The organism is Streptomyces coffeae (genome assembly GCF_016741875.1).
In the GTDB taxonomy this organism is placed as follows: Bacteria; Actinomycetota; Actinomycetes; order Streptomycetales; family Streptomycetaceae; genus Streptomyces; species Streptomyces coffeae.
On record NZ_JAERRF010000021.1, the window covers coordinates 113,479 to 162,593 of the forward strand.

At 71.6% G+C, this 49,115-nt stretch carries 48 protein-coding genes, 1 pseudogene and 1 riboswitch (1 of these 50 running past the window's edge); of the genes and pseudogenes, 17 read left to right on the forward strand and 32 right to left on the reverse strand.

Annotation, left to right across the window (positions count from 1 at the left end):
- The 4 genes from aspA to JK363_RS29320 form a co-directional block, all read right to left on the reverse strand.
- Positions 1-79, reverse strand: partial view of an aspartate ammonia-lyase gene (gene aspA / locus JK363_RS29305; protein ID WP_201879437.1) — the beginning only. Its footprint begins 1,325 nt before the window's first position; 79 of the gene's 1,404 nt are visible here — the first part of the coding sequence; the start codon lies at positions 77-79; the stop codon falls past the left edge of the window.
- Positions 80-157: 78 nt separating this feature from the next.
- On the reverse strand, positions 158-1,192 hold the full coding sequence (locus tag JK363_RS29310; RefSeq protein WP_201879439.1) for an asparaginase: 1,035 nt from the start codon (positions 1,190-1,192) through the stop codon (positions 158-160).
- A 92-nt stretch (positions 1,193-1,284) separates the two neighbouring features.
- Positions 1,285-2,727: an amino acid permease gene (locus JK363_RS29315; RefSeq protein ID WP_201879441.1), complete on the reverse strand. Its 1,443-nt coding sequence runs from the start codon at positions 2,725-2,727 to the stop codon at positions 1,285-1,287.
- 158 nt (positions 2,728-2,885) lie between these two features.
- Positions 2,886-3,617 (reverse strand): FadR/GntR family transcriptional regulator, encoded by a 732-nt coding sequence (locus JK363_RS29320; RefSeq protein ID WP_201879443.1) that lies wholly within the window; start codon positions 3,615-3,617, stop codon positions 2,886-2,888.
- A 207-nt stretch (positions 3,618-3,824) separates the two neighbouring features.
- Between JK363_RS29320 and JK363_RS29325 the strand changes: the two genes are divergently transcribed.
- On the forward strand, positions 3,825-6,287 hold the full coding sequence (locus JK363_RS29325) for a SpoIIE family protein phosphatase (protein WP_201879445.1): 2,463 nt from the start codon (positions 3,825-3,827) through the stop codon (positions 6,285-6,287).
- A 98-nt stretch (positions 6,288-6,385) separates the two neighbouring features.
- Positions 6,386-7,951, forward strand: a complete 1,566-nt coding sequence (gene lnt / locus JK363_RS29330; RefSeq protein ID WP_201879447.1) for an apolipoprotein N-acyltransferase — start codon at positions 6,386-6,388, stop codon at positions 7,949-7,951.
- Here lnt and JK363_RS29335 read toward each other — a convergent pair.
- Together JK363_RS29335 and JK363_RS29340 are read right to left on the reverse strand one after the other, a co-directional pair.
- The gene (locus tag JK363_RS29335) at positions 7,911-8,828 is read right to left on the reverse strand and encodes a Gfo/Idh/MocA family protein (RefSeq protein ID WP_201879449.1); all 918 of its coding nucleotides are present in this window, start codon (positions 8,826-8,828) and stop codon (positions 7,911-7,913) included. The two genes, lnt and JK363_RS29335, sit on opposite strands and share 41 nt — an antisense overlap.
- Positions 8,825-10,087 (reverse strand): FAD-dependent monooxygenase, encoded by a 1,263-nt coding sequence (locus JK363_RS29340; protein ID WP_201879451.1) that lies wholly within the window; start codon positions 10,085-10,087, stop codon positions 8,825-8,827. The genes JK363_RS29335 and JK363_RS29340 overlap by 4 nt, the downstream gene beginning before the upstream one ends.
- 74 nt (positions 10,088-10,161) lie before the next feature.
- Between JK363_RS29340 and JK363_RS29345 the strand changes: the two genes are divergently transcribed.
- Positions 10,162-10,854, forward strand: coding sequence for a TetR/AcrR family transcriptional regulator (locus JK363_RS29345; protein WP_201879456.1), 693 nt, complete (start codon positions 10,162-10,164; stop codon positions 10,852-10,854).
- Positions 10,855-10,862: 8 nt separating this feature from the next.
- A complete protein-coding gene (locus tag JK363_RS29350) occupies positions 10,863-11,369 on the forward strand; it encodes a DinB family protein (RefSeq protein WP_201879458.1) in 507 nt (168 codons plus the stop codon).
- Between the two features lie 172 nt (positions 11,370-11,541).
- On the opposite strand, the gene JK363_RS29355 is transcribed toward JK363_RS29350, so the two are convergent.
- Together JK363_RS29355 and JK363_RS29360 are read right to left on the reverse strand one after the other, a co-directional pair.
- The gene (locus tag JK363_RS29355) at positions 11,542-12,042 is read right to left on the reverse strand and encodes a hypothetical protein (protein WP_201879460.1); all 501 of its coding nucleotides are present in this window, start codon (positions 12,040-12,042) and stop codon (positions 11,542-11,544) included.
- A gap of 128 nt (positions 12,043-12,170) precedes the next feature.
- Positions 12,171-13,142 carry a helix-turn-helix transcriptional regulator gene (locus JK363_RS29360; protein ID WP_504752318.1) on the reverse strand — a complete coding sequence of 324 codons (972 nt, stop codon included), beginning with the start codon at positions 13,140-13,142 and terminating at the stop codon, positions 12,171-12,173.
- Positions 13,143-13,252: 110 nt separating this feature from the next.
- Here JK363_RS29360 and JK363_RS29365 point away from each other — a divergent pair, with 110 nt between their 5' ends.
- A complete protein-coding gene (locus tag JK363_RS29365; RefSeq protein ID WP_201879464.1) occupies positions 13,253-13,663 on the forward strand; it encodes a DUF3224 domain-containing protein in 411 nt (136 codons plus the stop codon).
- Positions 13,664-13,669: 6 nt separating this feature from the next.
- Here JK363_RS29365 and ung read toward each other — a convergent pair whose 3' ends face one another.
- The 5 genes from ung to JK363_RS29390 all read right to left on the reverse strand — a co-directional run bounded on the left by ung (position 13,670) and on the right by JK363_RS29390 (position 17,438).
- Positions 13,670-14,356, reverse strand: coding sequence for a uracil-DNA glycosylase (gene ung, locus JK363_RS29370; RefSeq protein ID WP_201879466.1), 687 nt, complete (start codon positions 14,354-14,356; stop codon positions 13,670-13,672).
- 167 nt (positions 14,357-14,523) lie between these two features.
- Positions 14,524-15,285, reverse strand: coding sequence for an SDR family oxidoreductase (locus JK363_RS29375; protein ID WP_201879468.1), 762 nt, complete (start codon positions 15,283-15,285; stop codon positions 14,524-14,526).
- 17 nt (positions 15,286-15,302) lie between these two features.
- A complete protein-coding gene (gene fabG / locus JK363_RS29380) occupies positions 15,303-16,064 on the reverse strand; it encodes a 3-oxoacyl-ACP reductase FabG (RefSeq protein ID WP_201879470.1) in 762 nt (253 codons plus the stop codon).
- A 157-nt stretch (positions 16,065-16,221) separates the two neighbouring features.
- The gene (locus tag JK363_RS29385) at positions 16,222-16,617 is read right to left on the reverse strand and encodes a DUF3037 domain-containing protein (RefSeq protein WP_201879472.1); all 396 of its coding nucleotides are present in this window, start codon (positions 16,615-16,617) and stop codon (positions 16,222-16,224) included.
- Complete coding sequence (locus JK363_RS29390) at positions 16,614-17,438, reverse strand: HipA family kinase (RefSeq protein ID WP_201879474.1); 825 nt, start codon at positions 17,436-17,438, stop codon at positions 16,614-16,616. Before JK363_RS29390 ends, JK363_RS29385 begins: the two co-directional genes overlap by 4 nt.
- Positions 17,439-17,494: 56 nt before the next feature.
- Between JK363_RS29390 and JK363_RS29395 the strand changes: the two genes are divergently transcribed.
- Together JK363_RS29395 and JK363_RS29400 are read left to right on the forward strand one after the other, a co-directional pair.
- Positions 17,495-19,597 (forward strand): prolyl oligopeptidase family serine peptidase, encoded by a 2,103-nt coding sequence (locus tag JK363_RS29395; RefSeq protein WP_201879476.1) that lies wholly within the window; start codon positions 17,495-17,497, stop codon positions 19,595-19,597.
- 106 nt (positions 19,598-19,703) lie between these two features.
- A complete protein-coding gene (locus JK363_RS29400; protein WP_201879478.1) occupies positions 19,704-20,255 on the forward strand; it encodes a Rieske (2Fe-2S) protein in 552 nt (183 codons plus the stop codon).
- A 4-nt stretch (positions 20,256-20,259) separates the two neighbouring features.
- Here JK363_RS29400 and JK363_RS29405 read toward each other — a convergent pair whose 3' ends face one another.
- On the reverse strand, positions 20,260-20,913 hold the full coding sequence (locus JK363_RS29405) for an isochorismatase family protein (RefSeq protein WP_201879480.1): 654 nt from the start codon (positions 20,911-20,913) through the stop codon (positions 20,260-20,262).
- An 87-nt stretch (positions 20,914-21,000) separates the two neighbouring features.
- Between JK363_RS29405 and JK363_RS29410 the strand changes: the two genes are divergently transcribed.
- Positions 21,001-21,486, forward strand: coding sequence for a pyridoxamine 5'-phosphate oxidase family protein (locus tag JK363_RS29410; RefSeq protein WP_201879481.1), 486 nt, complete (start codon positions 21,001-21,003; stop codon positions 21,484-21,486).
- A gap of 15 nt (positions 21,487-21,501) precedes the next feature.
- Here the strand turns inward: JK363_RS29410 and JK363_RS29415 are convergent, their stop codons facing one another.
- A complete protein-coding gene (locus JK363_RS29415) occupies positions 21,502-22,410 on the reverse strand; it encodes a LysR family transcriptional regulator (RefSeq protein ID WP_201879483.1) in 909 nt (302 codons plus the stop codon).
- 74 nt (positions 22,411-22,484) lie between these two features.
- Here JK363_RS29415 and JK363_RS29420 point away from each other — a divergent pair, with 74 nt between their 5' ends.
- On the forward strand, positions 22,485-23,492 hold the full coding sequence (locus JK363_RS29420) for a DMT family transporter (protein WP_201879485.1): 1,008 nt from the start codon (positions 22,485-22,487) through the stop codon (positions 23,490-23,492).
- A 25-nt stretch (positions 23,493-23,517) separates the two neighbouring features.
- On the opposite strand, the gene JK363_RS29425 is transcribed toward JK363_RS29420, so the two are convergent.
- Positions 23,518-24,846: an aminotransferase class I/II-fold pyridoxal phosphate-dependent enzyme gene (locus JK363_RS29425; RefSeq protein WP_201879488.1), complete on the reverse strand. Its 1,329-nt coding sequence runs from the start codon at positions 24,844-24,846 to the stop codon at positions 23,518-23,520.
- A gap of 36 nt (positions 24,847-24,882) precedes the next feature.
- On the opposite strand from JK363_RS29425, the gene JK363_RS29430 reads away from it, so the two are divergent.
- Together JK363_RS29430 and JK363_RS29435 are read left to right on the forward strand one after the other, a co-directional pair.
- On the forward strand, positions 24,883-25,569 hold the full coding sequence (locus tag JK363_RS29430; protein WP_201879490.1) for a pyridoxamine 5'-phosphate oxidase family protein: 687 nt from the start codon (positions 24,883-24,885) through the stop codon (positions 25,567-25,569).
- Positions 25,570-25,602: 33 nt separating this feature from the next.
- A pseudogene (locus JK363_RS29435) lies at positions 25,603-25,830 on the forward strand (FMN-binding negative transcriptional regulator); the annotation flags it as partial.
- 168 nt (positions 25,831-25,998) lie between these two features.
- Here the strand turns inward: JK363_RS29435 and JK363_RS29440 are convergent.
- Both JK363_RS29440 and JK363_RS29445 read right to left on the reverse strand, forming a co-directional pair.
- Positions 25,999-27,024 carry an EamA family transporter gene (locus JK363_RS29440; protein ID WP_201879494.1) on the reverse strand — a complete coding sequence of 342 codons (1,026 nt, stop codon included), beginning with the start codon at positions 27,022-27,024 and terminating at the stop codon, positions 25,999-26,001.
- Positions 27,025-27,055: 31 nt separating this feature from the next.
- Entirely contained in the window at positions 27,056-27,652 is a 597-nt protein-coding gene (locus JK363_RS29445; RefSeq protein WP_201879496.1) for a Clp protease N-terminal domain-containing protein, read from the reverse strand.
- Positions 27,653-27,870: 218 nt separating this feature from the next.
- On the opposite strand from JK363_RS29445, the gene JK363_RS29450 reads away from it, so the two are divergent.
- Positions 27,871-28,503, forward strand: a complete 633-nt coding sequence (locus JK363_RS29450) for an HAD domain-containing protein (RefSeq protein ID WP_201879498.1) — start codon at positions 27,871-27,873, stop codon at positions 28,501-28,503.
- 31 nt (positions 28,504-28,534) lie between these two features.
- The gene (locus JK363_RS29455) at positions 28,535-28,963 is read left to right on the forward strand and encodes a type II toxin-antitoxin system Rv0910 family toxin (RefSeq protein ID WP_201879500.1); all 429 of its coding nucleotides are present in this window, start codon (positions 28,535-28,537) and stop codon (positions 28,961-28,963) included.
- A 78-nt stretch (positions 28,964-29,041) separates the two neighbouring features.
- Here JK363_RS29455 and JK363_RS29460 read toward each other — a convergent pair whose 3' ends face one another.
- Complete coding sequence (locus JK363_RS29460; protein WP_201879502.1) at positions 29,042-29,701, reverse strand: PadR family transcriptional regulator; 660 nt, start codon at positions 29,699-29,701, stop codon at positions 29,042-29,044.
- Positions 29,702-29,850: 149 nt separating this feature from the next.
- On the opposite strand from JK363_RS29460, the gene JK363_RS29465 reads away from it, so the two are divergent.
- Complete coding sequence (locus tag JK363_RS29465; RefSeq protein ID WP_201879504.1) at positions 29,851-30,666, forward strand: PhzF family phenazine biosynthesis protein; 816 nt, start codon at positions 29,851-29,853, stop codon at positions 30,664-30,666.
- Between the two features lie 47 nt (positions 30,667-30,713).
- On the opposite strand, the gene JK363_RS29470 is transcribed toward JK363_RS29465, so the two are convergent.
- Together JK363_RS29470 and JK363_RS29475 are read right to left on the reverse strand one after the other, a co-directional pair.
- Entirely contained in the window at positions 30,714-31,514 is an 801-nt protein-coding gene (locus JK363_RS29470; RefSeq protein WP_201879506.1) for a CPBP family intramembrane glutamic endopeptidase, read from the reverse strand.
- Between the two features lie 142 nt (positions 31,515-31,656).
- A complete protein-coding gene (locus tag JK363_RS29475) occupies positions 31,657-33,159 on the reverse strand; it encodes a glutamate-cysteine ligase family protein (RefSeq protein ID WP_201879508.1) in 1,503 nt (500 codons plus the stop codon).
- A 455-nt stretch (positions 33,160-33,614) separates the two neighbouring features.
- On the opposite strand from JK363_RS29475, the gene JK363_RS29480 reads away from it, so the two are divergent.
- Together JK363_RS29480 and JK363_RS29485 are read left to right on the forward strand one after the other, a co-directional pair.
- Positions 33,615-34,202 carry a hypothetical protein gene (locus tag JK363_RS29480; RefSeq protein ID WP_201879510.1) on the forward strand — a complete coding sequence of 196 codons (588 nt, stop codon included), beginning with the start codon at positions 33,615-33,617 and terminating at the stop codon, positions 34,200-34,202.
- 263 nt (positions 34,203-34,465) lie between these two features.
- Positions 34,466-34,672: a DUF5999 family protein gene (locus JK363_RS29485; RefSeq protein ID WP_043236576.1), complete on the forward strand. Its 207-nt coding sequence runs from the start codon at positions 34,466-34,468 to the stop codon at positions 34,670-34,672.
- Positions 34,673-34,808: 136 nt separating this feature from the next.
- On the opposite strand, the gene gcvP is transcribed toward JK363_RS29485, so the two are convergent.
- Positions 34,809-37,721: an aminomethyl-transferring glycine dehydrogenase gene (gcvP, locus tag JK363_RS29490; protein ID WP_201879512.1), complete on the reverse strand. Its 2,913-nt coding sequence runs from the start codon at positions 37,719-37,721 to the stop codon at positions 34,809-34,811.
- Positions 37,722-37,903: 182 nt separating this feature from the next.
- Positions 37,904-38,002, reverse strand: a riboswitch (glycine riboswitch).
- Between the two features lie 125 nt (positions 38,003-38,127).
- Between gcvP and JK363_RS29495 the strand changes: the two genes are divergently transcribed.
- The gene (locus JK363_RS29495; RefSeq protein WP_201879533.1) at positions 38,128-38,445 is read left to right on the forward strand and encodes a PRC-barrel domain-containing protein; all 318 of its coding nucleotides are present in this window, start codon (positions 38,128-38,130) and stop codon (positions 38,443-38,445) included.
- Here the strand turns inward: JK363_RS29495 and JK363_RS29500 are convergent.
- The 10 genes from JK363_RS29500 to clsA form a co-directional block, all read right to left on the reverse strand.
- Positions 38,421-39,890, reverse strand: coding sequence for a DNA polymerase IV (locus JK363_RS29500; protein ID WP_201879514.1), 1,470 nt, complete (start codon positions 39,888-39,890; stop codon positions 38,421-38,423). The genes JK363_RS29495 and JK363_RS29500 overlap by 25 nt on opposite strands.
- Before the next feature lie 124 nt (positions 39,891-40,014).
- Positions 40,015-40,644, reverse strand: coding sequence for a MerR family transcriptional regulator (locus tag JK363_RS29505; RefSeq protein WP_201879516.1), 630 nt, complete (start codon positions 40,642-40,644; stop codon positions 40,015-40,017).
- Between the two features lie 206 nt (positions 40,645-40,850).
- On the reverse strand, positions 40,851-41,324 hold the full coding sequence (locus JK363_RS29510) for a bifunctional nuclease family protein (protein WP_014058684.1): 474 nt from the start codon (positions 41,322-41,324) through the stop codon (positions 40,851-40,853).
- Positions 41,325-41,376: 52 nt separating this feature from the next.
- Positions 41,377-42,126, reverse strand: a complete 750-nt coding sequence (gene ftsR, locus JK363_RS29515) for a transcriptional regulator FtsR (protein WP_201879518.1) — start codon at positions 42,124-42,126, stop codon at positions 41,377-41,379.
- 17 nt (positions 42,127-42,143) lie between these two features.
- A complete protein-coding gene (locus JK363_RS29520) occupies positions 42,144-42,998 on the reverse strand; it encodes an FHA domain-containing protein (RefSeq protein WP_372444871.1) in 855 nt (284 codons plus the stop codon).
- A 130-nt stretch (positions 42,999-43,128) separates the two neighbouring features.
- Entirely contained in the window at positions 43,129-44,181 is a 1,053-nt protein-coding gene (locus JK363_RS29525; protein WP_201879537.1) for a DUF881 domain-containing protein, read from the reverse strand.
- 200 nt (positions 44,182-44,381) lie between these two features.
- Positions 44,382-44,714: a small basic family protein gene (locus tag JK363_RS29530; RefSeq protein ID WP_014058688.1), complete on the reverse strand. Its 333-nt coding sequence runs from the start codon at positions 44,712-44,714 to the stop codon at positions 44,382-44,384.
- Entirely contained in the window at positions 44,711-45,646 is a 936-nt protein-coding gene (locus JK363_RS29535) for a DUF881 domain-containing protein (RefSeq protein WP_236076198.1), read from the reverse strand. Before JK363_RS29535 ends, JK363_RS29530 begins: the two co-directional genes overlap by 4 nt.
- 116 nt (positions 45,647-45,762) lie before the next feature.
- Complete coding sequence (locus tag JK363_RS29540; protein WP_201879522.1) at positions 45,763-48,258, reverse strand: mannose-1-phosphate guanyltransferase; 2,496 nt, start codon at positions 48,256-48,258, stop codon at positions 45,763-45,765.
- Positions 48,259-48,367: 109 nt separating this feature from the next.
- Entirely contained in the window at positions 48,368-48,976 is a 609-nt protein-coding gene (gene clsA, locus JK363_RS29545) for a cardiolipin synthase ClsA (RefSeq protein ID WP_201879524.1), read from the reverse strand.
- Positions 48,977-49,115 lie beyond the last annotated feature (139 nt).

The window sequence follows — 49,115 nt, forward strand, 5'->3', positions numbered from 1 at the left end:
TGCCCCAGTACGCGTCGGCGGGGACCTCGCGGTCGCCGAGCAGGTCGTGTTCGCGGCGGTGGCCGACGGTGGAGGTCATATCTGTGCGGTGCTTCCTCGTGTGGCGGTGGGGCGTGGGGTGGAACGGGCGGCGGTGGGGCGTGGGGCGGTGGGTGGATCAGACGGCGGGCGCGGTGAGGGCGTCGACGGCGTGCAGTTGGCCGACGGTGGTACCGCCGCCGGTCACCGGGGCGGTGGCGAACTCGGCGAGCGTCTCGGAGGCGACGCCACAGCGGGCGAGAAGTGCCGCGGTCACCGGCATCCGGGCCCGGTCGGCGCCGTCGGATATCTTCACGGCGATGGCGTGGCCGTCGGGCAGGGCGGCCACCTGGACGCCCTCGAAGCCGTCCTTGGCGATCAGTCCGGGCACGGCGCTCATCAGCCGGGCGACATCGCGTCCGGTGCCGGACAGCATCTCGGGGTGGGAGCGCAGGGCGGCGGCGACCCGGCCTTCGGGGGTGTCCGCGGCGGCGGTGGCGATCCGCGCGGCGGCCCGCGCGAGTCCGTGGAGGGAGACGGAGAACAGCGGTGCCCCGCAGCCGTCGAGCGTGACCCCGGCGACCCGCTGTCCGGTCAGGTCCGCCACGGTGTCGGCTATCAGCCGCTGGAGGGGGTGGGCCGGATCGAGATATCCCTCCAGGGGCCAGTCGTTGAGCCGCGCGGTGAGCAGCATCGCCGCGTGCTTGCCGGAGCAGTTCTGGGCGAGCCGGGTGGGCCCGTGTCCGGCGCGCAGCCATGCCTCGCGCTCGGCCGCGCCGTAGGGCAGATCGGGGACGTTGCGCAGCGCGTCCTCGGTCAGTCCGGCCCACGCCAGGATCCGCAGCGCCGCCGTCTGATGGCGCTCCTGGCCGGAGTGGCTGGCGGCGGTGAGCGCGAGCAGTTCGCCGTCCAGCGGCAGTCCTGCCCGGGTCAGCGCGACGGCCTGGACGGGCTTGAGCGCGGAGCGCGGATAGAACGCCACCTCGGGGTCACCGGTCGCGAACGCGATCTGGCCGTCGGGGCCGAGGACCACCGCCGAGCCGTGGTGCACACCCTCGATGATTCCGCCGCGGACGAGGTGCGTCAGCGGCACATGGCGGGGCTCACGGACGGCGGGGGGCTCGGCGGGGGTACGGCGGGCGGCGTCGGTCGACAGCCCGAGGGGGGTCGTCATCACGGTGCTTTCGTGTTCGGAGTGGCGGGTGACGGGAGGCTCCCCGGCCGGGTGGTCCCGGCCGGGGAGCTCCAGGTTCTGACAGGAGTGGTTCACCGGGAGTCGCGCACCCGGCCGCGTACCGCGAACCAGCCGATGATCAGGGCCACCACGATCGCCGGAAGCGCCATGACGGTGACCCGGCTGGGTCCGCCGTCCGCCCACATCAGGACCAGGACGGAGGCGAGGAAGCCCAGGGTGACGATCTCGGTGTACGGGGAGCCGGGCAACTGGTAGCCGGGCCGGGCCAGTTGACCGGACCGTGTGCGCCGCCAGAACAGCAGATGGCAGAGCATGATCATGCCCCAGGTGGCGAGGATGCCGATGGCGGCGAAGTTGAGCACGATCTCGAACGCGTCGCTGGGCACCACGTAGTTGAGGCCGACGCCCAGCACACAGAAGAAGGCGGTGAGGAGGATGCCGCCGTAGGGGACATGGGTGCGGCTCATCACGCCGGTGAACTTGGGCGCGGAACCGGACATGGCCATCGAGCGCAGAATCCGGCCGGTGGAGTAGAGACCGGAGTTGAGGCTGGACATGGCGGCGGTGAGCACCACGAGGTTCATCACTCCGCCGGCCGCCGGTACACCCAGCTTGGACAGCACGGTGACGAACGGGCTCTCGTCGGCGGAGTAGGAGCCGGCGGGCATCAGCAGGGAGAGCAGCACCACGGAGCCGACATAGAACAGGGCGACCCGCCACATGATGGAGTTGATCGCCTTGGGCATGATCTTCTCGGGGTTCTTGGTCTCGCCCGCGGCGACGCCCACGAGTTCGACCGAGGCGTAGGCGAAGACCACGCCCTGGATGACCAGCAGCATCGGGAGCGCACCGTGCGGGAACACCCCGCCGTGCTCGGTGATCAGGCTCGGGCCGGTGCTGTGACCGGCCACCTGCTCCCGGGTGACCAGCAGGAAGATGCCGATGGCCATGAAGGCGACCAGCGCGCCGACCTTGATGATGGCGAACCAGAACTCCATCTCACCGAAGAACTTCACGGAGATGAGGTTGACCGAGAGCACGACCGCGAGCGCGATGAGGGCGATCACCCACTGGGGGATGTCGGTGAACATGCCCCAGTAGTGGGTGTAGGTGGCGACGGCGGTGATGTCGGCGATGCCGGTGGTGGCCCAGTTGAGGAAGTACATCCACCCGGCGACGAAGGCGCCCTTCTCACCGAGGAATTCACGGGCGTAGGAGACGAACGCGCCGGAGGACGGCCGGTGCAGCACCAGCTCGCCCAGGGCTCGCACCACCAGGAAGGCGAAGATGCCGCAGATCGCGTAGGCCACGGCGAGGGAGGGGCCGGCGTCCTTGAGCCGTCCGCCCGCGCCGAGGAAGAGCCCGGTGCCGATGGCGCCGCCGATGGCGATCATGTTGACATGTCGGGCTTTGAGGGACTTGCTGTACCCGGCGTCGCCCGCGTCGATGTGCTGCTGGGGTGGGTCGGTGGGGGGTTGGTGGCGTACTTCTTGCCGGAGGGACTGCTCGCTCACGCCTGCTGTCCGCCTTCCGTTGGTGCGCTTGGTGCGTTCGGTACGTGGTGCGTTGGGTGCGTTGGGTGCGTTGAATGCAGGGGGGGTCGGGAGCCCGGGGCTCGGGGACCCACGGGGCTCGGGGCTTATGGGGTTGGGGGGATGGGGGGGATTGGGGCCTACGGCGTGCCGGGGGCCGGAGGGCCGTCCGCCGCGGCGGGCCGCACGATGGAGGTCAGGGTGGTCTCGACCCGTTCGAGGTGGTGGGACATGGCCTCCACCGCGTCGTGTTCGGAGCCGTCGGCGAGCGCCTCGATGATCGCCCGGTGTTCCCGGTTCGACTGATCACGGCGGCCGCCGAGTTCGTTGAGGAACGCCGACTGCCGGGCCAGGGCGTCCCGGATCTCCTCGATGACCCTGCGGAAGACCGGGTTGCGGGCTGCCTGGGCCACGGCGAGGTGGAAGAGGGTGTCCATCGCCACCCAGGCGGTGGTGTCGGTCTCCCGCTCCATCCGCTCCAGCAGATGCCAGAGGTGGTCGAGGTCCTCGGAGGAGTGGCGCAGCGCCGCGTATCCGGCCACCGGGATCTCGATGTGGCGGCGTACCTCCATCAGGTCGCTGGCGGCGTAGTCACCGAAGGTGGGATCCTCCACCGGGCCGCTGGAGATGACGAAGGTGCCCTTGCCGGTGCGGGACGCGGTGAGCCCCATGGTCTGCAGGGCCCGCAGCGCCTCGCGGAGCACCGGACGGCTCACCTCCAGGCGACGGCACAGCTCCGCCTCGGAGGGGAGTTTGTCCCCCACCGCGTAGTCGCCGCGCTCGATGGCGCTCCGGAGATGGGTGAGCACCGCTTCCATCGCGCTGACGCGGCGGAGCGAGGCATCACCTGTCTGGCTGTCTGACAAGTTCACGCGCCGATAGTCAGTCGCACACCTGAACGTTGTCAAGAGATTCCGGAGGATGAGATTCCATGCAGCGACTCAGGTCAGCTTTGCCTTACTTCCGCCTGGACCGGATGGTTCCGCAGCTCACCCGCGCCGTCGCGGGTGAGCGCGGGGACCAGAAGGGGCAGAAGTCATAGTATTAAGGGAAATGTATCCGCAGATGGGACGGGTGCGATGGCCATCCCCGAGGGAATCGCGCCGACCGAGACGCATGTCCCCTTCGACATGGCGGATGCGGCGACGGCACTGATCGACGCGACGGGGGCCGTCATCGGCTGGACCGCCGCGGCGGAGGAGCTGCTCGGCTATCCGTCGGCCGAGGTGATGGAGCGGCCGGCCACCACACTGCTGGCGACACCGGAGGACACGGCCAAGGCCCTGGTCATCGCCGACCGGTGCCGTACCCACGGCAGCTGGGGCGGTATGGAGGAGGTCCGCCACCGGGACGGCCGCCGGATCGACGTGGGGCTCCGGGTCTGCTCGATGCTGGCGCCGGACGGCGGGCGGTGCTGGCTGGTCTGCGCGATCGACATGGGGAAGATCCCGACCTGGGCGGTGAGCGGCTCGCTGCTCACCGCGTTCCTCACCCGCGCCCCGATCGGCATGGCCGTGCTCAGCCCCGATCTGCACTACGTATGGATCAACGACACCCTGGAGCGTTACGGCGGGGTGCCGCGCGCCGAGCGGCTGGGCCGCCGGTTCGGCGGCAGCATGCTCCCCGGCCTGGACACCGACGCGATCGAGGCGCAGATGCGGCAGGTGCTCAAGACCGGCGACCCGGTGGTCGACTACGAGTACCGGGGCTGGACCCTGGCCGAGCCGCACAGCGAGCACGCGTACTCCACCTCCTTCTTCCGTCTCGACGGTGCGGACGGCAACGCGGTGGGCGTGTGCTACATGGGCATGGACGTCACCGACCGCTGGCGGGCACGCGAGCGACTGGCCCTGCTCAACGAGGCGAGCGCCCGGATCGGCAGAACCCTGGACGTGATGCGCACCGCGCAGGAGCTGGCCGAGTTCGCGGTGCCGTCCCTCGCCGACTTCGTCACCGTCGATCTGCTGGAGTCGGTGCTGCGCGGTGAGGAGCCCATGGCGTGGCCGGGTGAGACCCTGCCCGCCTTCCGCCGCGCGGGGCAGAGCTCCATCCGCGAGGGGTGCCCGGAGTCCATCGCGGAGCCCGGGGACACCGTGGCGATCTCCCCCGCCTCCCCGTTCGCCTGCTGCTTCTTCTCCGGCGAGGCACTGCTGGACCCGGCGATGGACGCCTCCATCGGGGCGTGGAGCGGGGACGACCCGGCCCGTACCGCGAAGGTCCGCGAGTTCGGGATGCGTTCCCTGATGGTGGCGCCGATCTGCGCCCGCGGCTCCGTCCTGGGCGTGGCCTCGTTCATCCGCTCCCGGCATCCGGTGCCCTTCGAGGGGGACGATCTGCTGCTCGCCGAGGAGTTGGTGGCGCGGGCGGCGCTCTGCGTGGACAACGCCCGGCGGTACACCCGTGAGCACGCCACCGCGCTGGCGCTCCAGCGCAGTCTGCTGCCGCACGCCCTGACCGGCGGTCAGGCCCTCGAGGTGGCCTCGCGCTATCTGCCGACGGACGCGCGCAACGGCGTCGGCGGCGACTGGTTCGATGTGATCCCGCTGTCCGGGGCGCGGGTGGCGCTGGTGGTCGGCGATGTGGTCGGGCACGGCATCAACGCGGCGGCCACGATGGGGCGGCTGCGCACCGCCGTGCACACCCTCGCCGATATGGACCTGCCCCCCGAGGAGTTGCTGGCCCATCTGGACGACCTGGTCATCCGGCTCACCGAGGAGGAGGCCGAACGGGCGGGCGACGCCGGGCAGGAGAGCATCGCCGCCGCGGTGCTGGGCGCCACCTGCCTGTACGCGGTCTACGACCCGGTCACCGGGCGCTGCACGATGGCGCGGGCGGGCCACCCCTCCCCGGCGGTGGTGGACCCCGGCGGCGAGGTGTCCTTCCCGCCGCTGCCCGCCGGTCCCCCGCTGGGCCTGGGCTCGCTGCCGTTCGAGTCGGCGGAGCTGGAGCTGCCCGCGGGAAGCCTGATCGCGCTCTACACCGACGGGCTGATCGAGACCTGTGACCAGGACATCGATGTGGGGCTCGGGCGGCTGAGCAACACCCTCGCCCAGCCCGGTCTGCCGCTGGAGGAGCTGTGCTCGACGGTGGTGGACACCCTGATGACCGGACGGCAGAGCGATGATGTGGCGCTGCTGCTGGCCCGCACCCGGGCGCTGGGGCCGGGCCATGTCGTCTCCTGGGATCTGCCCTCGGACCCGGCCGTGGTCACCAGCGCCCGCTCGCTCGCGGTGCGCCAGCTCGCCGAATGGGGGCTGGACGCCCTGGTGCCCACCACCGAGCTGATCGTCAGCGAACTGGTCACCAACGCCATCCGGCACGGCACCGGTCCCATCCGGCTGCGGATGATCCGGCACGACATGCTGATCTGCGAGGTGGCGGACACCAGCAACACCTCCCCGCGGCTGCGGCACGCCCGCACCACCGACGAGGGCGGCCGCGGTCTGTTCCTCGTCGCACAGCTGACCCGCCGCTGGGGCACCCGCTACGCCGAGGGCGGCAAGCTGATCTGGGCCGAACAAGACCTCCCGGAAGCGGTATGAGGGCCAGGAGATCCACTCGGCCGCGGCCGTGCCCTGTCGATGATCGGATTCCTGCCGCACACTGGTCGTCAGCCTGGTCCTCTGCCAGGAGGAAGTCCATGAAGAGGGGGGCGTCCGGGGTGCGGTGGTCGGTCGACGGCGGGGACCGGTGGAAGCGTCGGCTCGCCTCGCGGTGGTGGCGCGGCGGGATGGCCGTGGCGGCGGGGGCGCTGCCCGCGCTCGCGTTCCCCGAGCCGTCGCTGTGGTGGCTGGCGTACGCCGCGCTGGTGCCGTGGCTGCTGCTGGTCCGCTCAGGCCCCACCGGCCGCCGGGCACTGCTGGACGGCTGGCTGGGCGGGGCGGGCTTTCTGCTCGCGGTGCACCACTGGCTGATGCCGAGTCTGCATGTGTTCATCGTGGTGCTGGCCGCGTTGCTGGGGCTGTTGTGGGCACCGTGGGGCTGGCTGACGCACCGGCTGCTGCACGGGCGGCCGGGTCCCGGCCGGGTGGCGGCGGCGCTGGTGCTGGTGCCGGCGGCGTGGCTGATGGTCGAGCTCGTACGGTCCTGGGAGTACCTGGGCGGGCCGTGGGGGCTGCTCGGCGCGAGCCAGTGGCAGGTCCCGGCCGCGCTGCGGCTGGCCTCGGTGGGCGGGGTCTGGCTGATCGGCTATCTGCTGGTGCTGGTGAATGTGGCACTGACGGTGCTGATCGCGGTCCCGCGGGCGCGCACCGTGGCGGTGGCCGGGATCACCACGTGCGCGGCCGCGGCGGGTGCGGTGTGGGCCTGGGGGCCGGTGGCGAAGGAGTCCGGTACGGTGCGGATCGCGGTGGTGCAGCCGGGGGTGATCCGCGGTCCGCTGCCCCGTTTCGAGCGGAGCGCGGAGCTGACCCGGCAGGTGGTCGGACGCGATGTGGACCTCGTGGTGTGGGGCGAGAGCAGTGTCGGCAAGGACCTGGGGCAGCGGCCGGAGCTGAGCCGCGAACTGGCCGCGCTCTCCCGCGCGGTGCACGCCGATCTGCTGGTGAACGTGGACGCGCGGCGCAGCGACCGGCCCGGCATCTACAAGAGCTCGGTGCTGATCGGCCCCGAGGGCCCCACCGGCGAACGCTACGACAAGATGCGGCTGGTGCCGTTCGGCGAGTACATCCCGGCGCGGCCGCTGCTGGGCTGGGCCACCTCGGTGGGCAAGGCCGCGGGGGAGGACCGCAGGCGCGGCACCGAACAGGTGGTGATGCGGCTGCCGGAGGCCTTGCGGATCGGACCGCTGGTGTGCTTCGAGTCCGCGTTCCCCGATATGAGCCGCTCCCTGGTGCGGGACGGTGCCCAGGTGCTGGTGGTGCAGTCGGCCACCTCGACGTTCCAGCAGAGCTGGGCACCCGAGCAGCACGCTTCGCTGGCCGCGCTGCGGGCCGCGGAGACTTGGCGGCCGATGGTGCATGCCACGCTGACCGGGGTGAGCGCGGTGTTCGGGCCGCACGGTGAGCCGGTGGGCGGCCGGATGGGTACCGACGCGAGCGCGGCGACGGTCTACCAGGTGCCGCTGGGGCAGGGCACCAGCCCGTACGTCCGCACCGGGCCGTGGATCGTGTACGGGTCGTTGGCCGCGCTGCTCGTCTACGGCGGGTACGAGGGGGTGCGGGCGCTCAGGAGGACGTCGGGCCGGCGACTTCCACCGCGTCCCTGACGACCCGTTCGCACAGCTCATGGGTGCGCAGGGCGTCTTCGGCGGTGAGCAGGCGTCCGCCACGCACGGCGTCGAGGAAGGCGTCGGTGATCTGCTCGATACCGCGCTGCCGGGCGACCGACACCCAGTCGCCGCGGCGGCGCACACTCGGCTGGCCCTTGTGGTCGACGACCTCGGCGAGGTTGTGCACCTGGCGCTTGGTGTCCTGGCCGGAGACCTCCAGAACCTCTTCGGTGGAACCGCTCATCCGGTTCATCACCCCGAGCGCGGTGAATCCGTCGCCGGACAGCTGGAGCACCACATGGTGCATCAGCCCGTCGCGGATCCTTGCCCGGACGTCGATGTGGTCGGCCGGTCCTGGTGCCAGGAAGCGCAGAGTGTCGACGACATGGATGAAGTCGTCCAGGACCAGGGTGCGCGGATCCTCGGCGAGTCCGACGCGGTTCTTCTGTATCAGGATCAGATCGCGCGGATGGTCCAGGCACTGGACGTAGCCGGGGGCGTAGCGCCGGTTGAAGCCCACCATCAGGCTCACCCCGCGCTCCTCGGCGAGCCGCACCACCCGCTCGCTGTCGGCGAGGTGGTAGGCGAGGGGCTTGTCGACGTAGGTGGGCACCCCGGCCTCGATCAGCCGGGTCACGAGATCGGCGTGGGCGGCGGTGGGGGCGTGCACGAACGCCGCGTCGAGGCCCGCCGCGAGGAGGGTGTCCAGGTCGGTGTGGCGCTGGGCCTGGGGTACGCGGTGGGCGTCGCCGACCCGCTCCAGGGTGGCGGCGGTGCGGGTGTGCAGATGCGGTTCGATACCGGGACGGGCCATCAGTACGGGCAGGTAGCCCTTCTGTGCGATGTCGCCGAGCCCGATGCAGCCGACCCTCACAGTGCCTCCTGGTCCGTCCCGCCGTCCGGTCGCGCGTGCCGGGAACGGTGTGCCACCGCATGTGTCCCCGCGCCTGCCCCCGAAGGATACGCGGGCTCCGGAGGCCGCCAGTCGGCGATGCCGTCGAAGGCGCGCAGCGCCAGGTGCGGCAGGAGCCTGCCGACGGCGATGAGGGCGGTGTTGCGCAGCGCCACGGCGGCCCCGCCGGTCAGGGTGATCATGCGCGCGGCGCGGTCGGAGCGGCGCACCACGTCCATGGTGCGGGGCAGCCGGTCGGCCGTGTAGGCGGCCAGGCAGGCCGAGGGGTCCGCGCTGTCGGGCGCGAGGTGGTGGGCGAGGACCACGGCGTCCTCGATGGCCTGGTTGCCGCCCTGCCCCATGGTGGGGGCCATCGCGTGGGCGGCGTCGCCGAGCAGGGCGACCCGGCCGCGGTGGTAGGCGGGCAGCGGATGGGTCATCTGCCGGATGTCATGGCGGAGGATGTCGTGCGGGGCGACGGCCGCCAGGATCTCGGGGACCGGCCGGTGCCAGTCGCCGAACAGCCGGATCAGCTCGGCCCGTTCGTCGTCCGGGGCACGGCCGTCGGGCGGGGTGACGGCTCCGGCGTAGACGTAGACCCGGCCGTCCTTCAGCGGCTGGGTGCCCCACAGCCGTCCCCTCCCCCAGGTCTCATGGGGTGCGAAGGCACGCTCGGGCGCGGGTATGACCATGCGCCAGGCGGTGAATCCGGCGTACTCGGGCCCGGGATGGCGGGGGAAGAGGGTGTGCCGGATGTCCGAGTGGACACCATCGGCCGCGATGACGAGCTCGGCCTCCAGCACGCCGTCCCCGGTGCTGACCAGGGCGGGGCGGCCGGGAGTGCCGGGGTCGGCCAGCTGGGCGGCGGTCCCGGTGCGTACGCGACCCTCGGGCAGCCGGGAGACCAGCAGATCGACGAGGGTGGCCCGGTGGAGGAGGACCATCGGACCGCCGAACCGCACGGCCATCGCGGCGCTGTCGGTCCGGGAGAGCCAGCGGCCGCCGGGGGTGCGCAGTCCGCCGTCGCCCTGCCAGGCGGCGAGCGCGCGGATGTCGTCGCCGAGGCCGAGCGTGTCCAGGGCGCGCTGGGCGTTGGGGGCGAGCGAGATCCCGGCGCCGACCGGTTCGAGGGTGGCCGCACGCTCCAGGACGGTGACGGACCAGCCACGGCGGTGCAGGGCCGCGGCGGCGGTGAGGCCGCCGATTCCGGCGCCGATGACGACGGCACGGGGGTGGTGCATGGCTCCTCCAGAACACTACGGGTGTAGTGATGCCCAAGCTACTACACCTGTAGTACGGGAGGTAGGTTGGCCCCATGACCGCTGATCGACCCGCCGCCCCCGCCAGGTCCCGCGCCGAGCTGATCGCCGACACCGCACTCGCGCTGCTGGCCGAGCGCGGTATGCGGGGACTGACGCACCGCGCGGTGGACGAGGCGGCCGGACTGCCGCTGGGCTCGACCTCCAACCACGCCCGCACCCGCGCCGCGCTGCTGGAGGCGGCGGTGCGGCGGCTCGCGGAGCGGGAGGCGCGGGTGCTCATCCCCGAGGAGATGCCTCCGTGGTCCGGCGGCCCGGACGACGCGCACGGCGCGTATGGCGCGCACGGCCCGGACGACGCAGCGGCGGCGGATCCGCTCGGGGCGCTGGCCGACGCCCTCGCCCTCGCCCTGCACCGCTCGCTGACCATGCAGCGCGATCTGCTGATCGCCCGCTACGAGCTGGCACTCGAGGCGACCCGGCGGCCGGAGCTGCGGGAGCACTACGACGCGGCGGGTCGCGGCTTCCGACGGCTGCTGGAGGGCATGCTGGCGTCGGCGGGCTCCACCGAACCACGCCGCCACGCCCGCTCGTTGACCGCCTGGTGCGAGGGGCTGATGTTCGGCTGCGCGGCGGGGGCGGACCACGCCGATGTCCCCGGCCGCGCGGAACTGCGGACCGGCTTCGAGGAGTTGCTGCGCGGCATGATGCCGATAACACCTGGCAGCACGGAGAACACCAGGTCATGATTCTCGCCATGACATCAACCGGACGTTCCGTACCGCCCCGTGTCGCCGACGAGCGCACCATGCTCGAGACCTGGCTGGACTTCCATCGCTCGACGCTCGCCCTCAAGTGCGAGGGGCTCGACGACAAGGCCCTGCGCGCGGCGTCCGCGCCCCCGTCCGAGCTGACCCTGCTCGGACTGGTCAGGCATATGGCCGAGGTGGAGCGCAACTGGTTCCGGCGGGTGCTGAACGGCGAGGACATCCCGCCGATCTGGTACAGCGAGCAGGACCCCGACGGGGAGTTCCACTTCGCCGACGGGAACTCCGCGGAGGAGTGTTTCGCCATCTGGCGGGAGGAGATCGCCGGCGCCAGGACGGCGGCGGAGGGCCGTTCGCTGGAGGAGGTCGTCCCCGGCCCCGGCGGCCACGACTACAACCTGCGCTGGATCTATGTGCACATGATCGAGGAGTACGCCCGCCACAACGGCCACGCCGATATCCTCCGCGAGCGGATCGACGGGGTGACCGGCGACTGAACGCTCCACGGGAAGTGCCGCGAAGTGCCGTCGTTCGTCCGCGGCTGCCTCGTGGCCGGTCGCGCCCACGCGGTGGAGCCGCACATCGACACAGCCCCGCGCCCCTTCGGGGCGCAACCCGAACCGCACCGGCCTTCAGCGGGGCGCTGAGGACGGTCTCCGGCGGCCCGCCTCAGGCCGGCCCCTCCAGCCGCAGGGTCAGCCGGGCGATCGCGGCCCGTACGCCGTCGCCGTGCGGATCCTCCCCGAGCACGTCGGCGCCGGCGCGCGCCAGGGCCAACTGGCCGCGTGCCGCGTCCTCCCGGCCCAGCTTCACATAGTCGGCCGCGAGGTTGAGGTGGAGCGAGGGGTAGAGGGCGCGCACCTCGGCCGTGCCGGGGCGCCGCTCCCCCGCCCCGCCGTCGGGGTCCCGCGCGCCGGTCAGTCCGTCGGCGGCGGCGAGCGCCAGCAGGTCCCAGATCAGCTCATCGGCCGGGTCGTCCTGGGTGTCGGCCATGTAATGGGCGAGGGCACAGCGGTGGAACGGCTGCCCGTCCCGTCCGAGCTCCTGCCACAGCAGGGCGAACCGGTTGCGCGCCTCCTCCCGGTCGCCGCCCCGGTGGAGCATCACCGTCTGCGCGATCCGGGTCAGTACGGCGTCGCCCTCCGGCGCCGTCCGCTGCGCTTCGGTCATCGCGGCCTCCGCTCCCCAGTCGCTCAGGTGCTCACGTGCTCACCTCGACGCTAACCGCCCGTGCGGGCGCGGCCGGTGTGTCGCGGTCCGGCCGGGTGGCCGACGCGCCGGCCGTGCGTACGGCGGGGTCAGCCCGACCGCTGATAGCGGTGGGCCAGTTCGGTGACGGCACGCGCCACCGCCTCCCGCAGCTCCGGCGGCCCCAGCACCTCGGCCTCGGTGCCCAGCCGCAGCATGTCGTGGACGGCCACGGGCAGCGACTCCACCGGAAGCGTCACCCGCGCCCGTCCCTCCTCGTCCGGCGGGCCCGCCCCGGCCGCCGCCACCGCGCCGATCGCGCCGAACTGCATCGGCAGCAGCTTCCGCCCGCGCTCGGTCAGCAGCAGTTCCGCCTCGCCCTCGAAGCGGGACGTCTCCAGCCGCCGCGACACCTCCTGCCAGTGGGCCGCGAGATCGAATCCGGCCGGGCGCACGAAGTGTTCGTCCAGCAGCTCGGCGTCCAGGATGCGCGAGACCCGGTAGCTGCGCACGCTGTCATCCACCCGTGCCACCAGGTACCAGATGCCGCCCTTGAGGACGAGGCCCAGGCCGTGCAGATCGCGCCGCACCTCACCGCGCCAGCGCCGGTAGTGCACCCGCAGCACCCGCCGCTCCCATACCGCCTCGGCGGCCGCGGCGAGGTGGGGCACCGGTTCGGCGTCCCGGAACCAGCCGGGGGCGTCGAGGTGGAACCGCTCCTGGATACGGCGCGACCGCTCCTCCAGACCGGCCGGGAGCGCGGCGCGCAGCTTGAGCTGGGCGGTGGCGAGGTCGGCGCCCAGCCCCAGTTCGGCGGCCGGGCCCGGCATCCCGGCCAGGAAGAGCGAGTCGGCCTCGTCACCGGTGAGACCGGTGAGCCGGGTGCGATAGCCGTCGAGCAGCCGGTAGCCACCGGCCGGGCCGCGGTCGGCGTAGACGGGCACCCCGCTGGCGCTCAGCGCCTCCACATCGCGGTAGACGGTGCGGACCGACACCTCCAGCTCGACCGCGATCTCCGGGGCGGTCATCCGGCCCCGGTGCTGGAGCAGCAGGAGCAGGGAGAGCAGACGGTCGGCGCGCATGGCTGCCATTGTGGCCGCCGTACCTGACAAAAGATGTCAGGTACGGCGGAGATCGTGGTCGTCACAGCCCGCACCACCCACGGGGCGAGGCCCCGCCGAAAGGACCCGTCATGACCACACACACCACCGGCCACTTCACCTTCGCCGACTGGCAGGAGACCGAGGCCGGGCAGGCCGCGGACGGTGCGAGGATCGCCCGAGCCCAGGTCACCAACGGCTGGACGGGCGCCATCACCGCGCCGGACACCGTATGCCAGTACTCGATCGTCTACACCACCGACAAGACCGGCTCCTTCACCGGCCATGAGCTGGTGGACGGCGAGCTCGACGGCCGCCGGGGCGGCTTTGTCCTGGCGCAGCGCGGCAGCTTCGGCGAGGACGGAACCGTGCACTGCTCGTTCGAGGTGGTGCCCGGCTCCGGCAGCGGTGAGCTGGTCACGCTCACCGGCCGGGGCTCCTTCACCGCCCCGCAGGGCGTCAAGGAGGTCGGGTACACCCTCGACTACGCGCTCGCGGACTGACCGGGTTCAGCCCTGGGCGGCCAGGTCGGGGATCCGCCAGTCGATCGGGGTGTGCCCCTGGGCCGTCACCGCCTCGTCGATCCGGGTGAAGGGACGCGAGCCGAAGAACTTCTTCGCCGACAGCGGGGAGGGGTGCGCCCCCTTCACCACCACATGGCGCTCCTCGTCGATCAGCGGCAGCTTCTTCTGGGCGTAGTTGCCCCACAGGACGAAGACGGCCGGGTCGGGACGGGAGGCCACCGCGCGGATCACCGCGTCCGTGAACTTCTCCCAGCCCTTGCTCTTGTGGGAGTTGGCCTCACCGGCGCGGACCGTCAGCACCGCGTTGAGCAGCAGCACACCCTGCCGGGCCCACGGCATCAGATAGCCGTTGTCCGGGATGGGGTGGCCCAGCTCCTCCTTCATCTCCTTGTAGATGTTCCGCAGCGACGGCGGGGTCTTCACCCCGGGCCGCACCGAGAAGCACAGACCGTGCCCCTGGCCCTCGCCGTGGTACGGGTCCTGCCCGAGGACCAGCACCTTCACCTGGTCGTACGGGGTGGCCTCCAGGGCGGCGAAGACCTCCTCGCGCGGCGGGTAGACCGGGCCCCTGACCCGCTCCTCCTCGACGAACTCGGTGAGCTCCTTGAAGTAGGGCTTCGCCAGCTCCTCGCCGAGGACGCCGCGCCAGGACTCGGGCAGCTCGTAGGGCACGTCAACAACCTCCGGTCGGTGTTCCGTTTACGGGCACAGAACCTACCGGCGGACACTGACAACACCTCATCCGGAGTCGAGCCCCGGCCGCCGCGCGGCCGGGAGCCCACCGCGCGGCGGGCGCCGGATCCGGCGGGCACGGGGAGGCCGCCGGATCCGGCGCGCGCTCAGCCCGCTCCGGCGTTGAGGTAGAGCCCGCCGTCCACCACCAGTGTCTGGCCGGTGATCCAGGCCGCCTGGTCGGAGGTGAGGAAGGCGGCCGCGCCACCGATGTCCTCGGGCATCCCGAGCCGTCCCAGCGGGTACTGGGCGGTGACCTGCTCCTCGCGCCCCTCGTAGAGCGCGGTGGCGAACGTGGTCTTCACCACGGCGGGGGCGATCGAGTTGACCCGCACGCCGGGCGCGAACTCATGGGCGAGCTGCACCGTGAGGTTGATCATGGCTGCCTTGCTCACCCCGTACGCCGCGACGAACGGCGAGGGCGAAAGACCGGCGACCGAGGCTATGTTGACGATCGCGCCGCCGTTCTCCCGCTGCCATGCCTTCCAGGTCTGCTGGGCGAGGCCGAGCGCCGAGACCACGTTGGTCTCGAAGACCTTGCGGATCACCCCGAGGTCGAGTTCGGCCAGCGGTCCGTAGACCGGGTTGGTCCCGGCGTTGTTGACGAGGTAGTCGATCCGGCCGAACGCCTCCATCGCACGCTCGACGGCCGCCGCCTGGTGGGCCTCGTCATGGGCCTTTCCGGGGACGCCGATGACCCGGTCGGCGCCGAGCCGCTCCACCGCCTCCTTGAGCGAGTCCTCGTTGCGGCCGGTGATGCACACCCGGTCCCCGCGCGCCACCAGCGCCTCGGCGATGGCGTATCCGATCCCGCGGCTGGCCCCGGTGACGAGTGCCGCCCGGCCGCTGTCCTTGATCTCTGCGGTCATGTGGTCCACGGCTCCCGTCAGTTGAGCGGGCCGCCGGCCACGTACAGGACCTGGCCGGAGACGAATCCGGCGGCGTCACCGGTGAAGAAGGCGATCGCGTTGGCGATGTCCTCCGGGTGTCCGACCCGGGCCACCGGGATCTGGCTCGCGGCGGCCTTCTGGAAGTCCTCGAAGCCCATGCCGACGCGCTCGGCGGTGGCGGCGGTCATGTCGGTGGCGATGAAACCGGGCGCCACGGCGTTGGCGGTGACCCCGAACTTGCCGAGCTCGATGGCGAGGGTCTTGGTGAAGCCCTGGAGACCGGCCTTGGCGGCGGAGTAGTTGACCTGGCCGCGGTTGCCGAGCGCCGAGCTGCTGGAGAGGTTGACGATCCGGCCGAACTCGGCGTCCACCATGTGCTTCTGGCAGGCCCGCGACATCAGGAACGCGCCCCGCAGATGGACGTTCATGACCGTGTCCCAGTCGGTGTCGCTCATCTTGAACAGCAGGTTGTCGCGGAGCACCCCGGCGTTGTTGACCAGGATCGTCGGCGCGCCGAGCTCCTCGGCGACCCGCCCGACCGCCGACTCCACCTGCCCGGCGTCGGACACGTCGCAGCCCACGGCGATGGCCGTGCCGCCCGCCTTGGTGATCTGCGCCACGGTGCCCGCGCAGGACGCCTCGTCGAGGTCGAGCACGGCGACGGCGCGACCCTCCTCGGCCAGACGCACGGCGGTCGCCGCGCCGATGCCGCGGGCCGCGCCCGTCACGATGGCAACGCGCTGCTCGGTGGTGGACATGCGGGTTCTCCTCGCCTCGGTAGCGGCTCACCACCCCGTCCCGGCGGTGAGCAACCGCTTAGTCGCTTCAGCAGACGAGACGCTATGAGGACCGCCCCCGCCTGTCAACGACCCCCTTGGATGCGCTCGCTCACCTCCGGGCGGACCGGTGCGCCGCTCAGCGCACCAGCAGCTCGAGCAGCCGCTCCGCCTCCGCCTCCGGGTCCGTCGTCAGACCGGTGTGCACCGGGCCCGGCTGGACGACCGTGGAACGCGGGGCCACCAGCCAGCGGAACCGCCGTCCCGCGTCGTCGCCCGCCGCCTGCCCGGCCCGCTCTCCCCCGCTGCACACGCCCTCCACGGCGCCCAGCGCGGCCCGTACCCCCGCCACGTCCGCCGAGGGGTCGAGCGCCAGCAGCCGGGCCTCGTCCAGATGGATCCGGGCGGTGACGAAGGACCGCGCGCGGCAGTAGACGACCACCCCCGCGTTGATCAGCTCACCGCGCTCGACCCGGGGTACCACCCGCACCACCGCGTACTCGAAGACATCCCGGCCGTTGTGCAGCCCGCTCACGTGCCCGCCTTTCCGTCGACCCACACCCGCAGCCAGTCCGGGGCCTGGGAGGGCCCCTTCCCGGCGCGTTCGCCAACGGTGATCTTCTCGCCCACGGTCGCGGCGCGCTCGAGCAGCACCTCGACATAGGCGCGGCGCACCGCGGCGGGGCCGTCGAAACCGGGCTCGTCGACCAGCCATTCGTCGGGGATGTCGGCCACCACCTCGGTGAGCAGCTCTTCGGTGATCCGCGGGGCCAGCGCCTCGGCGGCCGCGGCGACATCCGGCGCGAACGGGGCCAGGGCGTGATCGGAGGCGTCGTAGGGCTTGGCCGCGGCCGCCTCGAGACCGCGCCAGCTGTGGTGCCAGATCATGGTGGCGCCGTGGTCGATGAGCCACAGCCTGCCGTGCCAGACCAGCAGGTTGGGGTTGCGCCAGGACCGGTCCACATTGCCGATGAGCGCGTCGAACCACACCACGTGTCCCGCCTCGGCCGAGCCCACCGCGAAGGCCAGCGGGTCGAAGCCGAGCGAACCGGGAAGGTAGTCCATGCCCAGGTTGAGCCCGCCGCTGGCCTTGAGCAGCTCCTGCACCTCCTGGTCCGGTTCGCTCAGCCCGATCACCGGGTCCAGCTGGATCCGCACCAGGTCCGGGACGCGCAAGCCCAGGCGGCGGCCCAGCTGACCGCAGACGACCTCGGCGACGAGGGTCTTGCGGCCCTGCCCCGCGCCGGTGAACTTCATGACATAGGTGCCGAGATCGTCGGCCTCGACGATGCCGGGGAGCGACCCGCCCTCACGCAAGGGCGTGACATAGCGGACGGCGGTGACTTCAGGAAGCATTTCCCCAGGCTACTTAAGGGACGCAACGGGTTTTCGGGCATGGCATAGTCCCCCGCATGGATGCCTCCCGAGTCTCCGCCGCCGTACACGGCTTTCCGCGCCGGCTGGCCCGCACCCGCCGCTTCGCCCTCGGTGTGCCACGGCAGTTCAGTGTCTCGCCGGACGGGGAGCGCGTCCTGTTCGTCCGCACCGGTGGCGGCACCGATCCGATCAGCCTGCTGTGGCTGTACGAGACCGGCGGCGACGGCCCGGACGGGAAGGAGCGGCTGCTGGCGGATCCACGGCGGCTGGCGGGCGGCGGCGCGGTCCCGGCGGCCGAACGGGCCCGGCGGGAGCGGGCCCGGGAGCTCTCCGAGGGTGTGGTCGGCTATGCGGCCGACCGTGAACTGCGGGTCGCGGTGTTCGCGTTGGGCGGCGCGCTGTGGGCGGTGCGCACCGACGGCGGCGCGCCGTTCCCGGTGACGGCGGCGGGCCCGGTGACCGATCCCCGCCCCTCCCCCGACGGACGGCTGATCGCCTATGTGACGGGCGGCGCGCTGCACGTCGTCGGCCTCGACGGCTCCGGGGACCGCCCGCTGGCCGTACCGGAGGAGCCCGAGGTGACGTACGGGCTGTCCGACTACGTCTCCGCCGAGTCCATCGGGCGGCTGCGCGGCCACTGGTGGGCTCCGGACGGCAGCGCCCTGCTCGTCGCCCGGACCGATCCGAGAGCGGTGGGGATCCGCTATCTCACCGATCCGTCGGACCCGTCCCGGAAGCCGCGCGCGCTGCGCTATCCGGCGGCGGGCACGGCCAACGCCGAGGTGTCGCTGCATCTGGTGACGGTCGGCGGACGGCGGACCGAGGTCGACTGGGACCGCGCGGCGTTCGAGTACGTCGTCGACGCGCGCTGGGACGCCCACGGTCCGATGGTCACCGTGCAGAGCCGGGACCAGCGCACGGTGCGCACCCTGGCGGTGGACCCCGCCACCGGGGCGACCCGGCTCCTGGACGAGCGGCACGATCCGGCGTGGGTGCATCTGGTGCCCGGCACCCCGGCCCGTACCGCCTCCGGCGTGTCGGTCGGGGTGGCGGAGCGGGACGACACGCGGGGCGTGCGGATCGGCGAGGCGCTGTCCCCGCCGGACCTCCAGGTGCACGAGGTGCTGGGGGTGGACGGGGAGCGGGTGCTGTTCACCGCGAGCGAGGAGCCGTCCGAGTGCCATGTGTGGTCGTACGCACCGGGCGCGGGCTTCGTCCGGCTCAGCCAGGAGCCGGGGGTGCACCACGGCGCGGCGGGCGGGCCGACGACGGTGCTGGCGAGCCTCACCCCCGACGGCGGGTCGGTGACCGTGCTGCGGAACGGCACGCCCGACGGCCGGATCGCCTCGCTCGCCGAGGAGCCGGAGCTCACGGTCGCCCCGCGGCATCTGCGGCTCGGTGAGCGCGCCCTGCGCGCCGCGCTGTATCTGCCGTCCTGGTACGAACCGGGCGGGGGGAAGCTGCCGGTGCTGCTCGATCCGTACGCCGGGGCGGGGGTCCAGCAGGCGGTGCGCGCCCGCGGCTGGTGGGCGTGTGTGTCGCAGTGGTTCGCCGAGCACGGCTTCGCGGTGCTGGTCACCGATGGCCGCGGCACTCCGGGGCGCGGTCCGGCGTGGGAGAAGGCGATCCGGGGCGACCGGTTCGGCCCGGTGCTCCAGGACCAGTTCGACGCGCTGCGCGCGGCCACCCGGCACTGTCCGGACCTGGATCTCGGGCGGGTCGCGATGCGCGGCTGGTCCTTCGGCGGCGCGCTGGCCGCGGCGGCCGTACTGCACCATCCGGACATCGTGCACGCCGCCGTCGCGGGCGCCGCGCCGACCGACCGGCGGCTGTACGACACGCACTGGGAGGAGCGGTTCCTCGGCCACCCGGACGAGGAGCCGGAGAACTACACGCGCAACTCCCTGCTGGGCCACGCCCACAAGCTGCGCCGCCCGCTGCTGCTGATCCACGGGCTCGCTGACGACAATGTGGCCCCCGCCCATATGCTGCGGTTCTCCGCGGAGCTGCTCGCCGCCGGGCGTCCGCACACCGTGCTGCCGCTGCCCTCCTCGACCCATCTGCCGACGGACGAGGCGGTCACCGAAAACCTCCTCCGCTTCCAGCTGGACTTCCTCCGGAAGGCGCTCGCGGTCTGAGCGCCGTCCGGGTGCCGTCCGCGCGCGTCTCGAGCGCCCTCTGAACAAAGGGACCGCCCTTTCCGTATGAAAGGGCGAATCGTCCCCATGACAGGGAGGCACCACCATGACGCAGCCGGCCATCACCGGGCGGGGTTCCACCCGTCGTGCCGTCGTCTCCGCCGCCGGAGCCGCCGGACTCGCCGCCGCGCTCACCGCGTGCGGCAGCGACGACAGCGGGTCGGGCAAGCAGGGCGGGGGCAGTGTTCAGGACGCGGGCTCCGGACAGCCGTCGCAGGGCGGCCAGTCCGGCGCCGGTGACAGCGGCGGAGCGGGCGACTCCGGCGGAGGCAGCGCCTCCGGTGGGGCCGGCGACTCCGGCGGAGGCGGGGGGATGGAGCTGGCCAAGACCTCTCAGATCCCCGAGGGCGGGGGCAGGGTCTTCAAGGACCACAAGGTGGTGGTGACCCAGCCCAAGGCCGGTGAGTTCAAGGCGTTCTCCTCGGTCTGCACCCATGCGGGCTGCTCGGTCGGCGATGTGACCGGCGGCACCATCAACTGCCCGTGCCACCAGAGCAGGTTCGACATCACCGACGGCAGTGTGAAGGGCGGTCCGGCCACCAAGCCGCTGCCCGGCGCGCAGATCAAGGTACAGGGAAGCGCCATCTGGATGGCTTGACGGCTCACCCGCCCCAGCTCGAGATCACCTCGTCGGCCGTGGTGACGGCGGCGACGAGGGAGAGGGTGTTGCGGACCATCGCCGGGGTGTACGAGGCGGGCACCCCGGCGATCGCGTCCTCGGGCACCACCGCCGTATAGCCCAGGTTGACCGCGTCGAAGACGGCGTTGGGAATGGCGACGTTGGCCGACACCCCGCAGATGACCAGGGTGCGGCAGCCCAGATTGCGCAGCAGCGCGTCCACTTCGGTCCCGGCGATCGGCGACAGTCCGTGCAGCCGCCGTACCACCAGATCCTCGGCCGCGACCGGGACCGGTTCGGCGACGCGCACCGCGTCGCTCCCGGTGAGCTGCTGGACGGGCATCCGCTCGGCGGCCCGGAACAGCCGTGCGTTACGGCTCGCGCCCCGTCCGTCGGCGCGCCGCTCGGCCACCGCGTGCAGCACCTGCACGCCCGTGTCGTGGGCGGCCGACACCAGCCGGGCGACACGCCCGAGCGCTCCGGAATCCCGTGCCACGGCGGCCAGTTCGGGCAGCGCGCTGTCCGGGCCCACCACACCGCGCTGGCATTCAACGGTCAGCAGTACGCAGCGCGCGGGTGCCAGGAGATCGGCCAACCCGGCTGCTGTTCGGGGTGGTTCGGATGGGGGTGGGGTCACGGCGCGGGAGGCTAGCGGCCCTTGCCTGTGGAAGGAAGAGCCTCCATCCTGTGGCGCACCACTTCAGCCAGGGAGGTGCCGGAAGGCATGGCCGTCACCCAGCGGCGGGGCCGCCGCATCATGATGACCCGGGACGAGCTGGACACCTTCCTCGCCGAGCAGCGCGTGTGCCGGGTGGCGACGGTGGGCGCGGACGGGCGGCCGCATGTGAGCCCGCTGTGGTTCGGCTGGGACGGCACCGCGCTGTGGCTGTACTCACTCACCCGCAGCCGCCGCTGGGCCCACGCAAGCCGCGAGCCGCGGATCGCCGTGGTCGTCGACGACGGACACGAGTACGGCGAGCTGCGCGGCGCGGAGCTGTCCGGGGAGGCGGTGGCCGTGGGCGAGGCCCCGCGCTCCGGCGCGCCGTGTCCTGAACTCGACACGCCGGAGCGGCTGTTCGCCGCGAAGTACTTCGGGCTGGACGCCATGCCGTACGACGGCCGCCACGCCTGGCTGCGGCTGATCCCGGACACGATCGCCTCCTGGGACTTCCGCAAGCTCCCCGGGGACCGGCCGGACGGCGGAGGGTGAGCGCCCGCCGCGCGGTCAGTCGCCGATCTTCTCCCCCACCGAACGCAGCACCTCTACGGCCGCGCGGATCGAGGGCCGCCGATCGGCGTCGGTACGCCAGATCGCGTAGATGTGCCGGAGCATCGTGGGCGGGCTGACCGGCACCATCCGCACCCCCGGCGGCACCGGGCCACGGCCCAGCCGCGGCACCACGGCGACCCCGAGCCCGGCGGCGATCAGCGCGAGCTGGGTGTGGTGCTCCCGCGCGGTGTGCCGGACCCGGGGCTCGATGCCCTTGCTGCGCAGGGTCACCATCAGCCAGTCGTAGCAGAACCCGCCCTGCGGCCAGGAGATCCACTCGTCCTCGACGAAGTCCTCCGGCTCGACCGCGAACCGGTCGGCGAAGGGGTGGTCCGCGGGCATCGCCACATCCACCGGGTCGTCCATCAGCGGTGCCTTCACCAGCCCGTCGGGCATCGGCAGCGGCTTGTTGTACCAGTCCAGGACCACCGCGACGTCGATGTCGCCCCGCACCACCGCGGGCACCGACTCGTCCGGCTCCATCTCCTGCAACCGGGCGCGCAGCTGGGGGTGCTCGGTGCGCATCCGGGCCAGCGCCTCGGGGAAGAGGCCGCGGACGGCGGTGGGGAAGGCGCCGAGCAGCAGCTCGCCCACCGCGTGTCCGCGCTGTGCCTCGAGGTCCGACTGAGCCAGCTCCACCTGGGAGAGGATGCGGGCCGCATGGTCGGAGAGCAGCCTTCCGGCGTCGGTGAGGCGCACTCCGCGGCCGTTCTTGGCGAGGAGCTGCTGCCCGGTCTCCCGCTCCAGCTTCGACAGCTGCTGGGAGACGGCGGAGGTGGTGACGTGCAGCCCTTCGGCCGCGCCGCTCACGGAGCCGTGGCGGGCCACGGCGTGGAGGGTCCGTAGGCGATCCAGGTTCAACATATAAGCAATCCTACGCGATGCCTGGTATGAAATCTCGCTTGTTCTAAGAGGTTCATGCGCCTCACAGTGTTGCCATGACCACAGCTCCCGCCCCGACGACCGCCCCCGCCCCGGTGGTCCCGGACGCCTCCCCCGCTCCGCGCCGACCGCTGCTCGACTGGCGGATCCGGTTCGGGCTGCTCTCCCTTATCTGGGGCTTCAGCTTTCTGTTCATCAAGGTCGGCAACGAGGCGTTCGCACCGCTCTACGTCACGCTGGGGCGGATGCTGTTCGGCACGGCCGTGCTGTTCGCGGTCCTGGCGGTGAAGCGGGAGCGGCTGCCGCGCGGGGCGCGGGTGTGGGGGCATCTGGCGGTGTCCGCCTTCTTTCTCAACGCCCTTCCGTTCTCACTGTTCGCCTACGCCGAGCTGACCATCCCCTCGACCCTGGCGGGCATCTGCAACGCGGCATCGCCCCTGTGGGCCATGCTGCTCGCCGTGGCGGTGGTCTCCGACGACCGGCCGACCCGCCGACGGGTCGCGGGCCTGGGCCTCGGCTTCATCGGCGTCTTGATCGTACTCGGCGCCTGGCAGGGCTTCTCCGGGCAGGACCCACTGGGCACCGTCCTGGCGCTCGTCGCCTCCGCGAGCTACGCGGTGGGCTGGCAGTACGTCCGGCGCACGCTGAGCGGCACCGGCGCCTCCCATCTGTCGATGTCCGGCACCCAGTTGCTGCTGGGCACGGTGCAACTCGCCGTGGTGGCACCGGTGTTCGCGCCGACGCCCGGCTCGTTCCCCGCGCTGCCGCTGCTGTCGGTGCTCGCCCTCGGCGCGCTGGGCACCGGGGTGGCGTTCCTGATCCAGTACGGCCTGGTGGAGGAGGTCGGCCCGACGACCGCCATGATGGTGACGTACTTCGTCCCGGTGATCGCGACCGCCGCCGGTGTGGCGATCCTCGGTGAGCACCTCAGCTGGAACACGCCGGTGGGCGCGCTGGTGGTACTCGCGGGCGCCGCGCTGACCCAGAGCGGGCCGCGGGGACCACGCGGACCACGGGGACCGCGTGAGCCGCGCCCGAAGACCGCGACGGCCGCGAAGGCGTGAACCCGGTGGCCGTGCCGCCGCCCGCTCAGTCGAAGCGCCCCGCCGGGGCCGGTCCCGTCGCCGCCGCCAGCGCGTCCGCGACGGGACCGATGTCCCGCACACGCAGCGCCGAGACCGTCAGCCGCACCCCTTGCGGCGATGCCACCCGGAAGCGCGCGCCGGGTGCGACCGCCCAGCCCGCCTGGAGCAGCCGGGCCACCGCTCCGGTCTCGTCGGCGACCGGCGCCCACACATTCATCCCGCTGCGGCCGTGGGCGGCGATCCCCCGCTCCCGCAGGGCCCGCACCAGCGCTCCGCGCCGCTCGCCGTACGAGGCCGCGACCGCCCTGGGATCCACCGCACCACTGCGCCACAGCTCGACCACCGTCTCCTGGAGCAGATGGCTGACCCAGCCGGGGCCCAGCCGCTGACGGCCGCGCACCCGGTCCAGGGTGACGCCGTCACCGGTCAGCACGGCGAGCCGCAGATCGGGGCCGTACGCCTTGGCGGTGGAACGGACCAGCACCCAGTGCTCGGTGCCGCCCGCGAGGGGGTGCAGCGGCAGATCCACGATGCCGTGGCCGTGGTCGTCCTCGATCAGCAGCACCTGGGGGTGACCGGCGAGGACGTCCCGCAGCTCACGGGCGCGCGCGGCACCGATCGCCGCGCCGGTCGGATTCTGCGCCCGGTCGGTGACGACCAGCGCCCGCGCCCCCTGGCGCAGCGCCCGCTCGACCAGTTCGGGCAGCGGTCCGTCGTCGTCGACCCCGACGGGGACGGCGCGCAGTCCGAGCGCCGGGATGATGTCCAGCAGACTGCCCCAGCCGGGGTCCTCGACCGCGACCGCGTCACCGGGCCTCAGATGCGCGGTGAGCACCCGCTCGATGGCGTCGAGCGAGCCGGAGGTGACGGCGACGGGCCCACTCGGTACGCCGTCGGCGTCGAGGGCGGCACGGGCCAGTTCGGCGAGTCCGGGGGCGACATCCGGCGCGCCGTAGAGCGTCGGACGCTCGGCGGCGCGCGCCGCGGCCGCCGCGAGCGCCTCGCCGAGCGGGGGCAGCAGCGCGGGGTCGGGGTTGCCCGCGCCCAGGTCGCGCGCGTCCGCGGCCTCGACCCGGATCCACTCACGGGGCGTGCTGGCCGGGCGCGGGCGCACCCGGCTTCCCCGGCGGCCCGCCGTCTCGATCACGCCCCGGTCGCGCAGCACACGATAGGCGGCCGCGACGGTGTTGGGATTGACCCCCAGCCGCTCCGCCAACTCCCGTAGCGGCGGGAGAAGTTGGCCCGGTCGCAGCTCACCGGCACCGACCGCGCGCTCCACACTGGCCGCGATCTCGGCTGCGCGCCGACCCTCGATCGGATATTCTCCTAGCACAAAACCTATTTTGCACTAGTACAATGGAGGACGCAAATGACCGCGACCGCCTCTCCGGACGCCTACGCGGCCACCGACCGGACCGTGCCGACCCGCGCCCGCGAACGCGCCTCGTATGACCGCGAGGTGGTGCACGCGATCCTCGACGAGGGCTATCTCTGCCACCTGGGCTTCATACGCGACGGCGCGCCCGTCGTGCTGCCGACCCTCTACGGACGGGTCGGTGAGAGCCTCTACGTCCACGGCTCGACCGGCTCCCGTCCGCTGCGCACCGCGGCCGCCGAGCGGCCCGGCGGCGAGGAGCCGGGGCTGGAGGTGTGTCTCACCGTGACCCATGTGGACGGCCTGGTGCTGGCCCGCTCGGCGTTCCACCACTCCGTCAACTACCGCTCGGTGGTGGTGCACGGCACCGCCCGCCCGGTCCTCGACCCGGTCGAGCGCGCCGCCGCCCTCGACGCGCTGGTGGACCACGTACTGCCCGGCCGCGCCGCAGACTCCCGACGCGCCAACGCCAAGGAGCTGGCCGCCACCGCCGTACTGCGCCTCGACCTCGCCGAGGTCTCCGCCAAGATCCGCTCCGGCGGGCCCAACGACGACCCCGAGGACATGGCACTCCCCTACTGGAGCGGTGTGCTGCCCGTCGCCCGCACCTACGGCGCGCCGGTGCCCGCCGACGACCTGGCGCCCGGCACACCCGTGCCCGGCTATCTCACCCGGCACTGACCGGTCCGGGAAAGACTTCGCCCACGACGCGGGCGCGGTGAGGTGGCCGCCCACCTCGCCCGCCCCGATCCGCTGTGGCCCGCCCTGGAGGCGAACCCGGCGGTGCTGCTCAGTGTCGTCGACGACGCCTTCATCCCCGCCCCGTGGCAGGCGCCCGGCGGGGTGCCGCCCGAGCACTCCACGCCGACCAGCTTCTCCGCCGCCGTCCAACTGCACTGCACCGCACACATCGTGGACGACCCGGAGGAGAAGGCCGAGCTGCGGCTGGTGGTGTGGCCGCACACCGGAGTCGGCGCGTCGGCGCACCGCCGCCAGGCTCACCCGGCGCGCCGCCCCCGGTGACGCCGGCGGTGCTGGACCACCGCCGCCGGCGCGCGGTGACCATGGCCCCCACGTCGACCCCATCGCGGACGGCGGAGGCCGAACCCCTCAGCGCGGGGTCGGGTCCTCCGCGGACAGCTGCCGGTCGGCCTCCGCCGGGGCCGGTTCCGGTAGTGCGCCGGACGCCGCGACCGGCTCACCGGACGCCGCCTTCGGCGCCGAAGTCTGCGCGATCAGCGCGCCCGCCAGCACCACCACACCGCCCACGACCTGGACGGGCCCAAGGTGTTCGTCCAGCAGCACCCAGGCGAGCACGGTCGCGATGACCGCCTCCAGACAGGCGACCACCCCGGCCACCTGCGGGGAGAGGCGGCGTACCGAGAGCACGCCGGTGAGATAGGCGACGACCGTGGCGACCAGCACGATCCAGGCGAGCAGCAGTATCGCGGGCACCCGGGCGCCGCCCAGGTCGGCCCGGCCGGTCAGTACCGACCAGTCCATCTGCCAGGGGCGGCCCACGACGGTCAGCGTCGCGGCGCCGATGAGGAGGCCGTAGGCGATGACACCCAGAGGGTCGGCCTGGTCCTGGCCGTCGCTGCCGTGGTCGGAGAGGACGAAGTAGCCGACCTGGCAGCAGGCCGCGCCGAGGGCGAGCAGCAGCCCGACGGCGTCGAAGCTCAGCCCGGACCACACCTCCACCACACAGGCGAGTCCGCTGACCGCCAGCACCACACCGACGGCCGCGGCCCGGCTGACCGGACGCCGCTGGACGAACCGGACCCACCCCAGCACCAGGGCGGGCGCGAGGTATTCGACGAGCAGCGCGACGCCGACGGGAATGCGCGAGAGCGCGGCGAAGAAGCACGCCTGCACACCCGCGACGGCCAGCAGTCCGAACCCGACCAGCAGGGCGGGGCGCCGGGTGAGCAGACGGCGGTGGTGCCAGGCCACGGGCAGCATGACGAGGGCCGCGCCCATCACCCGCAACCAGGTGACCTGGAGGGGTTCGAGCCCCGCCTCGATCAGCGGCTTGGCGGCGACCCCCGATCCGCCGAACGCGAGAGCCGATGCCAGGGCGAGCCCCAGCGCCGCGTTCCGTTCCTGACGTCCACTCTGACCTTGCGATATGTGCACCGGGACATCATGTCAGCTCTGGTCAGGACCGTCATCCCGTTGACTGCTGGCAGATCTCTCCGTCCACGGTCATGACCAGGGCCTCCACATCGACCCCCGCCCGGCGCAGCACCTCCACGGCCCGGCAGCCCCGGTCGCGGAGCAGCGCGGCGAACAGATCGGGGCCGTCGGCGTACGCCGCGCCGCGGGCCGCGGCCCGCCGGACGGCCGCCTCCAGTGCGACCGCCGCGGCCGGTGACCAGCCGGGCGCGGCCCAGCCGTGCAACCCGAAAAGGTTCCGTCCCCCGGACGCCGCCGGCGCACCATCGCCGTCCCGCACCCCCGCCACCACCACCGGCCCCGCGCCGGACTCCTCGACCGCGCCGCTCCACCGGAGGCCGTAGCCGATGGTGCGCTGCACCAGATAGCCGAGCAGTCGCACCACCTGCGGCGGGCCGCCCGGACACGCGTCCTGCACCCATGGGTCCGACTCCACCAGGGAGTGCAGCAGATGGGCGGTGTCGATGTGCTTGTCCCCGTCGCGGAACGCACGTCTGCGGGCACCCGCGACCACGGCGGTCAGGCACCCGCCGAGCCGGTCCTCGAATCCGGCGGCGGCCGCGCCGGTGGAAAGGGTACGACTTCGCACCCTCTCACCCCATCAGTCCCGATGGGGTCGGAGCATCCTCGTCGGGAAGCATGTGCGCATCCCACCGTAGTTGGGTGCCGATGGCCGGATCTCCTCCTCGGGGAGGAGGGGTTCGATGACAACGGCGTGCGGGGCACTGCAACCGCCGCCCCTCCACCGGACGTCCCTCACTGGCAACCGCGCCTTTCCGCCACGCGACGCCGCAGCAAAGGAGTCCGATGACCGACCGGCCGCTGTTGTTCCTGGACATCGACGGTGTGCTCAACCCGGTGCTGCCCGCCGAGGGGTTCACCGCGTACACCATCCTCGACTTCACCGTGCTGCTCTCGGCAACCCACGCCGACTGGCTGCGCGAGCTGTCGGAGCGCTATGAACTGGTGTGGGCGACCACCTGGGAGCACGAGGCCAACCGCCATATCGCGCCACTTCTTGCACTGCCACCGCTGCCGGTCGTCGAGTTCAGCGGCTACCAGGAACAGCCGGGCGACCCCAAGCTGCCCATCCTGGAGTTGCTGACCGGCCGGAAGTGGGCGCCGATCCTGCGGCATGCGGCGGGCCGCCCGTTCGCCTGGGTGGACGACGTCATGCCCGAGCGGCTGGTGCGCCGCTCCCGCTGGCGCCGGGATCAGCTGCTGGTACCGGTCGAACCGGGGCGCGGGCTGCGCCGCCACCATGTCGACCGGCTGCTGGAGCGCCCGCCCGCACGGCGCCGGCTCCCGCTGCCGCCGCGCCGCTCGGCCTCCGCCGCCAGGACGTCCGGATCTGACGCTCCATCAGGCTTGAGGGTTGAGGCCCCCGGGACTACGGTGCGCGATGCCGCCGGGGCGCCCGAGCCACGGCGCCCGGCGTAGCTGCCGTACCGCCCACGGAAGGGATCCCCCCATGGCCGAGGTCAGCGCGCAGGCACGTATCGAAGCACCGGCCGAGCGGATCTGGGCCACCCTCACGGACCCCTCCTCGTACGGGGACTGGAACGCCACCCACACCGGCTTCCCCCAGGGCTACCCCGAACGTGTCGATACGGCGACGACCTACTCGGAGAACATGAAGCTCATGGGCTTTCCCGCCGAGGTGAACTGGACCGTGGAGCACTGTGAACCGGCCCGGCTGCTGGCCACCCGGGGCAAGGGCCCGATGGGGGTCAATCTCGGGATGCGCTACACACTCACCCCGGACGGCGATGCCACGACGGTCCGGATCGACGGGCAGTTCACCGGGGGCGCGGTGTCCCTGATGGCCGCGAAACTCAAGGAGTCGGCGACCAGCGCGCTCGAGGAGTCACTGCGCAGGCTGGGCGCACTCGTCGGCTGAGGCCCGCCGGTCGCAGACGGGGGCCGAAGCCCATCGGCCCCGGCCCCCGCCCTTTCCGTGCCGTGCCCCCCTACGGCATCAGCGCTCACCGCTCGCGGCGCCGTCGCCGCCCTCGCCGCTCTCGCCGCTCTCGTCGTCCTGCTCGGCGAGGATCAGATACATCCGCTTGCGCGACTCGTTGATAACGGCGATGGCCTTCTTGCGCTGCTCGGGCGTACCGGTCTTCCAGACCTGCCCGAACGCCTCCATCAGACCGAACCCGGCCTGCCGGATCTCCTGCATCGCCTCCCAGTCGATGCCGCGACCGGCCTCCTCCCAGGGGGCCTGCGCTCCGGCATCGGCCTCGGTACGACCCTCCTCGGTGAGCGCGAACAGCTTCTTGCCGCCCTCGCTCTCGCTACTGATGAGCCCTTCGTCCTCCAGCAGCTGAAGGGTCGGGTAGACCGAACCGGGGCTCGGCTTCCACGCCCCTTCGCTGCGCTCGGCGATCTCCTGGATCATCTCGTAGCCGTGCATCGGGCGGTCCTTGAGCAGGGCGAGGATCGAGGCGCGCACATCGCCGCGCCGCGCCCGGCCCCGTGAGCCCCTGCCGCCGGGCCCACCCCGGCCGCGGCCCCCGAACGGAGGCCCGCCGAAGGGGGGTCCGAACGGGCCGAAGGCCGCGCGCCGCTCCTCGCCGTCGCCCCGGCCCCGGTGGCCGGGTCCGCAGTGTCCATGTCGGTGTCCTGGGGAACGCATCGTGACGCTCCTTTCGTCGTCGATCCATCACGATGCTTCGACGATATATCGGAACCGATCGAACGACAAGCCCCCGATATAGCCCGGCCGGGCCACACCGCGAGAATTGGCCATGGTCAACACCGTCGGAGGCCGCCTACGGTCGAGGCATGCGCATACGAATCGTCGACGCGTTCACCGACCGCCCCTTCGCCGGGAACCCGGCGGGAGTCATGCTCTTCGACACGGACGCCTTCCCGGACGACGACCGGCTCCAGCGGATCGCCGCCGAGGTCAACCTGTCCGAGACCGCGTTCGCCCGCCCCCTGCCCGAGGCGGCCGAGGCCGACTGGGCGCTGCGCTGGTTCACGCCGACCACCGAGGTCAGCATGTGCGGTCACGCCACCCTCGCCACCGCCCACATCCTGCGCACCACAGGCACCGCGACCGGCACCGTCCGCTTTGCCACGCTCAGCGGGGTGCTGTCCGCGACCGCCGAGGACAGCGACACCATCACCCTGGACTTCCCGACGGCCGAACTGACCGACATGCAGGTGCCGGGCGCCCTGGCCGACGCGCTCGGGGTGAAGGTGCTCTCCGCCCGGGACACCGGACCGCACGTCGGCGACATCCTGGTGGAGGTGGCCGACGAGAAGACGGTGCGCGCCCTCACACCCGATCTGGCGCCGCTGGCCCATCTGGCCGGACGGGCCGTGATCGTGACCGCGCCGGCCGAGGACCCGTCCCGCGGCTACGACTTCGTCTCACGGGTCTTCGCACCGGCCGTCGGTATCGACGAGGACCCGGTGACCGGCAGCGCGCACACCGCGCTCGCCCCCTTCTGGTCCGCCCGGCTCGGCCGCACCGAGCTCACCGGCCTCCAGGCGTCCGCCCGTACCGGACTGGTGCGTACCGCGCTGCGCGGTGACCGCACCCTGCTGACCGGCGGCGCGGTCACGGTCATCGACGGGGAACTGCTGGTCTGAGCCCCCGCCCACCGTCCGGCCTGCGCTGTGCCCCGATGGGGGGCGGGTCAGGCGGTGGGCAGCCAGTCCACCCGGCCCGCCAGCAGCGCGTAGCCGACGAACGCCACGATGTCGATCAGCGCATGGGCGGCCACCAGCGGCCCGACCCGCCCCCACCGGCGGTAGAGCAGGACGAAGATCACGCCCATCGCCATATTGCCGAAGAAGCCGCCGATCCCCTGGTAGAGGTGGTACGAGCCGCGCAGCACCGAACTGGCCAGCAGTGCGGCCATCGGGGTCCACCCCAACTGCCCGAGCCTGCGCAGCAGATAGCCGACCACGATCACCTCCTCCAGCACGGCGTTCTGCGCCGCGGAGGCGATCAGGACCGGGATCTTCCACCAGACATCGGGCAGCGCCTCGGGCACCACCGTCAGATTGCCCCCGGCGGCCCGCGCGCCCAGGTAGAGCAGCAGCCCGGTGCCGCCGATACCGGCGGCGACCACCGCTCCCCAGCCCAGATCAAAACGCGGCCGGGTCCGGTCGAAGCCGATCGCGCGCAGCCCCATACCCTCCCGCAGCAGCAGATGGGCCACCAGCACGACCGGGACCAGAGCGGTGGTGATCCCGAAGAGCTGCCAGGCGAGGTCGAGCCAGGGCCGCCCCGGAGCCTCGGAGGCGTTGAGCGTGGCGGCCTGGTCCTTCAGCCCACCGGGCCGGGTCACCGAGCCCACAAAGTTGATCAGCGCGGACAGCGCGCTCGCCCCCAGCGACAGCGCCAGCACCAACAGCGTCTCGTTGCGCAGGGTCCGCCGCGAGAGCCCGCTCTCGTACACGGGCAGCTCCGCGTCGCGCGCCTGTGACCGCACTCCTGCCTCCACTCCGTCCGGGGCACCGCACCGGTCCGGCGACCTGGACGACTCCGGTCACTCTGGCTCGCTCCGGCCCCTCAAGGCCCTTCCCGACCGGACAATACGTGGTCGCCGGGGTGGCCGTGCGGCGGGCCCGGGATCAGCCGGAGAGGTCGGTCGGCCAGGTGTGCACCGGTGCGTCGGTGCGCATCAGGGCACAGTAGCGGCGGGTCATGGCGGCCAGCGCCGCGTCCCGCCCCAGCCCGCTGCCCAGCGCCCGGTGATAGGTCGCGGCCTGCCAGGACGCCCCGTTGGTCCGCAGCTTGCAGCGCTCCTCGATCACGCCGAGATAGCGGTCGCGGTCGGCGGGCTCGACCCCCCAGCCGTCCAGCCCGGCCGCGGCCAGCGGCAGCAGTTCCTCGCGCACCAGCCGGACGGCGGGCGTACGCACCAGGGAGGTCGAGCGGCCGGTCCTGGGCCACTGGAGGACCGCGTCGATGCCATGGCGGCAGGCCGCGTCGAAGTTGTTCGCGGCGGCGGTGAACGGCAGCCGGGACCACACCGGGCGGGGCTCCTCCGCCAGCGCCCGGACCAGTCCGTAGTAGAAGGCCGCGTTGGCGATGACATCGGTGACGGTGGGGCCCGCGGGCAGCACCCGGTTCTCCACCCGCAGATGCGGCACCCCGCCCGCGACGTCGTAGACGGGCCGGTTCCAGCGGTAGATCGTGCCGTTGTGCAGCACCAGTTCATGGAAGGCGGGCACACCCCCGTCCTCCAGCACCCGCAGCGGGTCCTCGTCCTGACCGGCCGACAGCAGCGGGGGGAAGTAGCGCAGATTCTCCTCGAACAGCTCATAGGCGTCGCTGATCCAGCGCTCGCCGAACCAGGTGCGCGGCCGGACGCCCTGGGCGGCGTACTCCGGCGGACGGACATCGGTGGCCTGGAGGAACAGCGGCGGCCTGGACTCCCGCCACGCCTCCCGCCCGAAGACGAAGGGGGAGTTGGCGCCCACCGCGATCTGCACGGCGGCCACCGCCTGCGCCGCGTTCCACACCGCCGCGAACCGCCCCGGGGTGACCTGGAGATGGAGCTGTACGGAGGTGCAGGCGGCCTCGGGGGCGATCGTGGCGCTGGCGTAGGTGAAGCGCTCCTGGCCCTCGATGTCGATGAGGAAATCCTCGCCACGGGCGGCCAGCATCTGTTCGTTGAGGAGTTTGTAGCGGTCGTCGTAGGAGAGGTTCGCCGATCCCAGGTCGCGGGCGGCAAGGGTCGGGAGAATTCCGATCATCACGATCTCGGAGGACACTTCCCGCGCCTTGCGGTCGGCATATGACAACCCGGTTCGAAGCTCCTCGGAGAGCTGGTCGAGAACACGTCCGTGCAAACGGTGCGGCACGATGTTCACTTCAAGATTGCACTGCCCGAGTTCGGTCTGGAAATCATGGCTCGCGATGCGTTCCAGAACCTCCGCGTTCATCATCCTGGGCATCCCGTCGGCACCGGCGAGATTGAGTTCGATCTCCAGCCCCATGAGATTCCGCGGGCGGTCGAATCGCTTCTCCGCCAGGAGCCGGCCGAGCCCGTCCAGGCACTGCCGGAGCCGACCGCGCTGCCGCTGCCGACCGGACGGGTCGAACTCACCGGCTACGACCTTCTCCCCCATCGAAGCGTCCTTCCTCGAGTGGATCACCGGCGTCAGCCGCGTACACCACGCTCGATGATGCCCACCAATGTGATCGATAACGCCCCGTGCGGACCGCCCAGCCGGTACGCTCTCAACTACGGCGCAATGGGCCGGGGAAATGCACCGGCGAGATCCAGCCTACCGCGATGACGACAAAAAGCCAGGTCATATCCGTGCATCTGGCACAGAATCGGGGAAAATCCCCACGCCTGCGCGGTCCTGAATACCTCTTGTCGGCAATACCGCGCACAGCTAGCGGAAACATGCCGGGAACACAGTGCGTATAAACTCGGTTAACGAGGCGGAGAGATAACGCCCGGACAGATTGTCCCGGCCCCCTCTGACCCGCGTATGACCCTCGCACACCGACAGCGTTGTCGACCCATGGCTTTGCTGCCGCTTCACCGTGTCTCCTGAGTGAGAGGCCACCCACCATGCCGCTGCACGCGCCCCCGGCTCCCGCGCCCGCCCTGCGCAGCGTCCTCACGGCCCTCGGTTCCCCCACCGCCGTCCATGAGGTCCGCACCCCGGGACTCACCGCCCTCACGGGCCCCTTCGAACCCGAACTCCCGCTGCCCGTCCATGTCCTGGACGCCATCAACACACCCACCGGATCGCCGCGGACCCGGCTCCACGGATGGCGCTTCGTACTCCGCGACGAGGGCCGTACGGTGGCCGCCGCGGAGGCGCGGCTCACCGCCGACGGCTGGGCGTTCTCACACTTCTCCGAGGGGCCGTACGTCGCGTCGGCCGAACTGGCCCTGCGCGAGGCGCAGTCGCTGCCCGCGGCGTACCAGCCGCGGCTGCTGTCGATCCCGGAGATGTACATGGTCACGCTGTGGCTGCACGAGAACCCCGCGGCGGACGCGGCCGACGGCCGTCTGGGCGCGGGCGATCTGCTGGTGCCACTGGCCCCGGCCCCGCCCGGGATCGCGGCCCACCGGGCGCACCGCGCGGCGGATCTGCTGCCGGTGCTCACCCTGCGGCTGACCCCGGCACCACTCTTGGGCTCACCCGCCTGACCAGCGCCTTCACCAGGAGCGGAGCGCCCTGTGACCACCAGGTCACAGGGCGCTCCGCTGCGTCCTGGTAACAGTCCCGCCGCGATGAACCGTCCGGACGGGTGATGCGTCATTATCTAGCGAGACCGGTACCGCGAAATCCCTGCGGAATCCCGCCCGTAGGGCAACACTGGGAGCAACCGACCAACTCACCACGGGGGGCGGCCATGAACGCCGCGAAGAACCGCAGCACCTTCACCACACCGCAGCGAAAGATCCCTGCCATGTGCCAGCATCAACCACCTTGCCCGTCAGCCGACTCCGCCGACCGGGAGGCCGCCCATCTCGTGGCGCACCACCCCGAGCAGGGCTGGAGCCTGCTGTGCAACGGCGTCCTGCTCTTCGAGGACACCGGTGAGCTGCTGCCGGACGGGCGGGTCATCGCCCCGTGCCGACCGCGGGGTTCCGAGCACATCGTGACCGCCGCCTAGGCGTCGTACCACCGCCGTTCGGGCCCCCGCGGCCGGAGCGGCGGAGACAGACCGGGGCCGGCCCGGCGCCTTCGCCGAACCGGCCCCACATCCCGGGGTGCCTGATGGCACCCCGTTCGCATGTCCAGCCCGCTGTCTAGCCCTCGTAGGACTCCAGCGGCGGGCAGGAGCAGACGAGGTTGCGGTCCCCGTACGCCCCGTCGATCCGCCGCACCGGCGGCCAGTACTTGTCGGCCGCCGAGACCCCGGCCGGGAAGACCGCTTCCTCCCGGGTGTACGCGTGGTCCCACTCCCCGCCGAGCGAGGCCGCGGTGTGCGGTGCGTTCCGCAGCGGGTTGTCCTCCTTGGCCCATGCGCCCGAGGCGACCTTCTCGATCTCCGCGCGGATCGCGATCATCGCCTCGCAGAAGCGGTCCAGCTCCGCCAGGTCCTCGCTCTCCGTCGGCTCGATCATCAGCGTCCCGGCCACCGGGAACGACATCGTCGGCGCGTGGAAGCCGTAGTCGATCAGCCGCTTGGCCACGTCGTCGACGGTCACCCCGGTCGCCTTGGTGAGCGGGCGCAGATCGACGATGCACTCGTGGGCCACCAGACCGCCGGGGCCGGTGTAGAGCACCGGGTAGTGCGGCTCCAGGCGCTTGGCGATGTAGTTGGCGCCCAGCACCGCGACCTGGGTGGCGCGGCGCAGCCCCTCGGCGCCCATCAGCCGGACGTACGCCCAGGAGATCGGCAGGATGCCCGCGGAGCCCCACGGCGCGGCCGAGACCGGGCCGACGCCGGTGGCCGGGCCCGCGGCGGGCTGCAACGGGTGGTTGGGGAGGTAGGGGGCCAGGTGCTCGCGCACCGCGACCGGGCCGACGCCCGGTCCGCCGCCGCCGTGCGGGATGCAGAAGGTCTTGTGCAGGTTGAGGTGGGAGACATCGCCGCCGAACCGGCCCGGCTCGGCGAGCCCGACCAGCGCGTTGAGGTTCGCGCCGTCCACGTAGACCTGGCCGCCCGCGTCGTGCACGGCGGCGCAGATCTCGGTGATGTGCTCCTCGAACACCCCGTGGGTGGAGGGGTAGGTGACCATCAGGACGGACAGCTGGTCGCCGTACCGCTCGATCTTGGCGCGCAGGTCGTCGGTGTCCACCTCGCCGTCCTCGCCGGTCTTCACCACGACGACCTTCATGCCCGCCATCACGGCGCTGGCCGCGTTGGTGCCGTGTGCGGAGGACGGGATCAGGCAGACGGTGCGCTGGGTGTCGCCGTTGGCCCGGTGGTAGGCGCGTACCGCCAGCAGCCCGGACAGCTCGCCCTGCGAACCGGCGTTGGGCTGGAGGGAGACCTTGTCGTAGCCGGTGACGGCGGCCAGCCGCTCCTCCAGCTCGCGGATGAGCGTCAGATAGCCGTGGGCCTGCTCGGCGGGCGCGAACGGGTGCAGAGCACCAAACTCGGGCCAGGTGACCGGCTCCATCTCGGTCGTGGCGTTGAGCTTCATGGTGCAGGAGCCGAGCGGGATCATGCCCCGGTCCAGGGCGTAGTCCCGGTCGGACAGCCGGCGCAGATAGCGCAGCATCGCGGTCTCGGAGCGGTGCTGGTGGAAGACCGGGTGGGTCAGATAGGTGTCGTCGCGCAGCAGTTCCTGGGGCAGCGCCTCGCCCGCGGCGGCGTCCAGTTCGTCGACCGTGGGGATCGCGGTGCCCTCGCCGCTGCCGCCGTCGACGCCGAAGGCGGACCAGACGGCGGCGAGCTGGGCACGCCCGGTGGTCTCGTCACAGGCGATGCCGACGTGGTCGGCGTCGGTCAGCCGCAGATTGACCCCGGCCTCGCGGGCGGCGGCGACCACATCGGCGGCGCGGCCGGGCACCCGCGCGGTGAGGGTGTCGAAGTAGGCGCCGTGCACGAGCTCGACACCGCCCGCCCGCAGCCCCTCGGCGAGGACGGTGGCGTAGCGGTGGGTACGGCGGGCGATGGCCGCGAGCCCGTCCGGGCCGTGGTAGACGGCGTACATCCCGGCCATCACGGCCAGCAGGACCTGGGCGGTGCAGATGTTGCTGGTGGCCTTCTCCCGGCGGATGTGCTGCTCACGCGTCTGGAGGGCCAGCCGGTATGCCTTGTCGCCGTCGGCGTCGACCGAGACGCCCACGAGCCGGCCCGGCAGGCTGCGGGCGAAGGTGTCCCGGACGGCCATGAATCCGGCGTGCGGGCCGCCGAAGCCCATCGGCACACCGAAGCGCTGGCTGCTGCCGACCGCGATGTCCGCGCCCAGCTCACCGGGCGAGGTGAGCAGGGTGAGCGCGAGCAGATCGGTGGCGACGGTGACGATCGCGCCGAGTTCATGCGCCCGCTCGATGACCGGACGGGGGTCGCGTACCTCACCGGAGGCGCCCGGGTACTGGAGCAGCACACCGAAGACACCGCGCTCGGCGATCTCATCCGGGATGCCCTGGGACAGATCGGCGACGACGATCTCGACGCCGGTGGGCTCGGCCCGGGTCTGGATGACCGCGACGGTCTGCGGCAGACAGTCGGCGTCGATCAGGAAGACGCCGTCCTTGACCTTGCCGACGCGGCGGGAGAGCGCCATCGCCTCGGCTGCGGCGGTGCTCTCGTCGAGCAGCGAGGAACCGGCGGTGGGCAGCCCGGTCAGGTCGGAGACGACGGTCTGGAAGTTGAGCAGGGCCTCCAGACGGCCCTGGGAGATCTCCGGCTGGTACGGCGTGTAGGCGGTGTACCAGGCCGGGTTCTCCATCACATTGCGCAGGATCACCGGCGGGGTGAAGGTGCCGTAGTAGCCCAGGCCGATCATGGACGGCAGCACCTGGTTGCGGTCGGCGAGGCCGCGCAGTTCGGCGAGGACCTCCGCCTCGCTGCGGGCCGGGGGCAGGTCCAGCGCCTCGGTGCTCTTGATGACGTCCGGTACGGCTGTCTCGGTCAGTTCGTCGAGCGAGCCGAACCCGACCTGCGCGAGCATCTTGGCCTGTGCCTCGCTGTCGGGACCGATGTGGCGCTGCTCGAACGGCGTACCGCGCTCCAGTTCGGAGAGCGAGATGTGGTTGGCGGTCATCTGCGGGGGCCTCCTGGTCTGCACGACCGACGAGGGGCACCACGGCGCGGGTGCCCGGACGGCCTCCCCCTCTGTCATCAACCTGAGAGCTTCACCGGCCCGCGTACGACCGGCTTTCACCGTCGGTGAGGAGGGGTTCGGAGCGACGCCCGCCCGCGGCCCACCCTGCTTTCCAGAGTGACCTCACCCGCACGGTACGTGTGCCTGAGAGATTCCGGGGAGGATTTGCTCCTTCGGCGCCTCCGACAGAAATCGACGGAGAACTCTCCCGCACGGGGTCTACAGCCATAGCCAGCGTACCAGCGCATCTGTCGCATGGTGGGGGCGCCGACCGCTCGAGTGGCCGCGCGCGGCGATGTGGCTTTTTGTAGTTATCACTGGACAATTGCCACCTGTGGGAGAGAGCGTGCAGACCGATATCGACCCGCGGACCCTGATCGGCCGCAAGGCATTCGACCGCGAGGGCGCCAAGATCGGCACCGTGGACGAGGTCTATCTCGACGACGCGACCGGCGAACCCGAGTGGGCGGCGGTACGCACCGGACTGTTCAGCCGGGATGTGTTCGTACCCCTGGAACCGAGCGAGGTCGTCGACGACACCCTCCGGGTGCCCTACGACCGGGCACTGATCAAGGACGCCCCGGACTTCGGGGTCGGCCGCCATCTCTCGCCCGAGCAGGAGCTCCAGCTCTACCACCACTACGGACTGGACGTCACCGGCTGACCCTGGCCGGAGCCCTGGCCCGGGGCCGTGGCGGCGCCAGGACCGTCGTGCGGGCCGGGACCCGGCTCCGGCTCCTCCGCGGGCGCCAGCAGCGGCAGCGGCTCACCCGGCTCCAGCGCGGGGTCGTCCACGGCGAACGTACGCACCCGGCCCGGCTCCGACCAGGGTGTCTCAAAACGCACCGTCACCCGGCCCACCCCGCTGCCCTGCACCCAGCCCGCGCCGAACTCGCTGTGCCGCACATCCACCCCCGGCAGCCAGCGCCGCGGTGCCCCGGTGTGCTCGGCCGCCTCCTCCGGGCCCGGCCCCGCGGTCTCGGGTCCCTCACCGCCCGGCGCCGCCTCCGCGTCCTCCAGCGCCTCGTGAGCGGCCTGCGCGGCCTGAGCGAACAGATCCTCCTGGGTGAAGTCCGCCAGGCCGCTCACACCCACTCCCAGCAGCCGTACACCCGCCGTGGTGTCCACGCTCTCCAGCAGCCGGGCCGCCGCCTCCCGCACCACCGCGGGGTCGTCCGTGGGCCCCCGCAGGGTCTCCGAGCGGGTCATCGTCGAGAAGTCGTACCGCCGGACCTTGAGCACGATCGTGCGCCCCGAGTGGCCCGCCGCGCGCAGCCGCCGCACACAGCGGTCGGCGAGCCGCGCGACCTCCAGCTGCACCCGGGTGCGGTCGGTCAGATCGACGTCGAAGGTGTCCTCCACCGACACGGATTTGGTGTCACGCTCGGCGACCACCGGACGCTCGTCCCGCCCGCAGGACATCAGATACAGCGACGCCCCATGGGCCCGGCCCAGCAGCCGCACCAGCTCCGCCTCACCCGCCTCCCGGGTCTCCGCCACGGTGTGGATCCCGGCGCGGCGCAGCGCCTCTGCGGTGGCCGGGCCGACACCCGGGAGCGTGCGCACCGGCATCGGACCGAGCAGCTCCCGCTCCGTACCGGGCTCGATGACCACCAGACCGTCGGGCTTGGCCTGCTCCGAGGCGATCTTGGCGAGCATCTTGGACCCGGCCAGACCCACCGAGCCGGTCAGCCCGGTCACCGCCCGGATATCGGCCCGTAGGCGCTCCCCCACCGCCCGCGCCGCACCGACGGTGGGCTCGGTGCCGCCCGCCTCCAGGTCCACGAACGCCTCGTCCAGACTGAGCGGCTCCACCAGCGGCGACAGGGTGTGCAGCAGCGCCATCACCGCTTCGCTCACCCGGCGGTACAAGGCGAAGCGGGGGGTGAGATACGCGGCGTTCGGACACAGCCGACGGGCCTGCGCCATCGCCATGGCCGAATGCACCCCGAACACCCGCGCCTCGTAGGACGCGGTGGCGACCACGCCCCGCGGGCCGAGGCCGCCCACGATCACCGGCTTGCCGCGCAGGCTGGGCTTGGCCGCCTGCTCCGCCGCGGCGAAGAAGGCGTCCATGTCCAGATGCAGAATCGTCGGCGCAGCCCTCACATCTACCGATGCTGCCGCACGCCACTGACAATTCCTTACGGCTCGGTTCGCCTCCGGGGCGCCAAAGCCCCTGTCGCCGGTAGGACCGAGCGAGCACACCCCGCGGTGAAGGGACCCCGGGCGATCAGCCCGCCCTGTTGCGGCGCCGGGCGAGCTCGTCGGCGGGGTTGTGGCCGACCATCGTCTCGCCGGTGTCCACCCGCTCTCCGTGCAGCTGGGACAGCGCGCTCTCGACATCCCGCCACACCACGCCCACGGCGATCCCGAAAACGCCCTGGCCGCCCTGGAGGAGGTCGACGACCTCATCCGGCGAGGTGCATTCGTAGACGGTGGCGCCGTCACTCATCAGGGTCATCTGGGCGAGGTCGTCCAGCCCGCGGGTGCGCAGATGCTGGACGGCGGCCCGGATGTTCTGCAAGGACACACCGGTGTCCAGCAGTCGCTTGACGATCTTCAGGACGACAACGTCCCGGAAGCTGTACAGCCGCTGGCTCCCCGAGCCGTAGGCGGGCCGTACGCTGGGCTCCACCAGACCGGTACGGGCCCAGTAGTCCAACTGGCGGTAGGTGATGCCCGCGGCCGCGCACGCGGTCGGTCCGCGGTATCCGATCCGCTCCGTCCCCCCCGCGGCGGGCTCCGCGCCCGGCGGCGCGATCTGTGCCGTGACCCGAGCCTTGAGTGCCGGTTCGGCCGGTGCGCCCCCCTGGAGCGCAAACGGACCGCCGGCTGCCGTGCCGTCGCCGGTGCTTCTCACGCCGACCTCCGTCCTCGACCTGCCATCTTGAAGGTAGGCAGTCACCCGGGGTGCGTCAACGATCGCCACACTCGCCACGCCGAGTGATAATCACCCTAAGGGTGGTTTCCCGTGTCCCTCTTCCGGGAAAGGCTACTCGAATGCTCTAGCGAGGACGGGCAGACTTCACCAACGACCGCTACCGGCCGTTGGTTACCGGCCACTGATCACTGGCTGCTGGTGCCGAAGTCCTCGGGCGAGATCTGGTCGAGGAATTCGCGGAACTTCTCCACCTCGTCCTCCTGCTCGTCCGGGATCGCGATTCCGGCGTCGTCCAGCACGCCGTCGCTGCCGTAGATCGGCGTCCCGGTCCGCAGGGCGAGCGCTATGGCGTCGGAGGGCCGTGCGCTGACCTCGACACCGCTGGCGAACACCAGCTCCGCGTAGAAGACCCCCTCGCGCAGATCCGTGATCCGGACCTCGGTGAGCTGCTGGCCGACCGCCTCCAGCACGTCCTTGAAGAGGTCGTGGGTCAGCGGGCGCGCCGGTGCCATGCCCTGCTGGGCGAAGGCAATCGCCGTCGCCTCCCCTGGTCCGATCCAGATCGGGAGGTAGCGGTCGCCTCCCACCTCACGCAGGAGCACGATCGGTTGGTTGGAGGGCATTTCCACCCGGACACCCACGACGTCGAGCTCGTTCACACAGCAACCCTAGGACGTGCGCGGCCGGTTTGGATAGTCGGGGCCCGGCCGCTCAGTGCGCCTGGGCCCGCAGAGCGGTCTGCACCAGGGCGGCGTGAAGCCGTACGGAGAGGGTGGCCAGCTCCCGCGCACTGGCCTCCGCATGGGCCCTGGTCTGCGGATTTCGATGCAACCGCAGCGGCGCGACCACCTGCTCGACCAGCCCGGCCTCCCGCTCGGCGGACGCTTTCATGATCCGCAGATGACGTGGCTCCAGACCGAAACGCCCCAGCTCGGCGATGAGCCGGGCCACGGTGACCGCCTCGCTGTCGTATCCGCCGTCCCCGGCCGCCGCGATCAGGCCGTACGACTCCCACTCGGCCAGCTCCGCCTCGCTGACCTCGGCCGCCGCCAGCAGCTCGGCACGGCCCACCCGGGCGGCCGTGGGGCCGTCCTGGGGGGCCTCGGCGGTGGGGTCCAGCAGCTCACGCTGCCGCTCCCCCTGCGGGCCGGGCAGCTGCGGCCGCTCACCGCGCTCCAGGGCTTCCAGATGCTCCCGGATGACCTTGAGCGGCAGATAGTGGTCCCGCTGCATCCGGAGGATCAGAGCCAGCCGCTCGACATCCCCCTGGCTGAATTTGCGGTAGCCGGACGGGGTGCGCCGCGGCTCCACCAACCCCTCCGCCTCCAAGAAGCGGATCTTGGAGAGGGTGACCTCGGGGAACTCCCCACGCAGCAGATTCAGCACGGTGCCGATGCTCATCGTCCGGCCGCCCGCGGGGGCGGTGCCGGTGTCGGCACCGCCCGACGGTGTCTGAAGCATGGACCTCCCCTGACGGGTCAGATGCCGACGCCCCGCTGGCTCGGGTAGAAGACCAGCCGGTACTTCCCGATCTGCACCTCGTCGCCGCTGGCCAGGACCACCGGCGCATCGATCTGCTCGCGGTTGACATAGGTCCCGTTGAGGCTGCCGACATCCACGACGGTGAAGCTGCCGTCCTGGCCGCGCCGGAACTCCACATGGCGGCGGGAGACCGTGACGTCATCCAGGAAGATGTCGCTCTGCGGGTGACGGCCGGCCGTGGTCACATCGCTGTCCAGCAGGAACCGGCTGCCGGAGTTGGGCCCGCGGCGGACCACCAGCAGCGCCGATCCCAGGGGCAGCGCCTCGACGGCGGCCTGGGCCTCGGGGCTGAGCGAGGGCAGCTGCGTCTGCCCGGTGACCTCCGAGTCATACGCCTCGAGGCCGGAGATCGAGATGGTAGAGGTGGTCTCGGAGGCGCGCTCGGAGGGCGCACCGCCCCGCAGCGGCGCGCCGCAGTTCGAGCAGAACCGGCTGGCCTCGGCGTTCCGATGCCCGCACCTCGTACAAACAGGCAAGCCGAACCCTCCACCACTCGAGGTCGATGGTTCTTCGAAACCTATGCGTCCGGCCGCCGAGGGGTCAACAGAAGACGCGCCCCGACCACCCGAAATGTCGCCACCCGGCGCACCACCGACCTGATCCCGGAACAGCGGGCGCTCCTCGCTCCCCCCTCCACTCTCTTCCGCGGCACGCGGGGCGCGGTGGCGAGCGGTGCTGCCGCCGCCGTCCTGGCGTGCACTCTTCCCGAACAACTTCCCGAACAACTTCACGGGCGATTCCCCTTGACTGAAACAGACCCGCCCGTGGGGCAGGACAAACCCTCGATGCACACACCAGACGGTCCGGACATCCTGACAACGTCCGAGACCACCAGACAGTTTCCATCACGCGGGACTCTTACGGTGCGTTGACCCCCCGCGTCCACATGGTCTCCCGGAGGGACCCTCATTTCGAACCGCCTCACCGTGATGACGACCGAGCGTAGTCAGGCCGCTTCGTGGACCGCAAGGCATCCACAACGATCTTCTTCTCCCGCACGATGGACACAGTGGCCTGCTCCTTCTCCAGACTCTGCACCACACCGCCCGGAATGTTGAGCGCCGGCTCCAGATCCTCCGGCTTGCCGATCACCTTGACGACGTACGGGCGCGTCACCCTGTGTCCGTCGATCTCGACCCCTCCGCCGGTGTCGGCGAAGTAGGTGTTGGCGACCACCCGCACCTTGCCGATCTGGATCGCCTCGGCGCCCGCCGCCCGCAGCTCCTGGACCGTGTCCAGCAGCATGTCGGCCTCCACGGCGCCCCGCGAGTCGCTGATCTTCATCGTGATACCGGGCCCCTGCGCCCCGACCGTACCGGCGAGCACCCCGAGCTGCTGCTCCTTCTGGAGCGTCTGCTTACGGGCCTCCTCGGCCTGGTCCGAGCTGTTCTCCAGCTCGGTCCGCTGGCCCTCCAGACGGCGCTTCTCGTCCTGGAGCCGCTGGGTGCGGTCGTCCAGCTCGTCGAGGATCCGTACCAGGTCCTCCTGACGGGCACCGCGCAGCACACTGTTCTCGTTGGTCGAGCGCACCTGGATGGCCAGGCCGAGGCCGAGGCCGAACAGCAGCAGGGCGACGATCAGCTGGGCACGGGTCATCCGGGGCGGCCACAGGCCCTTCACCAGGCGCTGACGGCCGGTGAGCGGCTTCTCGGCCGCGTCCTTGTCCGGACCCGGACGGTCCGGACCGTCCGGGTCCGGACCGTCCGGGCGCTCGGGCGCGGGCCCCGCGGCGTCGCGGGAACCCTTCTGCTGCCCTCCGCCGGGCTCGGCGGCCGAGGCCCCGCCTTCGGCACGCTGCGGTCCGGAGGGCCGAGCTCCGGGCGGCTTGGCCCCGGACGGCTTGGCTCCGTCGGCAGGCCGGGGCTGAGGCCGCTGGGCTTCACCGGACTCGGCGGCTGCGCGCTCACCGCGCGGCTGCTCCGGCCGAAGGGGTCGTCCGGCCGCGGACCCGGCGGGCCGGTCCGGTCTGTCCAGCTGCTCGGACTGCCGCTGGGACGGCTTCGGCACGTGGGGCTGCCGGGGCTTACCGTTCCGCTCCGGCCGCTCGTCCTTCCCGGCCTCCGCCTCAGGACGCCCGGGACGCTCGGGCTGCGCGGAACGCTCCGGCGTACCGCGCTCCTCCGGCCGCTCCGACCGCTCCGGCTTCTCGGGGGTGTCGTCAGTCGTCATCGGCCTCACGCCCGGAACACATGGCGCCGGATGGCGGCGGCGTTGGAGAAGATCCGGATACCGAGCACCACCACGACCCCCGTGGACAGCTGGGCACCGACGCCCAGCTTGTCGCCCAGGAACACGATCAGGGCGGCCACCACCACATTGGAGAGGAACGAGACAACGAAGACCTTGTCATCGAAGATCCCGTCCAGCATCGCGCGGAAGCCGCCGAAGACCGCGTCGAGTGCCGCGACGACGGCGATCGGCAGATAGGGCTCGACCACCGTCGGCACCACGGGTCGGACCACAAGTCCGACCACGACTCCCACGATGAGGCCCAATACGGCGATCACGATGTGCCCTTCCCTGTGTCGGCGGTCTCGGCGCCACCCTTGCCTGCGCCCCCGGCTATCGGCTCTGCGGTACGTACGATCAGACTCGGCGCGGCCGGAAGCCGGACCTTGTCCTGGGCGGAAATGCTGGTGCGGATGTGGTAGTTCTCCTTGAGGACGTGGAGATACTGTCCGTCGGCACTGTCCTGGAAGCGGGTGCTCAGCCGCTGGCCGTCCCCCACCGCGAGCACCGTATACGGCGGCCCCAGCGGCTTGTTGTCGACCAGTATGGCGTCGCCGGCAGCCCTGATCGCCGACAGTGCGGTCAGCCGCTGTCCATTGATCGAGACGGCCTCGGCCCCCGCCTCCCACAGGCCGTTGACCACGCGTTGCATATCGTGGTCGCGCACCCTCCCGGTGTCGGAGAAGTCGGCCCTCTCCCGCGGCCCCCCGCCGCCGCTCTCGGCGTGCTTGGCGTCATTGACGACCAGCTTCAGACCGGGCCCGGTGACCTCGGTCGCCCCCGCGAGCAGTGCGACCAGATCGCCCTTGGCCCCGCCGTGCTTCTCCAGCGCCTGCCGCTGCTTCTCCCCGACCTCGCCGCGGAGCTTGTCCACGCTCTTGGCGAGCTCGTCCGCGTTCGAGTTCCCCCGCTCGATGCGGTCGATGAGTTCTCCCCGCTCCTTGGCCAGTGTGGGCGCCGATATCCGTGCTTCGGCGGCACCGATGGTCACCACGACCGCCACCAGGACCAGGCCGAAGGCCAGCCCCAGCTTGGCGCGCAGGGTCCGGGGCAGCCCCGACCGCCCGGTCTCCCCGCGCCGAGCGGCCGCCTCCGCGTAACCGTCGTCGAGGCTGTGGTCCATCACATTGGTCAGCAGCGACATCGACGCGTCGAGACGCGGGCGTGGGCTCGGCGTTTCTGTGCTCCGAACGGGGGGCTGCTGCGACATGCCGCACATCGTCGCACGTCGGGGGCGCCGTCACCCAATGGCCCCACCGGCGTGCCGGATCCGGGGCCGGGAGGCGGCGCCCCGACGCGCACAAAAGCGCCGGAACGACCGCCGGGTCAGCGCCCCGCGCTGTCCACGACGCCGGACCACTCGTCCAGCAGGGCTTGCGCGGAAGCGTCGTCCGGGCCCTCCGCCCACAGATGGGTGACGGCCTCGGCCGGATCCGGCAGCACCATCACCCAGCGCCCGTCGGTCTCCACGACGCGCACCCCGTCGGTGGTGTCCACGGAGCGATCGCCCGCGGCCTCCACCACATGCCGCATCACCAAGCCCTTGACCGCCCATGGCGTGGCCAGATCACGGCGCTGCACATGCGCCCGCGGAATCCTGGCGTCGATCTGACTCAACGTCAACTGGGTACGCGCCACCAGGCCGATCAGCCGGACGAAGGCCGCCGAGCCGTCGAAGACACTGCTGAACTCGGGAATGATGAAGCCGCCGCGACCATCACCGCCGAAAACGGTGGTCTCCGAGCGGGCGACCCGGGTGAGGTCGTCCGCGGCCGTGGTCGTCCACTCCACCTGGGTGCCGTGGTACGCCGCGACCTGCTCGGCGATACGGGTCGTGGTCACCGGGAGCGCCACCCGCCCGCTGCGCCGCTCGGCGGCCACCAGGTCCAGCATGACCAGCAGCGCCCGGTCGTCCTCCACGATGCGGCCCCGCTCGTCCACGAGCGAGAGCCGCTCGCCGACGGGATCGAACCGCACCCCGAAGGCCGCGCGGGCCGAGGCGACGATCTCCCCGAGGCGGGCCAGACCCGAGCGGCGGGCGTCCGCGGTCTCCGTGGGACGCGACTCGTTGAGACCGGGGTTGATCGTCAGGGCGTCCACCCCCAGCCGGCCGAGCAGGCTCGGGAGCACCAGACCGGCGCTTCCGTTCGAGGCGTCCACAACAACTTTGAGCCCGGACTCGGCGATCCCACTGATATCCACGGCCCGCAACAGCGATCCGGTGTACGAGTCGTAGACGCTCGACGGGAAGCTGAGGTCGCCGATCTCCCCGGGGAACGCCCGGCGGTACTCCTGACGTGCGTAGACCCGGTCCAGCTTCCGCTGGCGGGCCGCGGACAGATCGGCGCCGCGTTCGTCGAAGAACATGATGTCGACCGAGTCCGGCACCCCGGGCGAGGTACGGATCATGATGCCGCCGGCACTGCCACGCGCGGTCTGCTGACGGGCCACCGGCAGCGGTACGTTCTCCAGGTCCCGCACATCGATGGCACTGGTCTGGAGGGCGGAGATCACGGCCCGCTTGAGGGCGCGCGCACCACGGGAGTGGTCACGTGCCGTGGTGACGGTGGATCCCTTCTTGAGGGTGGTGGCGTATGCCCCGGCGAGCCGCACCGCGAGCTCCGGGGTGATCTCCACGTTCAGGATCCCGGAGACACCGCGGGTGCCGAACAGATGGGCCTGTCCGCGGGACTCCCAGATGACCGAGGTGTTGACGAACGCGCCCGCCTCGATGGTCTTGAACGGATAGACGCGGACATTGCCCTGGACGATCGACTCCTCGCCGATCAGGCATTCGTCGCCGATGACCGCGCCGTCCTCGATCCGGGCGGCACGCATGATGTCGGTGTTCTTTCCGATGACACAGCCACGCAGATTGCTCTGCTGGCCGACATACACGTTGTCGTGCACCACGGCCTTGTGAAGGAAGGCCCCGCTCTTCACGACGACGTTCGACCCCACGACGGTGTGCTCGCGGATCTCGGCGTCCGCCTCGACCTTGGCGTAGTCCCCGATGTAGAGCGGGCCGCGGAGCACGGCGTCGGGATGGACCTCGGCGCCTTCGGCGACCCAGACGCCGGGCGAGATCTCGAAGCCGTCGAGTTCGACGTCGACCTTGCCCTCGAGGACATCGGCCTGCGCCTTGACATAGCTCTCATGGGTGCCGACGTCCTCCCAGTAGCCCTCGGCGACATAGCCGCAGATGAGCTTGCCCTCCTTCATGAGCTGCGGGAAGACATCGCCGGACCAGTCCACGGGGACATCGGGCTCGACGTAGTCGAAGACCTCCGGCTCCATGACGTAGATGCCGGTGTTGACCGTGTCGGAGAAGACCTGGCCCCAGGTGGGCTTCTCCAGGAAGCGCTCGACCTTTCCACCCTCGTCGACGATGGTGATACCGAATTCAAGCGGATTGGGGACGCGGGTCAAGCAGACGGTGACGAGCGCGCCCTTTTCCTTATGGAAATCGATCAGCTCGGTGAGGTCAAAATCAGTCAGAGCATCACCGGAGATGACCAGAAAGGCATCGTCCTTGAGTGCCTCTTCCGCGTTCTTGACACTGCCGGCGGTTCCGAGTGGCTTCTCCTCGTTGGCGTAGGTGAGCTCCATGCCGAGCTCCTCGCCATCACCGAAGTAGTTCTTCACCAGAGAGGCGAGGAACTGGACGGTCACCACGGTCTCGGACAGCCCATGCCGCTTCAGCAGCCGCAGCACATGCTCCATGATGGGCCGGTTCGCCACGGGCAGCAGCGGTTTGGGCATGGTCGAGGTCATCGGGCGCAGACGAGTTCCCTCGCCTCCCGCCATCACGACGGCCTTCATGTCGGAAGCGTCCTCCTTGAAGAGACGACGGTCATGCCGACCGCGCACGCCCGATGGCCCTGAACGTGCTTCGGGCACCCGGCCTCAACAGGCTGCCGCTACGGCGAGCTCAGTCGGCCGCGGCGTCCGCCCTGACAAGTCGGCGGACCTGAACCACGTAGAGGACTCCTGCCCACCAATAGAGTGTTGTACCCCATCCGGCGAACGCCCATCCGAAAATAGCGGCGGTCGTGTGAAGCCAGCCGCTTCCATCACTCAGAAGGAGCAAGGGGAACGCGTACATCAGGTTGAAGGTGGCCGCCTTACCGAGGAAGTTCACCTGCGGTGGCGGATAACCGTGGCGGCGGAGGATCCACACCATCACAAGCAGTACCAACTCCCGGGCGAGGAGTACCGCGGTGAGCCAAATGGGCAGGATCTCGCGCCAGGTGAGGCCGACGAGCGTAGACAGAATGTAGAGGCGGTCGGCCGCTGGATCGAGGATCCGGCCCAGGCTGGAGATCTGATTCCAGCGACGGGCCAACTTGCCATCGAGATAGTCGCTCACACCGCTGAGCGCCAGTAGCAGCAGGGCCCAGCCATCGCTGTTGGGCCCGCCGAACTCGGGCCGGAGGATCAACCACAGGAAAAGCGGCACGCCGACGAGGCGCGCGGCGCTGAGGATGTTCGGGATCGTGAGTACACGGTCCGTCTGAACGCGTGTCTCCTGGACCTCCACCCGGGAGCCTCCTGCGAGAACGTTCCGATGATGACTCATGACCCTACCGGTAGGGACGGACCGCCCTCGCACCGGGGCGGGACGGCAGAGACAACAAAAAGCCCCCGAAGGGAAATGATGTTCCCTTCGGGGGCTTTCG

Coding starts and splice junctions, on each gene's coding strand:
- JK363_RS29455 (WP_201879500.1), top strand. CDS start 28,535: ATGGCCGAGGTCAGCGCGCAGGCACGTATCGAAGCACCGGCCGAGCGG.
- JK363_RS29360 (WP_504752318.1), bottom strand. CDS start 13,142: ATGCGCGCCGACCGTCTGCTCTCCCTGCTCCTGCTGCTCCAGCACCGG.
- JK363_RS29395 (WP_201879476.1), top strand. CDS start 17,495: ATGGATGCCTCCCGAGTCTCCGCCGCCGTACACGGCTTTCCGCGCCGG.
- lnt (WP_201879447.1), top strand. CDS start 6,386: ATGAAGAGGGGGGCGTCCGGGGTGCGGTGGTCGGTCGACGGCGGGGAC.
- JK363_RS29535 (WP_236076198.1), bottom strand. CDS start 45,646: ATGTCGCAGCAGCCCCCCGTTCGGAGCACAGAAACGCCGAGCCCACGC.
- JK363_RS29465 (WP_201879504.1), top strand. CDS start 29,851: ATGCGCATACGAATCGTCGACGCGTTCACCGACCGCCCCTTCGCCGGG.
- JK363_RS29540 (WP_201879522.1), bottom strand. CDS start 48,258: ATGAAGGCCGTCGTGATGGCGGGAGGCGAGGGAACTCGTCTGCGCCCG.
- JK363_RS29450 (WP_201879498.1), top strand. CDS start 27,871: ATGACCGACCGGCCGCTGTTGTTCCTGGACATCGACGGTGTGCTCAAC.
- JK363_RS29460 (WP_201879502.1), bottom strand. CDS start 29,701: ATGCGTTCCCCAGGACACCGACATGGACACTGCGGACCCGGCCACCGG.
- JK363_RS29340 (WP_201879451.1), bottom strand. CDS start 10,087: ATGCACCACCCCCGTGCCGTCGTCATCGGCGCCGGAATCGGCGGCCTC.
- JK363_RS29400 (WP_201879478.1), top strand. CDS start 19,704: ATGACGCAGCCGGCCATCACCGGGCGGGGTTCCACCCGTCGTGCCGTC.
- JK363_RS29325 (WP_201879445.1), top strand. CDS start 3,825: ATGGCCATCCCCGAGGGAATCGCGCCGACCGAGACGCATGTCCCCTTC.
- gcvP (WP_201879512.1), bottom strand. CDS start 37,721: ATGACCGCCAACCACATCTCGCTCTCCGAACTGGAGCGCGGTACGCCG.
- JK363_RS29365 (WP_201879464.1), top strand. CDS start 13,253: ATGACCACACACACCACCGGCCACTTCACCTTCGCCGACTGGCAGGAG.
- JK363_RS29430 (WP_201879490.1), top strand. CDS start 24,883: ATGACCGCGACCGCCTCTCCGGACGCCTACGCGGCCACCGACCGGACC.
- JK363_RS29480 (WP_201879510.1), top strand. CDS start 33,615: ATGCCGCTGCACGCGCCCCCGGCTCCCGCGCCCGCCCTGCGCAGCGTC.
- JK363_RS29375 (WP_201879468.1), bottom strand. CDS start 15,285: ATGACCGCAGAGATCAAGGACAGCGGCCGGGCGGCACTCGTCACCGGG.
- JK363_RS29390 (WP_201879474.1), bottom strand. CDS start 17,438: ATGCTTCCTGAAGTCACCGCCGTCCGCTATGTCACGCCCTTGCGTGAG.
- JK363_RS29475 (WP_201879508.1), bottom strand. CDS start 33,159: ATGGGGGAGAAGGTCGTAGCCGGTGAGTTCGACCCGTCCGGTCGGCAG.
- JK363_RS29350 (WP_201879458.1), top strand. CDS start 10,863: ATGACATCAACCGGACGTTCCGTACCGCCCCGTGTCGCCGACGAGCGC.
- JK363_RS29410 (WP_201879481.1), top strand. CDS start 21,001: ATGGCCGTCACCCAGCGGCGGGGCCGCCGCATCATGATGACCCGGGAC.
- JK363_RS29355 (WP_201879460.1), bottom strand. CDS start 12,042: ATGACCGAAGCGCAGCGGACGGCGCCGGAGGGCGACGCCGTACTGACC.
- JK363_RS29415 (WP_201879483.1), bottom strand. CDS start 22,410: ATGTTGAACCTGGATCGCCTACGGACCCTCCACGCCGTGGCCCGCCAC.
- fabG (WP_201879470.1), bottom strand. CDS start 16,064: ATGTCCACCACCGAGCAGCGCGTTGCCATCGTGACGGGCGCGGCCCGC.
- ftsR (WP_201879518.1), bottom strand. CDS start 42,126: ATGCTTCAGACACCGTCGGGCGGTGCCGACACCGGCACCGCCCCCGCG.
- JK363_RS29345 (WP_201879456.1), top strand. CDS start 10,162: ATGACCGCTGATCGACCCGCCGCCCCCGCCAGGTCCCGCGCCGAGCTG.
- JK363_RS29485 (WP_043236576.1), top strand. CDS start 34,466: ATGTGCCAGCATCAACCACCTTGCCCGTCAGCCGACTCCGCCGACCGG.
- JK363_RS29420 (WP_201879485.1), top strand. CDS start 22,485: ATGACCACAGCTCCCGCCCCGACGACCGCCCCCGCCCCGGTGGTCCCG.
- JK363_RS29310 (WP_201879439.1), bottom strand. CDS start 1,192: ATGACGACCCCCCTCGGGCTGTCGACCGACGCCGCCCGCCGTACCCCC.